Source organism: Cohaesibacter marisflavi (genome assembly GCF_963665895.2).
In the GTDB taxonomy this organism is placed as follows: domain Bacteria; phylum Pseudomonadota; class Alphaproteobacteria; order Rhizobiales; family Cohaesibacteraceae; genus Cohaesibacter; species Cohaesibacter marisflavi.
In genome coordinates, this window is sequence record NZ_OY762534.1 from 1,834,928 (window position 1) to 1,892,598 (window position 57,671).

Annotated in this window: 46 protein-coding genes (2 of these 46 running past the window's edge); 25 read left to right on the forward strand and 21 right to left on the reverse strand. The window is 54.7% G+C overall.

Translation table 11 applies throughout. From position 1 onward, the window contains the following. The 4 genes from ACKPCT_RS09520 to ACKPCT_RS09535 form a co-directional block, all read right to left on the reverse strand. Window positions 1–185: the 5' end (the start) of a tripartite tricarboxylate transporter permease gene (locus tag ACKPCT_RS09520; RefSeq protein ID WP_319569059.1), read on the reverse strand. It extends 1,333 nt beyond the left edge of the window; 185 of the gene's 1,518 nt are visible here — the first part of the coding sequence; it begins with the start codon at window positions 183–185; the stop codon falls past the left edge of the window. Beyond that, window positions 179–664 carry a tripartite tricarboxylate transporter TctB family protein gene (locus ACKPCT_RS09525; protein WP_319569060.1) on the reverse strand — a complete coding sequence of 162 codons (486 nt, stop codon included), beginning with the start codon at window positions 662–664 and terminating at the stop codon, window positions 179–181. Before ACKPCT_RS09525 ends, ACKPCT_RS09520 begins: the two co-directional genes overlap by 7 nt. A gap of 14 nt (window positions 665–678) precedes the next feature. Beyond that, complete coding sequence (locus ACKPCT_RS09530; RefSeq protein ID WP_319569061.1) at window positions 679–1,647, reverse strand: Bug family tripartite tricarboxylate transporter substrate binding protein; 969 nt, start codon at window positions 1,645–1,647, stop codon at window positions 679–681. Window positions 1,648–1,746: 99 nt separating this feature from the next. Next, window positions 1,747–2,541 (reverse strand): IclR family transcriptional regulator, encoded by a 795-nt coding sequence (locus tag ACKPCT_RS09535; RefSeq protein WP_319569062.1) that lies wholly within the window; start codon window positions 2,539–2,541, stop codon window positions 1,747–1,749. Between the two features lie 1,067 nt (window positions 2,542–3,608). Between ACKPCT_RS09535 and ACKPCT_RS09540 the strand changes: the two genes are divergently transcribed. From ACKPCT_RS09540 to ACKPCT_RS09635, 20 genes are all read left to right on the forward strand, one after another. Then, window positions 3,609–4,505 carry a dihydrodipicolinate synthase family protein gene (locus ACKPCT_RS09540; protein ID WP_319569063.1) on the forward strand — a complete coding sequence of 299 codons (897 nt, stop codon included), beginning with the start codon at window positions 3,609–3,611 and terminating at the stop codon, window positions 4,503–4,505. Between the two features lie 221 nt (window positions 4,506–4,726). Next, window positions 4,727–5,737, forward strand: coding sequence for a TRAP transporter substrate-binding protein (locus ACKPCT_RS09545; protein WP_319569064.1), 1,011 nt, complete (start codon window positions 4,727–4,729; stop codon window positions 5,735–5,737). A gap of 231 nt (window positions 5,738–5,968) precedes the next feature. Beyond that, entirely contained in the window at window positions 5,969–6,463 is a 495-nt protein-coding gene (locus tag ACKPCT_RS09550; protein ID WP_090068033.1) for a TRAP transporter small permease, read from the forward strand. A gap of 12 nt (window positions 6,464–6,475) precedes the next feature. Next, window positions 6,476–7,759, forward strand: a complete 1,284-nt coding sequence (locus ACKPCT_RS09555; protein WP_319569065.1) for a TRAP transporter large permease — start codon at window positions 6,476–6,478, stop codon at window positions 7,757–7,759. 60 nt (window positions 7,760–7,819) lie between these two features. After that, window positions 7,820–10,789 (forward strand): FAD-binding and (Fe-S)-binding domain-containing protein, encoded by a 2,970-nt coding sequence (locus ACKPCT_RS09560; RefSeq protein WP_319569066.1) that lies wholly within the window; start codon window positions 7,820–7,822, stop codon window positions 10,787–10,789. A gap of 294 nt (window positions 10,790–11,083) precedes the next feature. After that, window positions 11,084–12,490 (forward strand): MocR-like ectoine utilization transcription factor EhuR, encoded by a 1,407-nt coding sequence (gene ehuR / locus ACKPCT_RS09565; protein WP_319569067.1) that lies wholly within the window; start codon window positions 11,084–11,086, stop codon window positions 12,488–12,490. 170 nt (window positions 12,491–12,660) lie between these two features. Continuing rightward, window positions 12,661–13,695 (forward strand): TRAP transporter substrate-binding protein, encoded by a 1,035-nt coding sequence (locus ACKPCT_RS09570; RefSeq protein WP_090068025.1) that lies wholly within the window; start codon window positions 12,661–12,663, stop codon window positions 13,693–13,695. Window positions 13,696–13,802: 107 nt separating this feature from the next. Next, window positions 13,803–14,459, forward strand: coding sequence for a TRAP transporter small permease (locus ACKPCT_RS09575; protein WP_319569068.1), 657 nt, complete (start codon window positions 13,803–13,805; stop codon window positions 14,457–14,459). A gap of 9 nt (window positions 14,460–14,468) precedes the next feature. Further along, window positions 14,469–15,752, forward strand: coding sequence for a TRAP transporter large permease (locus ACKPCT_RS09580; protein WP_090068022.1), 1,284 nt, complete (start codon window positions 14,469–14,471; stop codon window positions 15,750–15,752). Window positions 15,753–15,769: 17 nt separating this feature from the next. After that, window positions 15,770–16,216, forward strand: coding sequence for a universal stress protein (locus ACKPCT_RS09585; protein ID WP_090068020.1), 447 nt, complete (start codon window positions 15,770–15,772; stop codon window positions 16,214–16,216). 57 nt (window positions 16,217–16,273) lie between these two features. Then, on the forward strand, window positions 16,274–17,038 hold the full coding sequence (locus ACKPCT_RS09590; RefSeq protein WP_319569069.1) for an aspartate racemase/maleate isomerase family protein: 765 nt from the start codon (window positions 16,274–16,276) through the stop codon (window positions 17,036–17,038). Window positions 17,039–17,074: 36 nt separating this feature from the next. Beyond that, complete coding sequence (gene eutB, locus ACKPCT_RS09595; RefSeq protein WP_319569070.1) at window positions 17,075–18,094, forward strand: hydroxyectoine utilization dehydratase EutB; 1,020 nt, start codon at window positions 17,075–17,077, stop codon at window positions 18,092–18,094. 10 nt (window positions 18,095–18,104) lie between these two features. After that, window positions 18,105–19,088, forward strand: coding sequence for an ectoine utilization protein EutC (gene eutC / locus ACKPCT_RS09600; protein ID WP_319569071.1), 984 nt, complete (start codon window positions 18,105–18,107; stop codon window positions 19,086–19,088). Window positions 19,089–19,146: 58 nt separating this feature from the next. Next, window positions 19,147–20,334, forward strand: coding sequence for an ectoine hydrolase DoeA (gene doeA / locus ACKPCT_RS09605; RefSeq protein ID WP_090068012.1), 1,188 nt, complete (start codon window positions 19,147–19,149; stop codon window positions 20,332–20,334). A 92-nt stretch (window positions 20,335–20,426) separates the two neighbouring features. Further along, the gene (gene argE, locus ACKPCT_RS09610; RefSeq protein WP_319569072.1) at window positions 20,427–21,602 is read left to right on the forward strand and encodes an acetylornithine deacetylase; all 1,176 of its coding nucleotides are present in this window, start codon (window positions 20,427–20,429) and stop codon (window positions 21,600–21,602) included. Window positions 21,603–21,747: 145 nt separating this feature from the next. Then, window positions 21,748–23,235, forward strand: a complete 1,488-nt coding sequence (locus ACKPCT_RS09615; RefSeq protein WP_319569073.1) for an NAD-dependent succinate-semialdehyde dehydrogenase — start codon at window positions 21,748–21,750, stop codon at window positions 23,233–23,235. A 53-nt stretch (window positions 23,236–23,288) separates the two neighbouring features. Further along, window positions 23,289–24,668, forward strand: coding sequence for an aspartate aminotransferase family protein (locus ACKPCT_RS09620; protein WP_319569074.1), 1,380 nt, complete (start codon window positions 23,289–23,291; stop codon window positions 24,666–24,668). A gap of 210 nt (window positions 24,669–24,878) precedes the next feature. Next, window positions 24,879–25,370: an Lrp/AsnC family transcriptional regulator gene (locus ACKPCT_RS09625; RefSeq protein ID WP_090068004.1), complete on the forward strand. Its 492-nt coding sequence runs from the start codon at window positions 24,879–24,881 to the stop codon at window positions 25,368–25,370. A 364-nt stretch (window positions 25,371–25,734) separates the two neighbouring features. Beyond that, on the forward strand, window positions 25,735–26,151 hold the full coding sequence (locus ACKPCT_RS09630; RefSeq protein ID WP_090068002.1) for a universal stress protein: 417 nt from the start codon (window positions 25,735–25,737) through the stop codon (window positions 26,149–26,151). An 84-nt stretch (window positions 26,152–26,235) separates the two neighbouring features. Beyond that, a complete protein-coding gene (locus tag ACKPCT_RS09635; protein ID WP_090068000.1) occupies window positions 26,236–27,873 on the forward strand; it encodes a BCCT family transporter in 1,638 nt (545 codons plus the stop codon). 129 nt (window positions 27,874–28,002) lie between these two features. On the opposite strand, the gene ACKPCT_RS09640 is transcribed toward ACKPCT_RS09635, so the two are convergent. From ACKPCT_RS09640 to ACKPCT_RS09680, 9 genes are all read right to left on the reverse strand, one after another. Continuing rightward, window positions 28,003–28,974 (reverse strand): quinone oxidoreductase family protein, encoded by a 972-nt coding sequence (locus ACKPCT_RS09640; RefSeq protein WP_319569075.1) that lies wholly within the window; start codon window positions 28,972–28,974, stop codon window positions 28,003–28,005. A 77-nt stretch (window positions 28,975–29,051) separates the two neighbouring features. Then, the gene (locus ACKPCT_RS09645; protein ID WP_090067996.1) at window positions 29,052–29,459 is read right to left on the reverse strand and encodes a carboxymuconolactone decarboxylase family protein; all 408 of its coding nucleotides are present in this window, start codon (window positions 29,457–29,459) and stop codon (window positions 29,052–29,054) included. 12 nt (window positions 29,460–29,471) lie between these two features. Further along, the gene (locus tag ACKPCT_RS09650; protein WP_319569408.1) at window positions 29,472–30,326 is read right to left on the reverse strand and encodes a branched-chain amino acid aminotransferase; all 855 of its coding nucleotides are present in this window, start codon (window positions 30,324–30,326) and stop codon (window positions 29,472–29,474) included. Window positions 30,327–30,355: 29 nt separating this feature from the next. Next, window positions 30,356–31,852: a sugar ABC transporter ATP-binding protein gene (locus ACKPCT_RS09655; protein WP_090067994.1), complete on the reverse strand. Its 1,497-nt coding sequence runs from the start codon at window positions 31,850–31,852 to the stop codon at window positions 30,356–30,358. Between the two features lie 4 nt (window positions 31,853–31,856). After that, window positions 31,857–32,912 carry a hypothetical protein gene (locus tag ACKPCT_RS09660; RefSeq protein ID WP_319569076.1) on the reverse strand — a complete coding sequence of 352 codons (1,056 nt, stop codon included), beginning with the start codon at window positions 32,910–32,912 and terminating at the stop codon, window positions 31,857–31,859. Next, window positions 32,909–35,032: an ABC transporter permease gene (locus tag ACKPCT_RS09665; protein ID WP_090067990.1), complete on the reverse strand. Its 2,124-nt coding sequence runs from the start codon at window positions 35,030–35,032 to the stop codon at window positions 32,909–32,911. Before ACKPCT_RS09665 ends, ACKPCT_RS09660 begins: the two co-directional genes overlap by 4 nt. A gap of 213 nt (window positions 35,033–35,245) precedes the next feature. After that, window positions 35,246–36,277, reverse strand: a complete 1,032-nt coding sequence (locus ACKPCT_RS09670) for a sugar ABC transporter substrate-binding protein (RefSeq protein WP_090067988.1) — start codon at window positions 36,275–36,277, stop codon at window positions 35,246–35,248. Window positions 36,278–36,400: 123 nt separating this feature from the next. Continuing rightward, window positions 36,401–37,372, reverse strand: coding sequence for an ABC transporter permease (locus tag ACKPCT_RS09675; RefSeq protein ID WP_319569077.1), 972 nt, complete (start codon window positions 37,370–37,372; stop codon window positions 36,401–36,403). A 172-nt stretch (window positions 37,373–37,544) separates the two neighbouring features. Beyond that, entirely contained in the window at window positions 37,545–38,492 is a 948-nt protein-coding gene (locus ACKPCT_RS09680; protein WP_090067984.1) for a LysR family transcriptional regulator, read from the reverse strand. Window positions 38,493–38,961: 469 nt separating this feature from the next. Between ACKPCT_RS09680 and ACKPCT_RS09685 the strand changes: the two genes are divergently transcribed. Together ACKPCT_RS09685 and ACKPCT_RS09690 are read left to right on the forward strand one after the other, a co-directional pair. After that, on the forward strand, window positions 38,962–40,818 hold the full coding sequence (locus ACKPCT_RS09685) for an autotransporter assembly complex protein TamA (RefSeq protein ID WP_175527860.1): 1,857 nt from the start codon (window positions 38,962–38,964) through the stop codon (window positions 40,816–40,818). 52 nt (window positions 40,819–40,870) lie between these two features. After that, window positions 40,871–44,869: a translocation/assembly module TamB domain-containing protein gene (locus tag ACKPCT_RS09690; protein WP_319569078.1), complete on the forward strand. Its 3,999-nt coding sequence runs from the start codon at window positions 40,871–40,873 to the stop codon at window positions 44,867–44,869. A 53-nt stretch (window positions 44,870–44,922) separates the two neighbouring features. Here the strand turns inward: ACKPCT_RS09690 and amt are convergent, their stop codons facing one another. Beyond that, window positions 44,923–48,156, reverse strand: coding sequence for an ammonium transporter (gene amt, locus ACKPCT_RS09695; RefSeq protein WP_319569079.1), 3,234 nt, complete (start codon window positions 48,154–48,156; stop codon window positions 44,923–44,925). Between the two features lie 365 nt (window positions 48,157–48,521). Here amt and ACKPCT_RS09700 point away from each other — a divergent pair, with 365 nt between their 5' ends. From ACKPCT_RS09700 to ACKPCT_RS09710, 3 genes are read left to right on the forward strand one after another with little or no spacing between them, the layout of a single operon-like run. Continuing rightward, a complete protein-coding gene (locus ACKPCT_RS09700) occupies window positions 48,522–49,166 on the forward strand; it encodes a response regulator transcription factor (RefSeq protein ID WP_244544550.1) in 645 nt (214 codons plus the stop codon). A 30-nt stretch (window positions 49,167–49,196) separates the two neighbouring features. Next, the gene (locus tag ACKPCT_RS09705; protein ID WP_319569080.1) at window positions 49,197–50,648 is read left to right on the forward strand and encodes a sensor histidine kinase; all 1,452 of its coding nucleotides are present in this window, start codon (window positions 49,197–49,199) and stop codon (window positions 50,646–50,648) included. Next, a complete protein-coding gene (locus ACKPCT_RS09710; RefSeq protein WP_090067971.1) occupies window positions 50,645–51,751 on the forward strand; it encodes an ABC transporter substrate-binding protein in 1,107 nt (368 codons plus the stop codon). Before ACKPCT_RS09705 ends, ACKPCT_RS09710 begins: the two co-directional genes overlap by 4 nt. Window positions 51,752–51,761: 10 nt before the next feature. Here the strand turns inward: ACKPCT_RS09710 and ACKPCT_RS09715 are convergent, their stop codons facing one another. The 7 genes from ACKPCT_RS09715 to citC all read right to left on the reverse strand — a co-directional run. Next, a complete protein-coding gene (locus ACKPCT_RS09715; RefSeq protein WP_210186615.1) occupies window positions 51,762–52,355 on the reverse strand; it encodes an RBBP9/YdeN family alpha/beta hydrolase in 594 nt (197 codons plus the stop codon). 260 nt (window positions 52,356–52,615) lie between these two features. Next, window positions 52,616–53,155, reverse strand: a complete 540-nt coding sequence (gene citX, locus ACKPCT_RS09720; RefSeq protein ID WP_090067967.1) for a citrate lyase holo-[acyl-carrier protein] synthase — start codon at window positions 53,153–53,155, stop codon at window positions 52,616–52,618. Further along, window positions 53,152–54,165 (reverse strand): triphosphoribosyl-dephospho-CoA synthase CitG, encoded by a 1,014-nt coding sequence (gene citG, locus ACKPCT_RS09725; protein ID WP_319569081.1) that lies wholly within the window; start codon window positions 54,163–54,165, stop codon window positions 53,152–53,154. The genes citX and citG overlap by 4 nt, the downstream gene beginning before the upstream one ends. Before the next feature lie 14 nt (window positions 54,166–54,179). Beyond that, entirely contained in the window at window positions 54,180–55,700 is a 1,521-nt protein-coding gene (gene citF / locus ACKPCT_RS09730; protein WP_319569082.1) for a citrate lyase subunit alpha, read from the reverse strand. 12 nt (window positions 55,701–55,712) lie between these two features. Next, window positions 55,713–56,585 carry a citrate (pro-3S)-lyase subunit beta gene (citE, locus tag ACKPCT_RS09735; protein ID WP_319569083.1) on the reverse strand — a complete coding sequence of 291 codons (873 nt, stop codon included), beginning with the start codon at window positions 56,583–56,585 and terminating at the stop codon, window positions 55,713–55,715. Beyond that, window positions 56,582–56,878, reverse strand: coding sequence for a citrate lyase acyl carrier protein (citD, locus tag ACKPCT_RS09740; RefSeq protein WP_090067961.1), 297 nt, complete (start codon window positions 56,876–56,878; stop codon window positions 56,582–56,584). Before citD ends, citE begins: the two co-directional genes overlap by 4 nt. Window positions 56,879–56,939: 61 nt before the next feature. Beyond that, on the reverse strand, window positions 56,940–57,671 hold the 3' portion of the coding sequence (citC, locus tag ACKPCT_RS09745) for a [citrate (pro-3S)-lyase] ligase (protein ID WP_319569084.1). 297 nt of this gene lie beyond the right edge of the window; the window shows 732 of its 1,029 coding nt (coding positions 298–1,029); its start codon lies off the right edge, out of view — the gene reads right to left on this strand; it ends in the stop codon at window positions 56,940–56,942.

Here is a 57,671-nt window from a genome sequence, read left to right on the forward strand (position 1 = left end):
ATGATGGAAGCAATCGCAGGGAGCGGAGCCATAAAGATAATGAAGGGGACAAGCAAGGCCGTTGCCATCAGAGCTGTCAGCCCGGGAATGGAGCCAATAGCAAGCCCATATGCAGCAGATGCGACGATCACCAAAAGCAGATAGGGATCGGCTAGCTGCGCCAGAATTGTACCAGCGTCTACCATATGAACAATCCTGAAATTGGAGTGAGTAGCCCCCATGAAAGGGGGACATGCAGAATGGAGGCAAACAGGATGTTGACCACCAGCGCGGTTATCAGCGCTACGGCGAAAGCCACTTTCCATCGCACGCCATTGGCTATCTGGATCATTGCGAGCAGAATTGTCGCTGTGGCGAGAAAGCCCAGAGGCGTAACAGCCAGCCAATAAAAGAGAATTGCGATCGGAATGATCCAGAAACGAAAGACGAATTGGCGGTTTTCCAGCCAGCGCGGCCGGTAAAACAAGGGCTTGTCACGCCCGGTTACATACCCTTGGACGATGAGCCCGCCACCAACCAACACAAGGCCGATGCCGATAAGCAGGGGAAAGAATCCCGGCCCGTAATTCAAATGGCGAGGCGGCACCAGACTCTGGGAGTAGAGCGCAATCGCCCCTCCCAGAATGGCCACGACCAAGCCGACGATACTATCATGAGCTTTCATGGAATTTTCTCTTGTTACTTGCTGTAACCGAGGGCAGCCATCACACGCGCGGTGTCCTCTTCATGGCTCTTCATCAAGACGGCGAGATCTTCGGTGGGCATCCATTTGACGCCGAAATTGGCCGTCTTCATTGCATTCTTGAAGCTATCGGACTGCACGGCCTTTTGGGCGGCGTCTTCCCACGCCTTGATAATGTCATCAGAAACACCCGCAGGCCCGCCAAGCGCGCGCCATGTGCCGCCATCCACCGGATGACCCATGACTTCACCGGCAAGAGGCACATCTTCAAAGCCGGGCACCGGTTCCGGGCTCAAGACCCCCAAAGGACGCACAAGACCGGCAGAGATGAGCCCTGAGGCTTCAGGCAAGGAGACTGTTTGGAAATCGACACCACCGGAGGCCAGCTCTTGCAATCCTGTGGCTGCGCCCTGTCCCGGAATCCAGGTGATCTTTTCAACATCGATGCCGTAATCCATCATCATGCCGGCAACGGGTACATCCCAGACGCTTCCGCAGCCGCCACTGCAATGGATCTTGTATTTCGAAGGCTCGGCCTTGATTGCGTCCAATGCGTCAGCCAACGTCTCGAAAGGCGAGGACGCAGATGTAACGAGTGAGGAAGAGTCCCCATTAAAATTGGCCATTGGTGAAAAATCCGCTCCGGCGAAATCAGCCTGACCAGTATATTTGTAGCCAGCATAGGGAAACAGCAAACCGACGGTATAGCCATCCGGCTCGGCATTGACCATGCTTGTCAAGCCGACGACGCCACCGCCCTGCCCCTGATTGATGATGCTGACCGTCCACCCCATTTCCTGCTCGATGCTGCGAGCCAGAATGCGTGTGGTGGTATCGCCTCCGCCGCCAGCGGCAGCGGGAACGATGATTGTAACGGGCCTTGTTGGAAAATCAGCAGCCCAGCCAACGGACACCATAAACGGCACTACAGTGAGCGCCAAAAGATAGTTGCGTGAGCAAATCATCGAAAACCTCCCATTCCTCGACACAAATAGGAATAAACGATGACCGATACTTTTTCAATCCCACATTTCGGAATTAAACCAATTGACCAGTTTTAGAGATCACAAATTCGGGTTCCAGCCCAGACTTTTCGAAATTTCATCTGCTGTATTGGCAACAGCAGAGGCCAAACCGAGCACACGAGGCATCGGCATGCGCTCAGTTGTGCCTGAAACACTGATGGAAGCGAAGACTTGTCCACGCGAATCCCGAATTGGAGCACCAACACAGCGAATGCCCAATTCGTTTTCCTCATCGTCGATTGCGTAGCCGTTTGTACGCACTGTCTCCAGCTCTTTCTTGAGCGCAGAAAGGTCGGTGATGGTTTTTTCGGTGCGGGCTTCGAGCCCTTCCTCTTTGGCGATTCTATTGACGAGCTTGTCGTCCTGATAGGCCAGAAAGGCTTTACCAACACTGGTGCAATAGGTCGGGGCCCCCTCGATTGTCGTCAGGGTCGTCAATCTGTTCTCACCCATTTCCTCGCGCTCGATACAGACCATATGGCTGCCGTCAAAGATATGCAGATGCACAGCTTCGCCTGTCAGCTGATGCAACGAGAGGATATGCGGCCGCGAATTGCCGGTTAAATCCAGGTTGGCGATGACCACGCTGCCGAAATAAAACATTTTCAAACCAAGACGATAGGTCTGTCTTCGCCCGTCCTGATCAAGCATGCCAACATCTCTTAAAGACGCGACGATGCGGTGCACCGTGGTACGCGGGAGCCCGGTTGTTTCCACGATTTCACTGATACTCAATTGCCCCCTGGCACGGGTAAAGCAATTGAGGACCGTCATCATTTTTGTAAACAGCTTTGCGCCCGCTTCGTTTCCGCCGGCATCATTTTTTTTGACCATTGTTCTTTCCAAGCTTTTTTAAGAGGCGCCAGACTGAGAAGTCCTATCGTCATGCAACAGAAGCTCTCGCCCTCATTTGAACAGGTTTAATTCTTGTTTCGAGGCAAAATTGCAAGTCAATTTACCGTCGTTCGCGCGTTTCCTTCATGCGTACGCAGCCCGGCCTGCGCTTCAAATTCCAAAACCCTTATTTAAGGGGGATATATTTCAGAAATAATCCACAATACGGAACATAGCAACTCAGACTGTTGGAGAATCTCCACCATTGACCATCAAATAAATAATATAAATAGTAATTTTTACCGATTACAACCCTTTATTCTACTATTCACAATTAAGCAAGAATCGCTAAAAAGCAGCAATTCCCTTAGCTTTTCTGCCGATTGCAGAATCTCACATCGGCAACCCATACTCGACTGAATTGGCCTGAAAGGTTACCCACCGGAATAGTGCACCCTTTGAATGGGTTTCGAAGTGCAAATTCAGCAATTGGTATTACGGTATATTCCAAATTACGGAATATTCCTCACCAAGATGTACGAGCCATAGTGACTGATGATCAATTTATTCGCCGCTCGAAAAAATCCCAATCATGCCCAGCCTGCCAGCAGCGCCGAACCAATGACGCAGCAATTGATGGTCTTGTTGACACTTACAGCAGAGACGAAACCCGATAACCACTTTTATATCTTTTTGTAATTATTATATTTTTCTATTTTTTCTGCAGCAAGACATTTGCTATGCCTGCCTTGAGCATCCCCTTTTCACTCGTTCTGCAGAAGCGCCAAGACACCTCATTTCAAGCTCAAGAAAGCACGGTTTCTCTCAAGCCTTCACTTCATTTGGGGCGATAGCCATAAATGGACATTGAAAAGATACAATTTGCCTAACTTCCAATTGTGGATAATAATTGCGGAAAATATCGCATCTTTCTTCCACATTATGGGATTGAATATATTTTTGTTGACTTAAATTCCATTTTGAATAAACCTAACAATCAATCTCATACTCCCACCGTCAACCGGGAGTGCCCGAGGTGACATCCTGAACAACCAAGGAATTTAGACATGAAACACGCTTCAGGCCTTATGCCAGCATGTATGACGATCTGGAACGACGATCAGACCTACAGCAAACCCAAAATGGAAAAATATCTGCGCTGGTTGATCGATCAGGGCGCGCAGAATCTTTCCATCTGCGGCAGCACCGGCGAAAATATCGCCATGAACCCGACCGAACAGAAAGAAATTCTCGAGCATGTTCTCGGCTTCATTGATGGTGAAGTGCCTATTTATTGCGGCACAGGCTTCTATTCGACCATTAACACCATCGACATGAGCAAGTTTGCTCAGGACAAGGGCGCCGATGGCCTGATGGTTATCCTGCCTTACTATCTCAACCCGCATAAGAAAGCGGTGATGAGCCACTTCCGCGAGCTGCGCCAGAATGTCGATATTCCCATCATGGTATATAATAACCCATGGTTCGCCGGATATGAACTGACCCCGCTCGAAGTAAAAACACTTTTGGATGAAGGTGTGATCAACGCCATCAAGGCAGCTCATGGCGACGCAAACCGCGTGCATGAATTGCGCTTCCACTGTGGTGACAAGCTCGATATCTTCTACGGCCACGACTATGCCGCCATGGAAGGCATGCTGGCAGGTGCTGATGGCTGGCTCAGCGGCTTCCCTGCTGTTCTGCCAAAAGCATGCCGCACCCTGATGGACATCTGCATCGTCGAGAAAGACGTCGACAAAGCCCGCGCCCAGCAGGCCAAGATGCAGCCATATATCGATTATTTCTTCTATGACAAGGAAGCAGGCGTGCCCCATTGGCAGGAAGTCTGCAAATACACCCTTACAGCGCAGGGCCTCGATGTTGGCCTGCCTCGTCATCCGCTTGGCGATCTGGATGACGCGAACAAGAAGAAAATCGACAAGCTCCTCGCAGATCTTCTCTAGATCTTGCCCCTGCCCGGTGGCCTCTTAGCAAGAGTCACCGGGTTGTTCAGCTCCCCTCCGAACAGGCTGTCTTCCGAATATTCGACTGGCAGCCTTTTGGGGGGATTTACGCAATTCGGTCAATCCGAGCGCCTGCTTTGGGAGGAATAGGAAGCTGGAACTGGATTGAAAACGGTGGAGAGGGCACCGTGCCGAACAACCAGCATAAAGCGGAGGAAAGCATGAATTTTCTAGCAAAGACGGCTCACACACTGTTGTTTGCAGCGGCCATGACACTTGCCGGTGGCCAGGTTCAAGCGGCCAGCAAGACCATCAAGGTCAGCACGGGTATTTCCGAGCAGCATTACCAGTATAAAGCACTTACAGAATTCAAGAAGTATGTTGAAGACAAATCCGGCGGCGATATCGAGGTTCAGATCTTTCCGAACGCCATGCTCGGCGGCGACCTTGAAGTGCTCGAAGCCATCAAGCTGGGCACGGTCCATATGGTGGTCCCGACCCCATCAGTACTGGGCAACTATGTAAAAGAGTTCCGCCTGCCAGATCTGCCCTATATTTTCCCGAGCAAGGAAGTTTCCGCCAAGGTTGCTCGTGGGCCATGGGCGCGCAAGCTGATGGATATGCTCGATCCGGTTGGTATTCACGGCCTGGCCATCGGCAATTTCGGCGTCCGTCATCTAACCAACCGCGTGCGTCCGATTGAATCCCTTGCTGATCTCAAGGGTATGAAAATTCGCGTGATGCAAAATCCGGTCATTCTGGATGTCTTCCGCGCCCTTGGCACCAACCCGACACCGATGAGCTTTGGCGAAGTCTTCTCCGCTCTGCAGACCGGCACCATTGACGGGCAGGAAAACCCATATGCCACGATCCTTCTCTCCCGCTTCTATGAAGTGCAGAAATATCTCTCCAACAGTGGCCACATGCATTCCTGGGATGTGCTGGTTATCGGCAAGCGCTTCTATGACAATATGAGCGCAGATCAGCAGAAGATCATCGACGAAGGCGCCAAAATCTTCGCCGAATATGAACATGAAGCATCGGCCAAGGCTGAAAAAGAAGCCCTGCAGGCTCTGATCGACACCGGAATCACCTACACGGAAATTTCCAAGGAAAATCTCGCAGAAATGCGCGAAACCGCGCTGCCCGTTATCGAGCAACACGGCAAGGATATTTCCGCAAGCATGTATGACGAATTGATTGCCGAAATCGAGAATGTCTCCGCGGAGTAGCTCCTGAGGAGAAAGCTCCTCTCTCGCAATGGTCTGATCCACCACCACCGGGAGAGGAGCCCTTTGCCTTTCGCAAATCGAGGCCAACTGGTGCCACTTTTGCTCGAACCGCATCCGATGGCCTCACCCCCGCACGAAAGGCAGCACGGCTCTCGGTTGCCGCTACCCCTTCCGAGCATAAGGAGAGGGTAATATGCAAGCTAATGTCTGCCCTGGAGGAGGTGGCAGGTCATGTTGCGCAAACTGCTTCAATATTCAGAAAAATTCGAAGAGGTGATGAGCGTCATTCTGTTCTCGCTCCTTGTCATCCTCTGTTTCATGCAGGTCGCCTTTCGGTTCGTCATCAATTTCTCCCTGTCCTGGACAGAAGAACTGGCAAACTATGATTTCATCCTGCTTGTCTATATCTCCTGCAGCCTCTGCATTCAGAAAGGAGCACATGTGAGAGTGGAGATCATCGATATCTTTGTTGTCGGTCGCCCGAAATACTGGCTGGACCAGCTACTCGACCTTGTCTGGACGGTCTTCATTTTCTCGGTCGGATGGCATGCGATTGCTATCGCTGAAGACGCGTTGATGATCGGCAAAACCACCCCCGCTCTCGACTGGCCTTATGGCTGGGTCTATGCGGTGATCCCTTTCACATTCGCCCTTATGACAGTTCGCCTCATCGAGCGGATGGTGTCTCGCCATCAGCTCTGGGTGGCCAAAGAAGAGCATCTTTAAAGGAGGCCTGAGATGAGCGGCACAATCGTCATGTTCGTGGCATTCTTCCTGCTTCTGTTTCTGGGAATGCCCATCGCCATATCCATCGGCATTTCAACGGCAATCGCCCTGATGATGACCGATATTCCCTTTAGTTTTCTCTCTCACATCGCGTTCTCTGCGCTGGACAGTTTCGTCTTTCTGGCCATTCCGCTGTTTATCATGGCGGGCTATGTGATGGAGGTGGGCGGCCTTTCCCAGAGGATCGTCGATTTCGCCTCCAGCCTTGTCGGCAGGATAACGGGCGGCTTGTCGGTAGTCACGGTTCTGGCCTGCATGTTCTTTGCGTCTATTTCCGGCTCCTCTCCTGCAACGGTGGCGGCAATTGGCGCAATGATGATCCCCTCGATGATCCGTCGTGGCTATGGCGCCGAGTTTTCTGGCGGCCTCACAGCCTGCGCGGGGTCATTGGGCATCATGATCCCACCGTCCATTCCGATGATCATTTACGCCATCAGCGCCGATCTCTCCATCGGCCAGATGTTCGTGGCAGGCATCGTTCCTGGGTTCCTCATTGGCGCGGGGCTGATCCTGGTAGCCGTTTTCATCTCATGGAAACGTGGCTACCACGGGTCAGACCAATCCTTCTCATGGTGCCGTGTCGCCAAAACGGCATGGGCGGGCAAATGGGCCTTGCTGACACCCTTTGTTGTGCTGGGCGGCATCTATTCAGGCGTCTTTACACCAACCGAGGCCGCCTGCATCACGGTGATCTATGCCCTGATCGTCAGTCTCTTCATCTATAAGGACATGAAATTCAGCGATCTGTATGAGATCACTTCGCGCTCGGCCATGACGACGGGCTCCGTGATGATCATTCTGGGCTTTGCCATGGCTTTCGCCCGCTACCTGACCATTGCTCAGATTCCCAATCAGGTCGCAGAATTGATCCTGCAGATCACCGACAACGGCACTATCATTCTCCTGTTCTTCGTGGTCATGATCACCGTTACCGGCATGTTCATGGATACGACGGCACAGATCCTGATCTACACGCCGCTGTTGCTGCCGGTGCTCGTCAAGCTGGGCATCAACCCTTATCACTTCGGTATCATTCTGGTGGTTGGCACCGAGCTTGGTCTGATTACGCCACCGGTCGGGGTCAATGTCTTTATTGCCAAATCGATCAGCGGAACAAGGCTCATTGATCTGGCGCGATCCATTCTACCTTTCGTCGCGAGTATGCTGGTCATCCAGATCCTGCTTGTCTTCCTGCCGCAGATCATCCTCTTCCTGCCGAACCTTCTCTACCCGTAACGGTCTCTTCCGGCCCTTCGGGGCCGGAGCCTCCCCTTCCGGATGACTTGATGGAGAAGAATGATGACATTGCAGATACCTGACCCTGAATATTTCAAGGCTCTTCCTTCGCTCCTTGACAGGCTGGCCCACAGCATCAAGGGCACCGTGCGCAGTGATGAAGCCAGCCGTACAATCTTTGCCAGTGATGCCTCGGCCTATCAGGAGATGCCCCTTGGCGTCGTAACCCCTGAAGACAAAGAAGACCTCATCACCATCGTTCGTTTTTGTCAGGAGCATAAGGTGCCCCTGATCCCGCGCGGGGCAGGAACGTCTCTGGCCGGTCAGGTGGTGGGCAGCGGTCTGGTTCTGGATATGCGCCGCTTCAACCGCATTCTTGACTTCAACAAAGAAGCAAAATGGGTCACGGTTGAGCCAAGCGTCATTCGCAACAGTCTCAATGACTGGCTCGCCCCTCATGGTCTGCTCTTCGGGCCGGAAACCAGCACGGCAAACCGAGCCGTTATCGGCGGCATGATCGGGAACAATTCCTGCGGCATGCATTCCATCGTCTGGGGTTCAACAAGAGATCATCTGCTCGCCTGTCGCGCCATTCTGGCAGATGGCAGTGAAGCCTCTTTCCAAGCCCTCGCACCGGAAGAATTCCACGCCAAGCGCGCAGAACAGACACTGGAGGGCTCGCTCTATGAGATGCTCTATCAGGAACTAAAGAGCGAACAGACCCGCTCAGACCTTGAAAAAGGCTATCCCAAGGCGTCCATTCGTCGTCGCAACAATGGCTATGCGCTCGATCTGCTTGCCCGTTCGAATATCTTCACTGACGGTGGGCCAGACTTCAACATGTGCAAACTGATCGCAGGATCAGAAGGCACCCTTTGCGTTCTGACCGAGGCAACACTCAATCTGGTCGAGCCACTGCCACCGGTCATCGGCGTGGTTGCCATGCATTTCGAGGATTCTATTGAATCCCTGAAGGCGACGCTTGTGGCCCTCAAATACAAGCCCACGAGCTGCGAGCTAATTGGCGCCTTCCATGTACAGCAGGCCATGGAGAACAACAAGATCAACAAATTCAACACTATCGCCCGGTGTAGCCAGTGGATTATCGGAGCACCGGAATCCATCATCGTCGTGGAACTCGCCGATGACAGCCGCGAAGCGGTAGAACGAAGGGCCGCCGCGCTCACCGCAGAATTGGCAGAGAAAAAGATGGGCTATGCCTGGCCGCTCTTCTTTGGCGAAGATGTCGAAAAGATCTGGCAGTTGCGGCGCGATCTTGGCGGCATCAACAGCTCGAAAGCGGGCGATATCAAGCCGTTTGAAGCTATAGAAGATTGCGCGGTGGATGTGGAGGATCAGCCTGCCTATGTAACCGAGCTTGAACGCATTCTGCATCGCGAAGGGGTTCAGTTCACCCACTCGGCCCATGCCGGGGACGGTGAGTTGCACACCATTCTGTTTGTCAATCACAAGACCCAAGAGGGCATTGCTTCCGTGCGCTCCGTATTGGAGCAGGTAGCCAAGCTCGTCAAACGCTTCCGCGGCTCCCTCTCCGGGGAGCATGGAGATGGACGCCTCAGGGCCGAATTCCTGCCAGAGCTTTTGGGGGACGCCAATTACCAGCTTTGCAAGCGGGTGAAATCCACCTTCGATGCATCTCACATTTTCAACCCGAACAAGATCGTCGACGCGCCACCGATGGATGTGTCCCTGCGCTATATCCCCGGCGAGGAAACGCCAGATCTGCCAACCTATTTCAATTGGGACAAGGATCAAGGTCTGATGCGCGCCGTGGAGCGTTGCTCAGGCATCGGGGAATGCAAAAAGGTGACCTCCGGCCTCATGTGCCCAAGCTATATGGGCACAAGGGAGGAGAAAGACTCCACCCGTGCCCGTGCCAATATCCTGCGCGGTTTCCTCTCGCGCACCGACAAAGCCAACCGCTATGATCACAAGGAGATCAAGGATATTCTCGATCTCTGCCTCTCCTGCAAGGGCTGCAAGAGCGAGTGTCCGGCAGGCGTCGATATGGCGCGCATGAAGGCGGAATTCCTGCAGCATTACTACGATTTGCACGGCAGCGGTTTGCGCCCCTGGCTGGTTGCTCATTTTACGACCCTGATGGGGTTGGCCCTGCCCTTTGCGCCGCTTTACAATCTCTTTATGGGCAACCGGGTTCTCTCGGCTCCGGTCAAACTGGCGGCCGGCTTTGCGCTCGACCGCAGCATGCCCGCACTCTATCGATTGAGCTTTGAAAAGCAATATAATCGGGAGATGCCGACCACGGCCAAAGCCATGCGTAAGGTTCATCTGTTTTGTGATGAGTTTACCAATGTGAATGACGCTCATATTGGCATGGCGACCGTCCACCTCCTTACGCGCCTCGGCTACGAGGTTATCCTCCTCCGCAACAAGGAAAGTGGCCGGTCGTCTCTTTCTCAAGGATTCGTCAAGCGGGCCAAGCTCTTTGCCGACAGCAATGTGGCAGCCTTTGGCGATATCGTTTCCGAAGACGCACCGATGATCGCCGTAGAGCCCTCCACCATCGCTTGTTTCAAGGATGAATATCCTGACCTTGTTGCCCCGGATCTACGCGTCAAAGCCAAGGCGCTTTCCAAAAACAGCCTGATGTTCGAGGAATTCATCGCCCGAGAGATGGATGCAGGCCATATAGGTCCCGAACACTTCACCCAAGAGGCCAAAGAGGTGCGAGTGCATGTGCATTGTCATCAAAAATCAATCTCTTCAAGCGACCTGGTCGTCAAGGTTCTATCTTTGCCCGAGAATTATCATGTAAGCGAGATTCCGAGCAGCTGCTGCGGCATGGCAGGCGCCTTTGGTTATGAGAAAGAGCATCATGCCCTTTCCATGACCATCGCCGAGCAGATCCTTCTTCCCGCCGTTCGCGAGGCCGATGAGAGCGTCATCATCGCTGCTTCGGGAACCAGTTGCCGGCATCAGATAAAAGACGGAGCCAAACGGGAGGCGCTTCACAGCGCGGAGATTCTTTTGCAAGCCCTGAAGATCTGATAAGGCCTGAAAACAAAATGACGCATGGCCGAGAATTTAGCCTTGGGTGGAGTGGCAAGGCATGTGGGCGGGAGGCTTTTCTTTCAACAGAAGAAGGCCCCTCGCCTGCAATTCTTATCAAGCTACATGCCCGCTCGTAGATAATCCTTTCACCGATTGCACCCTGAATTGAACACAAAGAGCGAGCGCAACCCACCCCATGCAACTCAAATCATTATGAAAAATTGGAATATGTACTGATAATAGTGTCATCTATATTGCCAAATTGTACTGATATTGCTAATCACTATTTTCATGACAAATTGGTGGCCAGATCCTGCAAAGCTCAAAAGACCCGTCTACAAGACCTTGCAGGGATTGATAATTGACGCGATCGATGCGGGAGATCTGCAACCGGGGGACCGGATGCCGACCCACCGTGATTTCGCCTACAAACTCAACATCTCCGTGCAAACTGTTTCACGCACTTATGACGCCCTGTGCAAGCTGGGCTATCTGGCTGGAGAAGTCGGACGCGGCACCTATGTGCGTTATCGCGAGACGACAGACACCCCGATGCCCTTTGTACCGAACCGACAGGAAGGGCTGATCGACCTCTCCATGCTCAAGCCGGTCACCTCGTCGCTGCATTACGACACCATGCAGAAGGGTCTTGAGGAGTTGTCACGGGATTTTACCAAGGATCTGGTGCAATCCTTTCGTCCTGAAGAAGCCTTTCGCGAGCATATAAAGATCGCCTGCCGCTGGCTGAAATCCCATCACATTCATGCGGACCCAAGCCACACCACTTATACGAACGGCGCCATTCCTGCGCTGGTTGCCTCCATCATGAGTGCCGCGCCTCCGGGATCTACGATTTGCGCTGAAGAGGTCAGCTTTCACAGCATCCGCCCCTTATGCGAGTATCTTGGTGTGCGCCTTGAAACCGCCGGTATGGACGAGGAAGGCCTGATACCGGAGCAATTCGAAGCGCTCTGTCAGAACCACTCCATCCGAGCCCTTGTGATTTCGCCGACCGTCTCTAACCCCAGAGCCTATGTGATGGGGAGTGCAAGGCGGCAAGAAATCCTTGATATTGCGAGAAGAAATGACGTCTTTATCATCGAGAATGATGTCTTGGGCACCTTGATCAAAAATGCCCCACCGACGCTGCATCAGCTCGATCCGGAGCGCGTTTTCTACATTACATCCTTCTCCAAAACCATCATGCCCGGCTTGCGCGTCGGACTCCTGATCACCCCTCCTTCCATGTATATTGTCACCAAAAACCGCCATTTGGTTACCAACTGGATGGCCAACCCCCTGACAGTCGACTTACTGACGCACTGGTTTGATAATGGCACGGCAGACCATCTCATATCGTGGCAAGCCCGCGCTCTACAGCAGCGACAGAAGCTTGCAGCCAGATTGCTCAAGGGCCACAGCTATTTGAATCACAAATGCGCACCTCACATCTGGATTCCACTTCCCAAGATTTGGCAAGAAAGTGAATTTGTGGAAAGAGCGCGGAAAAATAATGTAGCGATTGCGGGCAGTTTACCCTTCATCATGGCAGAACATTCAAATGAAGGTGACCCCATCAAACTCAACTCCGTCAGAGTGGCTCTGGGGCCTTGCAGTGAGGAGCAATTGACCCACGCCCTCAACATCATAGCAACCCTATTGGGGGCAGGATCCGAGAAACCGTTGCCTATGTTTTAGGCCAACTGCCGTTGAAATTTTACTCATTTGCATAGCGTTGAAACAGAGTCAGTCTTTAGGCTCAAGTTAAATTGTCATGATTTAATGTTTCAATTGACCTGAAATTGTCTCTGTTTGATTGTGTGGCAACAACAATAAAAACGCATTCATATCCGACAACGAGGGAAGTGATGAAAACTCCATTTGTTAAAAAATTATGTACGGCAACATCTGTTGCCTCCCTGCTCGCCGGTTTTGCTCTTGTGCCTTCCATGGCCCAGGCGGACACCTGGAAATATGCTATCGAAGAAGCCATCAACGAAGTGCAGGGCGTATACGCAACCAAATTCAAAGAAGAAATTGAAGCCAATTCCGACCATGAGGTTCAGATTTTCCCTTATGGCACACTTGGCGAATCTGCCGATACCATGGAACAGACCCAGGCAGGCATCCTGCAGTTCGTTGACCAGTCTCCCGGGTTCACCGGCGCCCTGATCCCGGAAGCGCAGGTCTTCTTTGTACCTTACCTCTTGCCGACCGACACCGAAAAACTCAACGAGTTCTTCCGCACCTCCAAAGCAATCAATGAAGATTTCATGGGTCTTTACGCCGAGCAGGGCCTTGAGCTGCTCAAGATGTTCCCGGAAGGCGAAGTCGCCATGACCACCAAGGAACCGGTGCATAGCCCGGAAGATCTCAACGAGGTCAAGTTCCGCGTCATGACCAACCCGCTTCTGGTGGAAGCCTATCAGGCCTTTGGCGCCACTCCTACTCCGTTGCCGTGGGGCGAAGTGTATGGCGGTCTTCAGACCAACATCATTCAGGGACAGGAAAACCCGACGTCATTCATCGAATCCACCAAGCTGTATGAAGTCACCGACGTCATCACCTATGCGGGTCACAGCAATTTCACGACCGCAGTCATGGCCAACAAGGAATTCTATGACGGCCTGAGCGATGGCGATAAAGAGCTGGTTCAGAATGCAGCAACCGCAGCTTTCGATTATATCCTCGACTATCAGAAGGGGCTTGAAAAAGAAGCTCTTGATGCAATCAAGGAAGCCAAGCCATCCATCGAGGTCAATGTGTTGACCGAAGAAGAACGCGCTCCGTTCAAGGCAGCTGCTGCCAAGGTGGAAGCCAAGTTCATCGAGATGACCGGCGACAGCGGCAAGGCCATTCTGGATCAGATGAAAGCTGATCTGGAAGCCGTCTCTGCGGACTGATCAAAAGCCAACCGGTAGCGGGAAATGCCTTGGGCGTCTTTCTGCTACCGGAGCAGGATTTCCAGTCTAGGTATCAGCCTCCCTCTTATGCCCGATAGAACAGGGCCATGAGCGCTGGTGCCCTGACCATGCTGGAAGCGGGCTTTTGCTGTCCGCTTCTTTTCCTTGGTTTTTGCTTCAGTTGGGAGCTTGCCATGTCCATGGACAATCATTCGGACACGACCCTGCCGGGCGTGCTGGGGCTGATTGACATATCGATCGCCAAGATCGAGTCAATGATGCTGGCCCTTGGGGTCATTCTCATGGCGACCAATACCGTCGCCAACGTTATCGGTCGTTTTGTTTTTCAGAACAGTATTTTCTTTTCTGAAGAACTGAACCGTTTTCTGATCGTTCTGATCACTTTCTCTGGCATCTCTTATGCTGCCAGACAGGGGCGACATATTCGCATGTCAGCAATTTTTGACAAGCTGATGTCTCCTGCACGCAAGGTGCTCATGATTATCATCGCGATCTGCACAGCGGTGATCATGCTCGCGCTGGCCTATTTTTCCTTCTCCTACATTCTCACAGTCGCCAAATCGGGTCGTGTTCTGCCTGCTTTGCAGATCCCGGTCTACTGGATCTATCTGTGGGTGCCGGTTGGGCTGTTCCTGACCGGGCTGCAATATATTCTGACTGCCATTCGCAACATCTCGTCCAAGGATATCTATCTTTCCAGCCAGGTGCTTGAGGGATATTCCGAAGACGAATACGAGGTTTAGGAGCGTATCATGGCTATTACGATGTTCCTCGTCATGGTGGCGCTGCTGCTAATCGGGTTCCCCATGATGGTGCCGCTGATGGCAGGTGCTTCCATCGGCTTCTATTCCATGTTTGGCGGCTTCGGCAAAATGGATTTCATGGTTCAGCAGTTCATGGCGGGCATTCGGCCAGCCTCACTGATTGCGGTGCCCATGTTCATTCTGGCCGCAGATATCATGACAAGAGGTCAGTCTGCCGGTCGCCTAATCGACATGGTGATGAAATTTGTCGGCCACATCAAAGGCGGTCTGGCCGTGACCACAGCTGCAGCCTGTACATTGTTCGGTGCCGTTTCAGGCTCGACGCAGGCAACTGTGGTTGCCGTTGGCTCGCCCTTGCGCCCACGCATGCTCAAGGCAGGTTACAAGGATTCCTTTGTGCTGGCCCTGATCGTCAACTCGAGCGATATCGCCTTTCTCATTCCGCCATCCATCGGCATGATCATTTATGGCGTTGTGTCCAACACGTCCATCGCCGAGCTGTTCATCGCGGGCATCGGTCCGGGGCTGTTGATCCTGTCGCTCTTTTCGATCTACAGCATCATCTATGCCTATGTGAATGATGTCCCTACCGAACCGAAAGCAAGCTGGAAAGAGCGCTTTGAAGCGGTTTTGGGGGCAATCTGGCCTCTTGGCTTCCCGGTTATCATCGTTGGCGGCATTTACGGCGGCATCTTCTCGCCCACCGAAGCGGCTGCGGTCTGTGTCTTTTATGCGGTGGTGCTGGAGATGATCGTCTTCCGGTCTCTCAACTTTGGAGATCTTTACGAGATCTCCAAGTCTACAGGCCTGATCACGGCGGTTGTCTTCATTCTGGTTGCCGCAGGGGCAGCCTTCTCATGGGTCATTTCCTTTGCCCAGATCCCACAGCATATTCTGGCAGCCATCGGCATTTCGGAAATGGGAGCAATCGGGGTACTGATTGTCATTTCCCTGTCCTTCTTCATTGGCTGCATGTTTGTGGATCCGATTGTGGTTATCCTGATCTTGGTGCCGATCTTTGCACCGGTCATCAAATCTGTCGGACTGGATCCGGTTCTGGTGGGAACCATCATCACACTTCAGGTGGCTATTGGCTCAGCGACGCCGCCCTTCGGGTGTGATATTTTCACAGCGATGGCAATTTTCCGACGCCCTTATTTCGATGTTATCAAGGGAACCCCACCATTCATCTTCATGCTGGTCATGGTGTCAGCATTGCTGATCATGTTCCCGCAGATTGCATTGTTCCTGCGTGATATCGCGTTTCGCTAAATGGGAGGAGATGGCGAATGTTTGAAAGGATAATCGTGCCGATAGACGGCTCACCCTGTTCTCTGAATGCACTGGAAAAAGCAGTCGAACTTCAGAAATTGTGCGGGCTCGACTGTGTGCTCAAGATCATCTGTGTCTATCGCCATCAAGGGGCGCGAGAGGCTTCGGTCTCCATGGTGCGCCCCTCCACCCCTGATGTCATCGACAAGGCCCTGTCCCAGCATGCACGCGAAGTGGTGCAGGACGCCAAAAACAGGGCCTTCGAGATGGGCGGGCGCAACGTCACCGCCCATGTCATGCAAGGGCCAACGGCGCGCACCATCATGCGCTTTGCCTCAGAGCATCAGGGCGACCTGATTGTCATGGGCGGGCGTGGCTATGGCGATCTGGAAGCCCTGCTTCTGGGCAGCGTCTCACACAAGGTGACGAGCCTTGCCCATTGTCCCGTTATGATCGTGCGTTGAGCACCCGCGCATTTTGCTTTGGTGAAAAGAAACAAGAACAGAAAAGAAGAACAGGCCATGGTGACCCAACTCAATCTGACCTTATCCCTGCGCAACAAGACCGTTCCCTGTCGGGTGGGCCTTTTGCTGTTGGAAACGGACCATACGACCGAGCTGGAATTTGCGCGGCACATGCCGCACGATCTGGTCGGAGTCTATGCCAATCGGGTCACCTATGCCAATCCCACCACGCCGGAAAATCTGCGCAAAATGGTGCCCCTTCTGGGGGAACGGACCGAGCAGATTTTGCCAGAGGCGGATCTTGATGTGGTCTATTATGGCTGCACCTCAGCCTCCTTTGTTATTGGCGACGATGTCGTGGCAAGCGAGATTAACAAGGCCAAGCCGACCGCAAGCGTGGTAACGCCTACATTGGCAGCCCTTGAGGCCTGTCACCAGTTACGCGTCGGCTCTCTGGCCATCCTGACGCCTTATCTGCCCGAAACCAGCGCACCGCTGGAACCCTATTTCACAGAGCGAGGCATTTCGGTCGTCAAACATTCCTGCCTTGGCATAGAGGATGACCGCATCATGGCGGCGCTCGATGCCCGCAGTCTCATTCAGGCGGCCACTGAGGCCGATCATCCGGACGCGGATGCCCTGTTCATTTCCTGCACGGCACTGCGCGCGCTGGAAGTGGTGCCCGAGCTTGAGAAGCGTCTTGGCAAACCGGTCATCACCAGCAATCAGGCGGCCATCTGGTACATCCTGCGTCTTCTTGGCCTGCCGCAACCCGTCCGCAACAGCTGCCAGCTGTTTCACACCCTGCCTGAAGCCGCCTGACAGGGGTTCATTCACGCCACTCTTTCGAGGCCTGCCATGACCCGCCCGCACCAAGTCCCCTCGCCCGACGCCTTTCAGTCGCCTCCCATATCCCTCTCTGACATTCTGCAAGCGCAAAGACGCATAGCACCTCATATAGTGCAAACGCCCATGCGCCATTCGCAAACCCTTTGCGAGAAGACCGGCGGCGGGATTTATCTCAAGATGGAACATCGCCAGCATACTGGTAGCTTCAAGCTAAGGGGTGCCACCAATGCCGTGCTTTCGCTGACTGATGAGCAGAAAGCTAAAGGTATCGCTGCAGTTTCGACTGGCAACCATGGGCGCGGCCTTGCCTTTGCTGCCCGCAATGCCGGGGTGCGTTGCGTTATCGCCATGTCCGAGTTGGTACCGCAGAACAAACGAGACGGCATCGCAGCATTGGGAGCTGAAGTGGTCATACACGGCCGCTCGCAAGACGAAGCACAACAGGCAGTCGATCGCATGGTTGCCGAAGACGGTATGGCGACTATTCCCCCCTTTGATCATGCCGACGTTATCGCCGGTCAGGGCACGCTTGGCTTGGAGATCTTGCAGGACCTTGCCGATATCGACACCGTGCTGGTGCAGCTTTCCGGCGGCGGGCTGATTTCAGGTGTGGCTGCCGCGATCAAGGGCATCTCCCCCAAGACACGCATTATCGGCATTTCCATGCAGCGGGGCGCTGCAATGCATGCCAGCCTTGAGGCGGGCAAACCGGTACAGGTGGAAGAATTGCCGACACTGGCGGATTCCCTTGGCGGCGGCATTGGTCTTGAGAACAGCTACACTTTTGCGATGACACAAGCCCTCGTCGACGAGGTGATCCTGCTGAGCGAGGAAGAGATCGCCGAAGGCGTACGTCATGCCTATTGGCAGGAAGAAGAAATTTTAGAGGGGGCTGGCGCTGTCGGGATCTCGGCCTTGCTTACCGGCAAGATCGAGGCCCCGGGGCGCTGCGTGGCCATCCTGTCGGGTCGCAACATCGATATGTCCATGCATCACAAGCTGATTTCCGGCGAAATGGTTACGCTTTAAGGAGGCACCGATGTCCATTCTCATTCTGTCTGAACAGGATTCACGCCAAGCGGTCACACTGGATGCCGAGAGTGTCTCTTGCATCGAAGAGGCAATCGAGAGCCTTGCAACAAAGCAGGTCGTCATGCCGCCGATCCTGTCGATGGAAATTCCCGAATTCAATGGTGAAGTGGATGTCAAAACCGCCTATGTTCCCGGCCTGGATAGCTTTGCCATCAAGATCAGCCCGGGCTTTTTTGACAATCCCAAGCTCGGCCTACCCAGCCTTAACGGCCTGATGGTTTTATTTTCCGCCCAGACCGGCATCGTGGAAGCGGTGCTGCTAGACAATGGCTATTTGACCGACCTGCGCACCGCCGCCGCAGGCGCTGTTGCGGCCAAGGCTCTGTCGCGGGCCGATTCCAAGGTGGCTACAATTTATGGTACGGGCCTTCAGGCGCGTTTGCAGCTGGAAGCCCTGTGCCTTGTCCGCCCGATTACCTCCGCCCGCATCTGGGGACGTTCGCCAGACAAGGTGAAGGCGACAGCCAGCGAGCTAAGCGAAAAGCTCGGCATCGACATAAAAGCCTTCGAAAGCGGGCAAGGGGCCGCCAAGGGCGCTGACATTCTGGTGACCACGACACCATCGCAATCTCCCATTCTGATGGCCGACTGGCTGGAGCCGGGCCAACATGTCACTGCCATGGGGTCGGACGCCGATTACAAGAATGAAATCGAACCAGCCATCATCGGCAAGGCCAATCTCTATGTCGCCGATCGCCTGACACAGACACGCAAGCTGGGCGAATTGCGTTCGGCGATCGCAGCGGCTGTTGTCACCGGAGAGACTCAGTTTCCCGAGCTAGGCACTATCGTTGCCGGAGCGCGTCCGGGCCGGGAAACAGAGGCGGATATCACCGTATGTGATCTGACCGGCATGGGCGTGCAGGACACCGCGATTGCGACGCTCGCCCGCCAACGCGCCATGGCGCTAAAGGCCGGAGCCGAATTTTAAATCTAATAGGAATTCGTGATTACGAAACATTCAAGACAAGAAGGAACCGAGCATGACAATGGAACATGTGAAGCCAAGACTATTCTTCACTCAGGAAGAATATGACCGGCGGCTGGCCAAGACACGCAAGGCCATGCAGATGAAAGGCGTTGACGTCCTTATCTGCACTGAACCGGCCAACATGGCGTGGCTGACCGGCTATGACGGCTGGTCATTCTATGTGCATCAGTGCGTCATCGTGACGATGGAAGGCCAGCCGATCTGGTATGGCCGCACGCAGGATGCCAACGGCGCAAAAGTGACCTGTTATCTGGATCACGAGAATATCCTGAGCTATCCGGATCATTATGTGCAATCCACCGAGCGCCATCCTATGGATCTGCTCTCGGCCATTCTGATCGACAAGGGCTTTTCCTCGGCCAGCATCGGTCTGGAGATGGATAACTATTATTTCTCTGCCGCAGCTTATTGTTCCCTACTCAAGCATATGCCCAACGCCAAGTTCGTGGACTGCAATGTGCTCGTCCATTGGCAGCGTGCGGCCAAGTCAGAGCCTGAGCTGGAGATGATGCGAACCGCTGGCCGGATCGTCGAAGCCATGCATGCCCGCATTCGGGAGCATGCCCGTCCCGGCCTTCCCAAGAACGAGCTGGTTGCCGAGATCTATGACGCGTCCTTGCGCGGCGTTGAAGGCATCGGAGGCGACTATGCCGCCATCGTTCCGCTTCTGCCATCGGGCGCGGATGCCTCGGCCCCGCACCTCACATGGGATGACCGCCCCTTCAAGCTTGGCGAAGGCACCTTCTTTGAAGTGGCCGGTAGCTATCATCGCTATCATTGCCCGCTGTCTCGTTCGGTCTTCATGGGCAAGCCAACCCAGCAGTTTCTTGATGCCGAGAAAGCAGTTCTGGAAGGGATGGAAGCCGGGCTTGAAATGGCCAAGGTGGGCAATGTCTGCGAAGACATCGCCAATGCCTTCTTTGGGGTGTTGAAGAAATACGGCATCGTCAAGGACAACCGGACCGGCTATCCGATCGGTCTGGCCTATCCGCCGGATTGGGGCGAACACACCATGAGTTTGAGAGCCGGTGACAGAACGGTTCTGGAAGAAGGCATGACCTTCCACTTCATGACCGGCCTGTGGCAGGACGGATGGGGTCTGGAGATCACCGAAAGCATCGCCATTGGCACCAACGGGCCGGAATGTCTGGCCAACGTACCGCGTGAACTGGTCATCGTCGACTAGGGAAAGACAAGCGTGTCGGGCCGCCCTCAAATCTTTGCTTGTGGCAAGCAAGAACGAGAGTGGCCCGACCTCCATTCAGCCTGGAGGTAGGTATGCAGCAGCTGCTTGAAAAGACAAAAGAAATACTGGCGCAACTGGTGGCTTTCGAAAGCCTCTCGGGGCAATCCAATCTTGATATGATTGACTATATCACGAGCTATCTGGCCAGCCATGGCGTGGAAGCAAAGCTGTCTTATGATGAGACGGGCAACAGAGCCAACCTCTTTGCTTCCATCGGGCCTGATGTAGAAGGCGGCATCGTGCTCAACGGACATACCGATGTCGTTCCGGCTCGAGGGCAGCCATGGACGCACGACCCGTTTGACCTATTGGAAAAAGACGGCAAGCTCTATGGTCGCGGCGCGGTCGACATGAAGGGGTTTCTTGCCTGCGCTCTGGCGATGGTTCCCCATTTCAAGGCAACAGACCTCAAGCGGCCGATCCTGTTTTCCTGTTGCTATGACGAGGAAATCGGCGGCTTCGGCGCGCCCATATTGGCGCGGGATATCATTGCGCGAGGCCCCAAACCCTCCGTTGCCATTGTTGGTGAGCCAACCTTGATGAACCTGGTCAATGGCCACAAGGCAGGCTATGAAATGCATACGGACCTCATCGGCCTTTCCGCCCATGCCTCCGACCCGCGCAAGGGCATGAATGCCATCGAATTTGCTGCACGCTATATCGGCAAGATCATCGAAATTGCAGATCGCTGTTCGATCAACCCGGATCTGCAAACCCCCTTCGAGCCTCCTTATACCACGTTCAATATTGGCACGATCAACGGTGGCGTTGCCCGCAACATCACCGCCAACAGTTGCTCGATTGACTGGGAATTGCGCCCTATTCCTTCCGATGACGGACGGGCCATTCTGGCCGAGTTGCAATATTTCTGTGATGACGAATTGCTGCCGCTGATGAGGCAAAGCTACCCCGAGGCAGAGATCCGAACTATCATCGAAGCAGACGTTCCGCCGCTCTGGGCAGATGAATCCTCTGCAGCTGTGCAATTCGTACGCCGGATCACCGGCATCAATAACAGCGAAGTGGTCTCATTCGGCACCGATGCAGGGCATTTCGAGCGTGTCGGCATCTCGACAGTGGTATTCGGACCCGGCTCGATCAATCAGGCTCACAAGCCCGATGAATATATCGAAGTCTCTGAAATATCACGCTGTCTTTCCTTTTTGAGCGACATCTCGGATCATCTGGAAAGCCTCGACAGCGACTAGTGCGAGCCCTCACCAAACGGGCAGAAGATGAATCCTCTGCCCGATAGGGTCCGGGCAGATTTTTGCTCTGAAATTGCAACCATCTTTGGAGGCACATTCGCTTCCTCATGGCCCACTATCGGGCAAAACGAGGGGAGATGCGAAGATGCTTGACTCACAGACCAAAAACAGGTCTCACGCCCTTGGGAAGCTGGATGATCTGCGCCTGTTCAAGGAATTTTCCTATATCAATGGCGAATGGGTGTCCCAGAGGGAAACTCCGGCCATTGCCGTGCATGATCCTGCGGATGGATCCTTGTTAGGCACGGTGCCTGCTCTTGGCGCAAGCAAGAGCCGGGCGGCTGTTGATGCAGCTCAGGCCGCCTTTGGCCCATGGGCAGCCAAGCTGCCGCAAGAAAGAGCGGCCATTCTGCGCAAATGGTTCGATCTCATCCTTGAAAACAAGGAAGATCTGGCGCTGCTGATGACGCTGGAACAGGGCAAACCGATTTCGGAAGCCCGTGGCGAAATCGACTATGCGGCGAGCTTCGTCGAATTCTATGCGGAAGAAGCCAAACGCCCCAACATCGAGGGTGTCACCTCCCATCTGCCCGATGGTGAAGTGGAGGTCTGGCGCGAGGCCATCGGCGTTGTTGCTCTCATCACACCATGGAACTTCCCATGTGCCATGATCACGCGCAAGGCGGCCGCAGCACTGGCCGTGGGCTGCACCTGTGTTGTCCATCCGTCTCGGGAAACACCCTATTCAGCTACGGCGCTGGCCGAACTGGGTGAACGGGCTGGCCTGCCAGCGGGCGTTTTCAACGTCGTGACAGGCTATGCTGCAGAAATCGTCGAGCCGTGGACCCAAGATCCACGCGTGCGTGCCTTGTCCTTTACCGGTTCGACGGAGATCGGTCGCCTGCTCTATCGGCAGTCGGCGGAAACGGTCAAGCATCTGGTGATGGAACTTGGCGGTCATGCGCCCTTCATCGTCTTTGCCGATGCAGATCTTGATCGCGCCGTTGATTGCGCCATATCGGCCAAGTTTGCAACCTCCGGACAGGATTGTCTCGGCGCCAACCGCTTCTATATCGAACGCTCCGTCTATAAGGCATTCGCCGAGAAATTCACCGCAGCCACCAAGGCCCTAACCGTTGGAAAGGGCTCAGATGATCCCGACATCGGCCCGCTGATGAATACCAACGCGGTGAAGAAGCAGAAAGAGCATGTGGAAGATGCCCTCAAGAAGGGCGCCAAGCTGCTCTGCGGGGGCAAGAGCCATTCGCTGGGGCCGCTCTTTTATGAGCCGACCGTTTTGGGCGATGTGCCGCGGGATGCGCTGATCGCTCATGAAGAAACCTTCGGGCCTGTCGCCGCGCTCATTGCATTTGATAGCGATGAAGATGTCATCGCAATGGCCAATGACACCGAATATGGCCTTGTCGCCTATCTGCATACGGGCGACGCCAAGCGGATCTATGCCGCTTCCCGCGCCTTGCAATATGGCATGGTCGCCGTCAACCGCACCAAGGTCACCGGAGCGCCCATTCCCTTTGGCGGCATGAAGCAATCCGGCCTCGGGCGTGAAGGCGCTCGGCAGGGCCTAGAGGAATTCACTGAAATCAAATATGTGTGCCGCGACTTCTCTTGAGGGCCGCGACGACCGAACAAGGCGCCCGACGCGCCAAACATTAGGAGAAAGATATGTTGGAGAATGATCAATTAGCGCAATGGGATCGGGAAAATTTCTTCCATCCGTCCACGCCGCTCGGCCAGTTCGCTCGTGGTGAACTGAACAACCGCATCGTAACCGGCGGCAAGGGCGTTTATATTGAAGATCGCGAAGGCAACAAACTGCTCGACGCATTCGCTGGCCTCTATTGCGTGAATATCGGCTATGGCCGTCAGGAAATCGCCGAAGCCATTGCGGCGCAGGCCAAGGAACTGGCTTACTACCACTCCTATGTGGGCCATGGCACCGAAGCCAACATCACGCTGGCCAAGATGATCCTCGACCGCGCACCGGACCATATGTCCAAGGTCTATTTCGGCCAATCCGGCTCTGATGCCAACGAAACCAACATCAAGCTGGTCTGGTATTACAACAACGTGCTGGGGCGCCCGGAAAAGAAGAAGATCATTTCCCGCTGGCGCGGCTATCATGGCTCAGGCCTGATGACCGGTTCCCTCACCGGCCTTGAAACATTCCATAACCAGTTCGATCTGCCTCTGCCTTACGTGGTGCATACGGATGCGCCTTATTATTTCCGTCGCGACAACCTGGAGCAATCCGAAGCCGAGTTCGTCAAACAGTGCGCGGACAATCTCGACGCCCTTATCCAGAAAGAAGGCCCGGATACCATCGCAGCCTTCATCGGTGAGCCAGTTCTTGGCACCGGCGGCATCGTGCCTCCTCCGGCTGGCTACTGGGAAGCCATTCAGGCTGTGCTCAATAAATATGACATTCTGCTGATTGTGGACGAAGTGATCACCGGTTTCGGTCGCCTCGGCTCTATGTTCGGCTCGGATCATTATGGCCTGAAGCCGGACATCATGACCATCGCCAAGGGCCTCACCTCTGCCTATGCGCCGCTTTCCGGCTCCATCGTGGCAGATCGGGTCTGGAAGGTTCTGGAAGATGGCACGGACAAATACGGCGCCATCGGCCATGGCTGGACCTATTCCGCTCACCCGATTGGGGCTGCTGCTGGTGTTGCCAACCTCAAGCTCATCGACGAGCTGAAACTGGTCGATAATGCCAAGGATACCGGCGCCTACTTTGTTAAGGGGCTTAAAGACGCCGTTGGCGATTTGCCAATTGTTGGTGACGTGCGCGGCGAAGGCATCATGGCCGCTGTCGAATTCGTCAAGGACAAGGACAGCCGCACCTTCTTCGACCCGGCTGACAAGATCGGCTATGCAGTGGTTGGTGCGCTTCTGGAACGCCACAAGGTGATCGGTCGCGCCATGCCACAGGGCGATATTCTTGGCTTTGCACCGCCGCTCTGCATGACCAAAGAGGAAGCCGACACCGTGATTGCCGCCACCAAAGACGCAATCGAAACGGTTATCGCCAAACTCTGATCATTACCAACGCAAAAGCAAGGCGGGCTCAATGCCCGCCTTGTTCGTTTTCCTACCCAATATTTGTTTTTTTTCCATAGGCTGGTTGGCAGAGAGAAACTGTCCTTGGCCTTTCCCGGTTCAATTATGCTACCAATAGCAAAGAGCCAATGGTTTGCTCAGCAAACCCCATTTGCCCAATAGCCGATAGTGCACGGAGATTTGATAACGATGCCTGCCGCAGGACTGAAACTGGATGACAGAGATTGGGCGATCCTGAAGATTTTGCAGACCGAAGGGCGCATCACCAAGGCGGCTCTGGCGCAACGGGTCAATCTCTCTCCCACCCCCTGCTGGGAAAGGCTGAAACGGCTGGAAGAAGCAGGCATTATCGAAGCCTATGAAACCCGTCTTTCCCTCAAGGCTTTCGGCGCTCTCGCCGTTGTTTTTGTCGAGGTGGAACTTGATAGCCATCGTTCGGAGGATTTTGAGCGGTTCGAGACGGCCGTTCAGGACTATCCGGAAATTCTTGAATGCTGGGCCGTGGGCGGCGGGCTTGACTATATTCTCAAGATCGTTGCCAAAGATGTCGATCACTATCAACGGCTCATCGATCACATGCTCGAAGCCGATATCGGGCTGAGACGCTATTTCACCTATGTGGTCACGAAGCCGGTGGTCAACAGATCGGCGTTGCCGCTGGAAAAACTCCAGCTTGGTTAACTGACACCTGCTCCTTTCCACGTACTGTTTCCACCGACCGAAGTGCGCCCTCTTTTCATCGGCTATGACTTCAACAAATAGTGATGAAGCGTGCAAAGATCCGCAAAAATATTCACTTGCACGAGGCGGTAGAACGCAGGCAATTGCCGGACTATTCCGCGTCTTCTGCTCAGTTCAATATATGTATAAACTCCTACTATCAAAGCGTGTTTTCACATCAAGGACACGCATGTCCAAAAGACAATTCTTTTCTTAGCTTTGAACAAGTCACGATCCTCGCAAATTTTACTTATCCAGATGCTGATTCGACACAGAGGATACTATTCGTTATTGTCCGATTCACGGAAACGTGAGGATAGAGAAAATGTTCAATACGATCATGGTTCCGGTGGACTTACGTCACACCTCCAGGCTGGAGAAGACGTTGACCATCGCAGCTGATATGGCAAAAACCAACGAAGCAGCTGTCATCTATGTTGGTGTCACCGGCCCTGAACCAGGGGACTTGGGCCACACGCCGAAGGAATTTGGCCAAAAATTGCAGGCCTTTGCGTCCGCGCAAACACAGGCTCACGGGATAGAAGCAACAACCCATGTGATTGTTGCCAATGACCCGGCAATTGATCTGGACAAGAAGCTGCTGGAAGCCGTCGAGGCTACAGGCTCTGATCTGGTCATCATGGCATCCCATATCCCCAACATATCGGACTATATCTGGTCATCTCATGGTGGCCATTTGGCAAGCCACACGAAGGCATCGGTCTTTCTTGTTCGTGGCTAGCCAAGGGTGCCTGCTGTTGGCACCCACTATCCGAATGATCTATCTCATCATCCAAAATAAAAACAATATGGAGACTGCATCGTAATGACGAATGCCGAAGAAGCTGGCATCCCCGCGCCGGAAGGCGATACGGAAATTATTGAAACCGATTACGAAATCGGTCAGGACAATGTCGAGGGTCAGGTTGGACCATTCGGATTTGACGTGCACAACCCGGTCTTTCTTGTCTCGGGACTATGCATTGTAGCTTTTGTTTTTTATGCGCTGGCCCTGCCAGAACAGGCAGCATCCATTTTTGGCTGGCTGCGCCCGTGGCTCACGTCGACCTTTGACTGGTTCTTCCTTGGTGCTGCCAATATCTTTGTTCTTTTCTGCCTCTTTCTCATTGTCAGCCCTTGGGGCAAGGTGCGACTTGGGGGACAGGATGCGGAACCGGACTTTTCCTACAGGGGCTGGTTCGCAATGCTCTTTGCCGCAGGCATGGGCATCGGCCTGATGTTCTTCGGGGTTCTGGAACCTGTCTATCACATGGCGGTTTCCCAGCCATTGGGAACACCGTCCCCATTGGATGGCTCGGGCAATATCATTGCCGAGAATGTTGAGCAGGCCAAGGCGATGGCGCTTGCTGCCACCATCTACCACTGGGGTCTTCACCCTTGGGCCATCTATGCCATTGTGGCTCTGGCTCTGGCGTTGTTTTCCTTTAACAAGGGCTTGCCGCTGACGATCCGCTCTGCGTTCCATCCGATTTTCGGTGATCGCATTTGGGGCTGGACCGGTCATATCATTGATATTCTGGCCGTGTTTGCGACCCTCTTCGGCCTCGCCACATCGCTGGGCTTTGGTGCGCAGCAGGCCAATGCGGGCTTGCATCATGTCTTTGGCGTTCCCATCGGCACGCCAGTACAGATCATCCTCATCACCATCATCACGGCGGTTGCCCTCTTCTCGGTCCTGCGCGGTCTTGATGGCGGGGTCAAAATGCTCTCCGAAATCAACATGGGTATCGCGGCCTTGCTGCTGCTGTTTGTCCTGTTTGTGGGGCCGACATTGATGATCTTGACCGACTTTGGTGAAGGGCTTGTCGCTTATGTCGAAGATCTCGTTCCACTGTCCAATCCCTTTGGGCGGACCGATATGGATTATCTGCATGGCTGGACAACCTTTTACTGGGCTTGGTGGATCAGCTGGTCACCTTTCGTCGGCATGTTCATTGCCCGTGTTTCTCGCGGCAGAACCGTGCGCGAATTCATCACCTGTGTGCTGTTGATCCCATCTCTGGTCTGCGTCCTCTGGATGGCAGTCTTTGGTGGCGTGGCAATTGATCAGGTTCTGACCGACCCGTTGACCTCGGCAGTCAAAGACAATGTGATCGACAATTACAATCCGCCGCTTTCGCTGTTTGCAATGCTTGAAGGCCTGCCCTTCTCCAGCATAACATCCGTGATTGCCATCGTGCTGGTGATTGTCTTCTTCGTTACCTCGTCCGACTCCGGCTCGCTGGTCATTGATACCATTACGGCAGGCGGCAAGATTGACGCTCCGGTTCCGCAGCGCGTTTTCTGGGCTACCTTCGAGGGCGCGGTTGCAATCGTGTTGCTGGTTGGCGGCGGCCTGACCGCCCTGCAAGCGATGGTCATTTCCACCGGACTGCCGTTCGCGGTGGTGCTGCTGGTCATGTGCTATGCGGTCTATAAGGGCCTCAGTTCGGAGCCACGATAACGGCTAAAGCATATGGCCACAGGCCAGCCTGCTTTTCCAATAAACAAAGGCCCGGCATCTTGTGATGCTGGGCCTTTTTGTATTCTTCACGTGAGCCTATGCTGTCAGCTGTCAGCTCTCGGCTCTACCTCACGGTTTGAGAATGGTGGCTCCGGTGGTCTTGCGCCCTTCCAGAGCCTTGTGGGCTTTGCCTGCGTCTTTCAAAGGTACGGATGCCACCACATCGGCCTTCACCGCACCACTGACAAGTTTGTCAAAAAGATCCGCAGCGCGTGCTTCCAGATCGGACCGCTTGGCCACATAGTCAAACAATACAGGGCGGCAGGCGGCTTTTGATCCACTGGCCAAATCGGAGAGTTTGAAATCCTCGATCATGCCGGACGACTGTCCAAAGTTGGCAAACATGCCAAAAGGCTTGAGGCAACTGATCGACCCACGCCATGTATCCTTACCAACGCTGTCATAGACCACTTCGCAGCCTTCGCCTCCGGTCAGTTCCATGACCTTCTCGGCAAAATTCTCTTCACGATAGTTGATGACATCGCTATAGCCATGCTGAAGCGCAAGCGCGACCTTTTCCGCCGAGCCTGCCGTGCCTATGGCGCGCGCGCCCAGGGCCTTGAGCCACTGGCCCAGAATGAGGCCAACCCCGCCAGCGGCGGCATGAACCAACACCGTATCCCCTGCCTTGACGGCATAGGAGGAGGTAACGAGATACTGCGCGGTCAGGCCCTTGAGCATGACGGAAGCAGCTAGGTCATCGGATACCCCATCGGGCAGCACAACCAGACGATCCGCGGCAAGCACGCGGCGCTCGCGATAGGCACCGAACTTGAGTACATAAGCAACCCGGTCGCCAACCTTGAGCCCTTCGACGCCTGCACCGATGGCTTCTACAACACCAGCAGCCTCCGCGCCAGGGATCATCGTGTCTTCTGCCCAGGGATAAAGCCCCGTGCGATTATAGACATCGATAAAATTGACGCCAATTGCAGTGTGGCGCACCAAGGCTTCTCCGGGTCCGGGTTCGCCTGTTTCCAGCGCGCACCACTCCATTACTTCCGGACCACCAGGTCTGGAAGCGACAAGTGCCATATCCATTTTCTTCTCCGATTTTTGCACCGACGCCGCATCAAAAAGAGGCGTCGGAGCCCAAGTCATGTGTTTATGTCAGGCGCTCAGGCCAAAAATTCGGGGTCAACAGGCACCTGCATAGCAGTCACCATATGGTTCGTCTGTGCAGCCAGCCCGACAATGGAGAGCAACTCGGCATAGGTGTCTTCAGTCATACCCTTGGCGCGGGCCTGCGCCGTGTGCGAATGCAGGCAATAGGAACAGGCGTTGGCTGCTGAAACGGCGATGTAAATCATCTCGCGCGTCATCGGGTCAATGTTGCCCGGTGTCATCATGACAGCCTTGAGCCCTTCCCATGTGCGTTTGAGCAAGGCCGGATCAGCCGCTCCCAGCGCACGCCAGAAGTTGTTGATGAAGTCGGTTTTGCGCAGGTCGCGAATTTCGTCAAAGACTTCCTTTACGGCCGGGATCTTTTCGGCTTCTTCATTGGTGAGCAATTTGACAGTTGCCATTGTGGTATCCTCCTAGGCGTGTGCCCATTCCATATAGAGTGAACGAGCCTTCTTGGTGATTGGCCCGTATGCGAGTTCCCGGTCTTCTATGCGAGATACCGGGATGACCTTGGAGATATTCCCGGTAGAAAAAATTTCGTCCGCTTCCATGAAATCCTGAACCGTCAGGGTCATTTCATGCACGGTGTAGCCAGCGTCGCGCAACAGCCCGAGGACACGCTTGCGCGTGATGCCAGCAAGGAAGGTGCCATTGGGGATGGAGGTGAACACCTCCCCGCCGCGCACCATGAAAACGTTGGCGGTGGCCAGTTCGGCTACATTGCCCGCGCAATCGGTGACCAATGCATTGTCAAAGCCCTTTTTCTGGGCTTCACGCACCATGCGGGCATTGTTGGCATAAAGGCCGGCTGCCTTGGCGTTGGTCGGTGCAACGGCAATGGTCGGGCGGCGGAACTGGGTGGTGGTAATGGAAAAACCTGACGGCTCCACCATCGGAATTTCTTCGAGACAAAGGGCAAAATCGGTCGATGAGGCCAGCGGTGGCAAGGTACCGATATCGCTTTCCTCTGCCCAATACATTGGCCGGATATAGACATCGGTATCGGGAGCAAATTTCTTGATGCCGTCTTTGGCAAGTGCTTCGATCTCGTCCCCCGTAAAGGTCGGGTCCAGCATCAGGGCTTCAGCAGAGCGATTGATCCGCTGGCAATGCAGGTCCAGATCCGGTGAAACGCCCTCAAACAGGCGCGCGCCGTCAAACACCAAAGACCCGAGCCATGTTGCATGAGAAGCGGCGCCCAGAATGCGCACATCTCCCTCATGCCAATCGCCCTTGTAATAGGTCCACATTGCGCGCTCGGATGCCATCATGTTTCTCCTCGATGAGTTTTGGGCCGTTAATGGACTGCCGCATACATGATTTTTTCCTCGGTCGCCTCAGCAGGTGAAAATTCCTCCACGATGCGCCCCTGTCGGCAGACGAGAATACGGTCTGAGAGGTTCATGATCTCTGGCAGGTAGGAAGAAATCACCACCACCGCCAGCCCCTGATCAGCCAAGCCGTTGATGATCTGATGGATTTCCGCAATAGCCCCCACATCCACACCGCGGGTGGGTTCATCGAAAATCACCAGTTTGGGCTCCTGCACCAGTCCCTTGCCGATCACTACCTTCTGCTGGTTACCACCGGAAAGCTCGACCACGCGGGCATTGTCATTAATGGCTTTGATGTTCAGCTTTTTGGACCAGGCGGCCGCTACATCGCTCATTTCGTTCTTGCTGATATACCAGGCCTTGTCATGACCGGCAGCAATGAGCCCCGCATAGATATTCTCGGCAATCGACATGGTTTCGAAGAAGCCTTCGCTCTTTCGATCTTCGGTGACATAGACAATACCGTCATTGACCGCTTCGCGCGGTACATAATAGCGGGTCGGCTTTTCGTTGAGCACCACGGTTCCGCCGCGCAGGAAGTCGCGCTTGTAGATGCCGGAAATGATCTTGAAAGTCTCGGTACGGCCAGACCCGATCAGCCCAAAGACGCCGGTGATCTGGCCAGCAAAAACGGAGAAAGAGTTGTTGCGAACCATGGCGCCCATGGAAATATCCTGCACGGAGAGCACCTTCTTGCCCGCCTTGCGTACGCCGCTTTCGCCACGATCGCGATAAAGCTCGCCCGAAAGGGTACGGCCGACCATGGCAGCAATCACCGTGTCGCGGGTGAAATTCTCGGTCTTGTCACTGGCCACCAATTCACCATCGCGCAGGATGGTGATGCGATCGGAAATCTGAAGTGCTTCCTCAAGGGCATGGCTGATGAAGATAATCGACACGCCGCTCTTTTTGAGCCGCTCGATCAGCGCAAAGAAATGGCGCTTTTCTTCCGGTGTAAGGGTAGCGGTCGGCTCATCGAAAATGATGACTTCGGCCTTGTGATGCACCGCACGGGCAATCTCGACCATCTGCCGCTTGGCAGCACCAAGGGTGGCGACCAACGCTGTCGGGTCTACAGAGAAGTTGAGCGATTGCAAGAACTGCTGGGCCGAAATGAAGGTGCCACGCAAGCGATTGAGGAAGCTCTCCGAGCCCAGATAAAGATTCTGCGCCACCGTCATGGATGGAACAAGGCTGGTTTCCTGAAACACCATGGCAATGCCCGCTTCAAGTGCCTCATTCGGGTTGGTAAAGACCGTCTCCTTGCCATGATGGAACATCTTGCCACTGGTTGGCTCGACCACGCCCGCCATCATCTTGGTAAGGGTGGATTTGCCAGCGCCGTTCTCACCGAGAAGCGCGTGCACTTCGCCCTTGTGCAGCTCGAAATCCACGTCCTTGATGGCAGGAACGCCGCGGTAGGCCTTGGTGATTTTTTCCATGCGAATGATGGGGTCCATATCCTTAGCCCTCCGCTTTCGTATCTTCGATGCCAAGCAGCAAATCACCGCCCTTGGAAGCGACGATGATCTCGCCACCATGCTCGATGGCGCAGCAGACACCATGACGGTTGCCATTTGAACGGCTGTGCATACTGGTGATCGGGTTCATGGCCTTGCCCAACCGCACGACCATGCCGTAGGAACGAGCCGGGGCCCAAGCCTTGTAAACACCCATGGTGCGGATGCCGCCACATTGCAGCGGCTCAAGGAAGCTGCGGTTGGAATAGAGCGCCGGAGCAATCCAGTATTCGCGGGGAACGCTTTCCATCATGTCATAGCGATAATGTTTTTCCTGCAGCACCAACTCCACCAGACGGTTGCGCGGGGCAAAAACGGATAGAATAGCGCCACCATCCTCTGTCGGCATGATGCGGGAAGGATATCCGGGAATCTGGTCAATCAGCGTGGATAAATTCTTGTCTGCATCGATCTGCATCACGCGATGCTTCCAGCATTCAGAGAAGACCACACGGCCACCGCTCAAGGGGCACAGACCAAAGGGATAGGCCAAGCCGCCGGCGACCTTTTCGAACGGCTCGCTAGGGGTATGGCGCACCCAGATAGACCCGCAGGCCTTCTTGCTCATCAGGTCGGCAGCCCAATCCGAGCAGGCATGTTCCGAAGAGCCATTGGCCAACCAGAGAGAGCCATCATAGGAATAGGCCAGTGCGGTGATTGCCTTGATCTCTTCGAGCAGATGGACAGGCTCCCCTTCAACGAAGAGCTGGCCAGTTTCCAGAGCGACCGCCAGTTTATCGTCGGGCGAAACAGCCAGGGCCGTGATCGGCGCTTCGAAAGAGCGCAGCACCTTGGGCTCGTTGCCCTTGTTTATGGCATAGATGGCATTGCCCGAGGAGGCAATCACCTCTCCTTTCAGCACGGCCAGATTGTCCGGCTCGGAAAGGTGGGAGACAATTTCGGCGTCATCCAGCACCGTGTTCGGACGGAAAGCGCCATCCATGGGCGGAATGGTGACGGCCTTGCCGCGGAAAATATCGAGGATGGGATCGAGGATCATGCTTTTTCTCCCCAATAGGACGTCATGCCGGTCCAGTTCGGGTCGGCACCTTCAATATCAAACAGGCCGATGCGGTTGTTCAGAATGCCACCGATAAAGAGCTTGCCCTTATGCTCGCGCATCGAGGTCACCATCGGGTGGTTCTGACCGGTAAGATCACCCATGGTCTGGATGATTGTGCCGCTGTCGTCGAATTTGACGATACCGCCGGTGTTGATGTTCGGGAACAACCAGTCATCCTGCGGCAGGCGACGGGTCATGCGCTTGCGCATGTCCGGGTGGCGCAGTGAGAGGTCAAAACTGGGTGTGCGCATGCCGAGCCATGCCATCCAGTAGGTGCCATCGGACGCACGGTTGATATTATCGGTATAGCCCGGCATATCCTTGATGACACATTCCACGGTACCTGCCTTGGGGCCAGCGATCCAATAACGATGGATGCGGCTTCTCCAGCTTTCAGAGAAATAGAGCGACTGACCATCATGGGCCATGCACACGCCGTTGGTGTAGCGGTAGCCATCAAGCAGCGTCTTGGTGGAGCCATCCTTGGGATCATAGACCAACAGGCGCCCTGTCCCACGGTTCTCAATAGAGTCGAGCATCCATTCATGAGCATCATAGCGCTTGGTGGAATCGGTGAAATAGATCTTGCCGTCAGGCGCGATGTCGAGGTCGTTCGGATCACGCATGCGGGCGTCATCGACGATGGAGGTCAGCGAACGGCGCGTCTCGGCAGAAAGGCGCGTGACTTCGCGGTCCGGCGAGATTTTGTAGAGCCCCATCGCACCAACGCAGGTGATGAGGTTTTGATCCTTGTCGAAGGCCAGCCCCAGCGGGAAGCCACCGACATGGGCAAAGACTTCAGACCGTTTATAGTCGGGTGCAAAGTAGCGGATGATCTCGCCATGGCGTGTGCCGCAATAAAGATGATCATCGCGGTCGAGGATCACATCCTCAGGCCCTTCCAACTCGCCCAGACCTATATGCTGGGCCGAGGAAAGCTTGTTGTTGAGGGAATAGGCCGAGCCGGATCCAGGTTCTGCGGATTCCGATTTGCCCATCTTGAGATAGACCGGCGCGACATAGACCTCGTTGAGCACCTTGTGGCGGTTTTTCAGCCAGCGGATATCGATGGTAACAGCGAGCGCCAACATGATGCCAAGAACCATCTGGTTGGTGCCCGTACCGAAGCCAAGGCGAATAAGACCGTTGGTCATCACCAGCACGATGATCGCGCCCATGATGCCCTTGACCACGGAGCCACGACCACCGCCCAAGGAGTTGCCGCCAACAACGGCAGCCGTCAGCGCCAGAATTTCAAGACCGTGGCCCGTGCCCGGCCCAGCGCTCGACAATCGTGTTGCCATGAGGAAGCCAGACACGCCGGCACAAAAGCCTGAAAAGACATAGGTCATGAAAACAGTGCGCCGCACGCGGATACCGGCATTATGCGCCGAGCGGCGAGAGCCCCCAACTGCCTGCACATGCCAGCCAGGCCTCGATCGGGTGAGAGCAATGTGGGTGATCAGCGCAAAGACAATCGCCGTCAACACCGGCACCGAGAAGCCAAACAGCGTGCCATCACCGATGAAATCCCACAAGTCGGACGACATGAAAGACATCTGCGTTGCGGCACCATATTGCACCACGAGAATATCAAACAGGGCGCGGCCAATGATGAAGGTCACCAGCGTAGTGAGGAAAGCGCGCAGGCGCAGAAAGCCGATGAGATAGCCGTTGATCGCGCCGCAGACAACACCCGTTGCGATGGCAGCCAACAGACAGACCCACACCGGCGCTTCGAAAATGAAGAAGGTCCCAACAGACGCAAATGTCGCCAGCGCAAAGATGGAGCCAACCGACAGGTCAATGCCGCCCCCCAGCATGACAACAGACAACCCCGTAACGACCAGAGAGAATTCCCCCAGTTGCCTGGTGGATTCCTGCAAGGAATAGGGTCTGAAAAACCCCGGAATAGCAGATCCGAAGGCGGCCACAGTGATCACCAGGGCAATGAAGGGAATGGCGTTATCCGTCCAACGCTTGGTCAGGATCTCCCCGATAAGATGATCAGGAATGGTATTGTAGCGCCAGGCTTGCAGTCTTTCACGAAAGGCCATCTATCAATTTTCCGACGACTTGAGCCATCCGTCACGTAAGGGAGGATTCCAGAAAGAGACGGAGTGGGAATAGAAAAAACAAAGATTCCACCTGCTTGACTGCGGATCAGCACCGGCAAGGAGGCGGAGTGGAACGGGCAGACTAAAAGCACCCTGCCCGCGCCCGATTAAGGCTGGCAGCGCCCCAAGCGCTGCCAGACCAGATCGCGACTTTTATTCGCCAGCAGCTTCAGCCTGAAGCGCGGCAAGATCCCAACAGCTGTCAGGCTTGAGGTTGTCTTTGGTGGTTGCCTTCAGCAACGTGTAGATATACGGCGCTGAGGTGCCTGCAGGCTGACCGCTCTGGAGCAGATATTTGATGATCGCCACCATATTGTGGGTTTCCTGAGCCAAGTCAGTCATGACCACGGCACCATAGGTGCCATCTTCGATGAGATCACAGTCAGCGGTTTTCTCACCGCCGCCCGTGGTGACAAGGAAAACATCGTCCTGCTTGCCAGCATCGCGAATGGCTGCGGCGGCACCAGAGGCATCCCCATCCCAGAAGTCGATGATGCCGCAGATATCAGGATTCTGCTGCAACATGGTGGTGGTCACGTTACGCGAGGTAGTGGCATCCCAGTTGGAATCAGGCTTGGCGACCACTTCGAACTCAGGATATTTGGCGAGCACTTCCATGATGCCTGCATATTGGAACAGGCTGGTTGCGTTGACCTGATCGCCCTGCACCAGACCAATCTTCTTGGAAGAATCCGGGCCACAGCCTTTGACAACGGCTTCTGCTTCCAGACGGCCAAGCTGGGTCCAATCACTACCAACATAGGCATCAGCCTTGAAGTTGGCCGGGTTGTCCACGAGGATGACATAGATGCCAGCCTTCTGGGCGCGCTTCATCAGCTTGGAATAGGAGTTCATGTCCGGTGACATGACAATCAGAACGTCAGGCTTGTTTTCTGAGGCAATGGCTTCGGTGATGGCCTGTGCGCCAGCTTCCACGCTCCAGTTGGGGTCGCGGGTTTCGAAGATGCCGCCAAAGGCGTCCACTTCACGCTTCAGGATAGCGGCCCAGCCCTGCGCCAGATCGAAGCCCATGGCCATCGGCACGAGCATGATACGCTTGCCTTCCATGGCCTTTGCATAGATCTGTGGTGCAGGATCGCCGGCGGCAGCAACCTGCGTAACAAGGGCGGCTGAGCTGATGGTAAGCGCCGCAGTCGCGGCCATAAGGGTCTTGATGATGTTCATGTCTGTCCCTCTGTTGGAAAGGATTGTGATTGCTCGGACTTTTGATTTTTATTGGTATAGATACTGTTGGTTCTGGACTTCGTGGGTGTAGTGGGGTCTTGAGGGGTCTATACGGGGCTTGCTTTAAATGTCTCCCTGCTGCGCAGTCTGTTCATCGCGGGGATTGAGAATACCGTCGACGATGATGGCGCCCAGCAGGATGCCTGCCTTGATCAGATTCTGGTAGAGCAGCGGAATATCGATGATCGTCATGGCGTTGAGCATAATACCGATAAGAGCTGCGCCGAACAAAACGTTGCGCACGCCCCCTTTGCCGCCTGAGAGGCCGATGCCTCCGATGACCGTGATCAGCACAATGTCATAGAGCAGGTTGGAATTGACGATACGGGTATTGATGGAATGCAGGCTGGAAGCAGTAAGAATGCCGGCGATGAAGGCAATGAGCGCGGAAATCACATAGCGCAGCACCATCATCGGACGGACCGGCATGCCGGAATTGCGCGCAGCCTCCGGGTTGTCGCCCGCATAATAGACATAGCGTCCCCACTTGCTGTAACGCAGGAACAGGAAAGTCGCAAGGGCAAGACCGGCAAAGAGGAAGACCTCGACCGGAATGCTCATAAAGCGCATATCGCCAAGAATCTCGACCCAGTGCCCGGACGGCACAGGGACAGCATCGGTGTTGATCAGCTGGGACCGCACAAAGCCGAAAACAAATGATGAGCTGGCCAGCGTTACGAAAATAGCGGGCACATCGGCATAGGCCACCAGAACGCCGTTAATCAGCCCGATGGCCAACACGCCAGCCAAAGCCAGAACAAGAGCACTACCCTCTCCCATGCCCGAATTGAGCATTTGCAAATAGCAGGCAACGGACATAGCCATGATGGCTACCATGGAAAGGTCAATGCCACGACCGATAATAATCATGGCCATGCCAAGAGCAAGGATCCCCAAAACGGAAACAGAGCGCACAATGGCAACCAGATTGTTTGCCGAGAAGAAACCCGGCAGAAGCAAAGACGCCAGCGCAAACATAACCACCGTAATCGCCAGTACGATGCTTTCCTGATTGAGATTTTTTATGAAGCTCATTTTGCGCTACCCTACTCCATGCCCAGCCACTGCATAATATTGATGCAGCAAGCCATCTTGCCTAAACAATAAGCAGCGTAGCGTCAGTTGGAACAGCGCGTCCAATGAATATTTTTACGTATAAACCATGCGCATTCTGCATGGATTGCTGTTTTGCGCAAAAATCAAACGATTATATGACCTGAAGATGCCCATATTGTGCGGGATGAAGTGAAAATTCTTCCTGATATTGCTCGTTACAAATATGGTCTCCGAGGGAATCAATAAAGCGCTGACCATAGGCGGGCAACGGCTGGCGCACATTCCACATGGCGCAAATCCCAAAGGTAATCGGTTCACCCTTGAGCGCAATGGGGCGGCTGCGCAGCTTTGGCTCTTGCGGCTGGGCAGACGATGGCACGACAGCTACGCCGTTGCCGCCGATAGACATGGCCAGCAACGTGTGGGGCGAATTGCTCTCCAGCACCACACGAGGCACGGTTCCACTCACCCGGCAGGCTGCATCAAACACCTCACGGGAGACATGTTTCTTGTTGAGCGTCAGAATGGGCAGGCTAAGCAATTCTTCAATCTCGATCGGGTCTTCCTCATTGCCCAGAAACTCCGCGCCACCAACAGCCAGAAAACCGAGCTGCCCCAGAGGACGACTTTCCAAAACCTCGATCGGTGCAGACGGTTCGGCGCTGATGGTCAGATGGAAGACACCATCCACCAGCTTGCTCGCCAGCTCAGGTCCACCGCCATCTTCAAGGCGGATCTCGATGTCCGGATTGTCTTCGGTCCATTTCTTCAGAAAGCTCGGCATGTAGCGCTCGATCAGTTGCGAGCATGCGCCGATTTTGAGAAGGCCGGATTCCCCCTCTGTGAGATCGTCTGCAAAGGTACGCAGTTCCCTATCCGCCACCAGAACATTGTTGATCTTGGCCAGTAGAGCCTCGCCCTGCGGGGTGAAGCGTATATTTCGTCCAGACTTTTCGAAAAGTTTTACGCCCAGATAATCTTCAAGCGCCTTGACCTGTCGGGAAAGGGCAGACTGGGTGATATTCAACCGTTCCGCAGCCTTTGTGAAATTCATCAATTCGGCCACGGCAACAAAGCTGGTGTAATTGCGAATATCCATCAAAAATACCTTGTCTGAAGAAGAGCAATCGGGAAATGAATATCAAAAGCTAAAGCCAAATTTGAAATTTTGTCAAATCTGGACATATCAAACACTCAGAATATGTCGCAATAGAGCGCTCAGTGAGCTTTTATTTTCCTTTTCGGACCATCAGTGTCAAGCTGAGCGGTGTCTATTTTCCGGACGAGACTTTCTGAATTATTTTCAATGTGCTATTGAATCTGAACCGAATGAGAACAATTTGCGTATCAGGGTAAATAATTACAATTTATTTGGAAATTTTGGTTAAGCTAATGTTAGCTGACCGGGGCTGATCAGGTCTCATCGCCTCAAAATGCCATTGAGTTCGGAGTATGTAATTTTGCTGTCTCGGCTGACACACAATGCAGAGCGACAATCAAGCGCTCAAACAAGGCTCGTTCGCAAAGGAGGTTCTTCTCTTGTTGCGCTCTGCCTTGCGAGTACGCTTTTGTCTACAGGCTGGACCAGTCCGGCTGCCGCATTTGAGTTGTTCGGCTATGAGTTCAGCACCAGTGGCATCAAAGCCGTCTCCGAGGCAGAGCCGACCGCCGATATCCCAGACCCTGTAACCTATTCAGTCACACTTACGAGCGATGACGATGCGCTGACCGATGAGCTGAAAGACACGTCCCTTCTGATCGAGAAAGAGGAAGAGCCAGCTTCCGGCACCACAGGCCTGTTGATGCGCGCACGAAGCGACCAGAAACGCCTCATCGCCGCGCTCTATCAAAAAGGCCTTTATGGTGGCACGGTGGATATCACCGTCAATGGCGAACGCTATGATCGTGTACCGCTGGATGAGGAATTGTCTTCAGCCGGTCCGGCCAAGGTTGCCGTCTCGGTATCGAGTGGACGCGTATTCACCTTCTCCAAACCGGATGCCCAGTTGAGCAACGGGGAAGCGATCGATCTCGGTGAATATGGCGTCATCGCTGGATCTCCTGCCTATTCGCAGCTGGTGCTGGATGCAGAAAGCGCCATTGTCGCCGACTATAAGAAGCGCGGCTTTGCTCTTGCAAAAATCGAAGAGCGCTCCCTTGCTGCCGATCACAAGACCGGCAAGCTGGATGTCACGCTGCGCGTTGACCATGGCCCACGAGCCCGTCTCGGGCAGGTGACAGTGACCGGCAACGAGGATGTCAAAAGCGAGCTGATCGTCCAGCAGGCCAACATACCCGTGGGCGAAACCTACAGCCCCGAAGCCATTACCAGGGCCAGCCGAAATCTCAGAGCGCTTGGTGTGTTTGACAGCGTTATCGTCAAAACGGCTGATGTGGTTCTGGATGATGGTAGCCTGCCGATCGAGATTTCCGTCAAGGAACGCAAGTTCCGCACCATCGGCGCCGGTGTTACCATCGGCAATCTGGATGGCGTCGGGTTGGAAGGCTATTGGGTGCATCGTAACCTGTTTGGCGGGGCGGAAAGTCTGCGCGTTCAGGGCTCGATTGCCAATATCGGGCAGGATGACGTCAAGGATCTGGATTATAACGCCGACATCATCTTCAAGAAGCCAGGCGTGATCGGGCCTGCCAGCACGTTCGACGCCAAGCTGTCGTTGGATTTCACCAATCCCGAGGCCTATCAGAAGCGCGCTGTCAGTGGCGAAGTCGGGCTGAGTTATCAGTGGACCGACGCGCTTTCGACCCGCGCAGCCTTCAAAACCGAATATGCGCGCATTACGGACAGCTCGGGCACGAACACCAATCTGCTTTTCTCTACGCCGCTGGAATTGGCCTATGACAAGCGCGACAGCAAGTTGGACCCGACTGAGGGCTTCTATGCACTGATCGATGCGGAGCCGACCATCAGCAGCGATGGCTCTATCGGCTTCCTCAAAACGAGCGCAACCCTTTCTGCCTATCAGTCTCTGGACAGGGCCAAACGCTTTGTGCTGGCTGGCAAGATCTCTGCGGGTACCATCGTGGGCGCATCCAAGAGCGATGTGCCAACCGACCGACGCTTCTTTACCGGCGGTGGAGGCTCCATTCGCGGCTATTCCTACCAGATGGCGGGACCGCGCGATTCCAGCAACGACCCGACCGGCGGACGCTCCTATATTGCAGGATCCCTTGAAGCCCGCATGAAAGTGACCGATACCATCGGCCTTGCCGCCTTTGTCGATGTCGGCAACACGTTCAACAGCTCCATGCCCAAATTTGAAGACGAATGGTACACCGGCGTGGGAGCAGGCGTGCGCTATCTCACGCCAATTGGTCCGCTGCGCCTTGATGTGGCCGTTCCTCTCAAGAAAATAAAGGATGAGCCCAAATTTGGTGTTTATCTGGGCCTAGGACAGGCATTCTAGTTGTAATCATCTGTTGAACTGATTCTCCAGACTCTCCAGACATGAGGCCACTATGACGTCTGCTCGCACCCTGCTATTCCGGGGTTTCTATAGTCTACTTTTCTTGATCCTGGCTCTGCTGCTGGTCGGCTATCTCCTGCTTGCCACCAGCTTTGGGCTATCGATGACGACGTCACTGGTCAATTCCGTTGCCAGTAGCGATGAGCAGAAGGTGGAGATTTCAGGTGTTGACAGTCTTCTGGGCGACATTGAGATCGGCCAAATTGCCTTGTCCGACAAAGACGGACCATGGCTCACCGCCAAGGGGCTGTCTGGCCGCTATTCTCTTGCGGATCTGTTTGGCCTCACCCTGTCGGTGGATGCGCTCTCGCTGGATGAACTATCGGTTGAGCGTACGCCGCTGGCGAGCAGCCAACCGGCTGCCGAGAGCAGCAGCGGTGGCTCTCTTATCCCAACCCTGCCAGCCGTGGAAGCGCAGATCGACAGCTTGTCCATCGGGAAAATCTCTCTTGGAGAACCTCTCTTGGGCAAAGAGGCCGAACTCACTCTGGCTGGCAACATGGCGCTTGTTGGTGCCCCCTTCCAGACAAATGGGGTGCTCGATCTTCATTATCAGGACGCCCCCGAGGATGGGCTTAGCGCGCGCTGGACGCTCAACCCTACCGCAAACCAGCGACTGTTGGACTTGACATTCACTGAGCCGCGTGGAGGCCTCGCCGCGCGTCTGATGGATATTGCCAATCTGCCCGCCGTTGATGTGAGCCTTAAAGGAGACGGACCGGCGAATGACTGGCGCTCGGACCTTGCCGTCAAGCTTGATGGGAAAACCACTGTCAGCGGGCAAGTGGTCGTCGGCTTTGATGAAAGCGGATCGCGTGTCAATGCGAAACTGCTGGGCAAGCTTTCGCCCTTCTTGCCCCAGTCTGTTCTTCCCCTCGTTGCAGGTACCAGCAACATCAACCTTTCGCTTGAGCAGTCGCAAGAGGATGTGATCGAGCTGAAGCAATTTTCCTTCGCGTCCGGCTTGGCGCGTCTTGAAGCCAATGGCTTTCTGGACAATCGGGATAGCAGTCTGGACATAAAGATGGCGTTTGATCTGGGCTCTGAGGGTACGCAGATTGAAATGCAGCAAGAAGATGCGCCATCTCTGATGATCGGGCATGTGGGCCTCAAGGGACGCATGAGCGGAACCTTGCAGAAAGCAGCCCTCACACTTGATGGCTCCGTTGCCAGCCTGTCGCAGGATGCCATTACACTTGAAAACGCATCCCTGTCAGTCACCGCGCCGGAGCTTGATATTGAAAATCGCGAAGGAGCGATCAATGCCACCATGGCGCTCGATCAACTGGCCACAGGTTCAGCCCCGCTCGACGCGATCCTCTCTGGCGACAAGACCCTACTGGTAGAAAGCGCGCTCGACGGAGAGACCATACGTCTCAACAAGGCCGAGCTGGTTGCAGGCCTTGCGTCCCTTACGGCAGAAGGGAGCTACGCGCCAGATGCGCTGGCACTTGATGGTACCCTTGCCCTATCAGATATCAAGCCACTCAATGAGGGGCTTTCCGGCGCTCTGGGAGGTGATTTCTCGGTTGAAGGAACGACCAGCAACCCACGACTGACCCTCGCCCTACGCGGTCAATCTCTTTCGGTCTATGACAAGTCGATCGAAAATCTGAAGCTGGATCTTGCTTCCAATGCTGCACCGGACGCCACATTGACGCTTTCAGCTCAGTATGATGGATCGCCCATAGAGAGCGCCCTTGAGCTCGTCACCAATGAAGATGGCAGCCGTTCCATCAACAAGCTCTCGGTCACGGCACCGGGCGCTGAAGTAACCGGATCTCTTGCCATATCGCCTGCCGGATTGGCCTCGGGCGATCTGGATGCAGCCATCAAGGATTTTGCCGCGTTGGGTCCCCTGTTGCTGCAGCCGGATCTGAAGGGCTCGCTTAAGGCTGACATCGCCCTGTCGGCCAGCGACGGTAAACAGTCGGTCACTGTCGATGCTTCAGCGCCGGAGCTGGCAATGAAGGATATCTTTGTTTCCGGTCTGACGCTGAGTTCGCAGATCAATGATGCGACCGGCATCATGAGCATGAATTCCGATCTGTCCGTTGAACGCATCTCTGCCTCTGGCGAAACCATCCGCTCGCTCAAGGCCAATATGAAAGGTGGAAACGGCACCCTGCCTTTCTCCATGACGGCACGAGTCTCTCAGGCGCCTTTGACGCTGGAAGGCAAGCTGTTGCAGCAGGAAGGGCAAACAGCCCTCGCGCTTGATCGCTTCACTGGCAGTTGGAAAGGCATCGATCTCGGTTTGGTCGAACCGGTGCGTGTCGATCTGGCCAATGGCGCCTCGCTCGCCAATGCCCTCAAGCTTTCTGTCGATAGCGGTCTTGTGACGGTTTCCGGCTCGGCAGGCGATCAGCTTGCCCTTGATGTGGCGCTTGACGCGCTGCCACTGGCCATTGCCGAGAAGATCGCACCAACGGGTGAGACGCCGACAGGTCAGCTAGATCTGACGGCCAAAATTTCGGGCACCTCAGCAGCACCGGAAGCCAGCTGGCAAGGCACGGTTAGCGGCCTCTCTGTCCGCTCGACCCGTCAGGCTGGTGTTCCACAATTGGCGATCAGCAGCTCGGGCCGCTTTGCCAACAATTCTGTTTCCTTGCAAAACCACCTTACGGGAGGCGGAGCAGACCTCAATGTCAATGGCAGCCTTTCGCTTACCCGCCAGAGCATGGACATATCCGCCGAAGGCTCGGTTCCTTTCTCCCTTGCCGCACGCAGCCTTGCCGATGCAGGCTTGCAGCTTGAAGGGGGGGCTTCGGTCTCGGCCAAGATAACGGGCTCATTCAGTGCGCCGAACATCAATGGTACCATCACGACACAGGGCGCGCGTTTCTCTGAATTTTCGTCAGGCATTGTTCTACGCGATCTGGGCGGCACGGTTCGTCTTGCCGGTCAGCAGGCATCCATTGAATCTGTAACGGGACGGCTGGGCCAGAAGGGCACACTGACAGTCAATGGTACCATCGGGATGGACGCCAACGCCGGTCTGCCAGCCGATATCACCGTTACCATTCGGGACGGCAATTATAAATATGAAGAGATCCTCACGAGCCTGTTTAACGCCAACATGAACTTGAAAGGTGAGCTGACAGGGGCGTCGGTCATTTCCGGTCAGGTCAACCTCAAGACAACCGAGATCCTCATTCCTGAGTCCCTGCCCTCTTCCGTCTCTCCAGTGGATGTATCGCACAAGAATGCGCAAGGACGCGTCGCAGAACAGGCTGAGAAATTTGCTCCCAAAGCCCAAAGCGACAGCAGTGCGAATGCCGGTCCGGCCATGCGGCTTGATCTAGATATTCAGGCCCCGCGCAGCATCTATATACGCGGTCGCGGCATGGATGCAGAACTGGGTGGCTCCATCCGGATTACTGGCACCACAGCAGATCCGCGTCCGTTGGGCACCATTGCCATGCAGCGTGGACGACTTGAAATTCTCACCAAACGACTGGATTTTGACAGCGGAACTGTAACCTTTGCGGGAACACTGGACCCGGCTCTGGATTTCTCGGCCACTTCAACCAACAGCGGCACCACCTACACCGTATCCGTTGAGGGCTACGCCTCCGCGCCCGAGATCGGCCTCTCCTCATCCCCCACACTGCCGGAAGACGAAATTCTGGCGCATCTGTTCTTTGACAAAGAGCTTTCCGAACTCTCTGCCATTCAGCTTGCACAGTTGGCCAATGCTGTGGCGACCCTTAGCGGGGTCAATTCCGGCCCCGGCATTCTGGACCGCCTGCGCAACATGGCGGGCATCGACAATATCGACATCAAATCTGATGCGGAAACCAACGAGACAACCGTCGGAGTCGGGCGCTATATCAACGATCGCACCTATATCAATGTCGAGAAGAGCACGGCCAGCGACGCAGGCAAGGTGAGCATCGATCTTGATATCACCGATCAGATCAAGGCCCATGGCGAAGCCAGCTCAGACGGGGAAACCAAAGCCGGCATCTTCTTCGAGCGCGATTATTGAGAGTTAAATGCAAAGCGCCTGTTTGCAAGCCAATCGACAGGCGTCGAAGATCTTTAGGCCCGCTTGGGGGAGACGTCCGGATCACTTGCGAGTTCCGAGCTCTCGCTTGAGCCATCCTTGACAGCACGCAGGCTGGACACCTGCATGTCCGTTTTGTCGTCAGGCTCTGCTCTCAGAATGGAACAGCGGATATCGAGCGGCACTTCATGCATGATCTCTTCGACCGTCATGGGGCGGCTGATCAGGTAGCCCTGAAGCTGATCGCATTCATTCTCACGCAGGAAGGCTGCTTCCTCGACCGTTTCCACGCCCTCGGCCACGATATCCATGCCAAGCCCTTTACCCAGCCCGATGATCACCTTCATGATGGCGACAGCACTTTTCTCCTGCCCGAGGGCAACAACGAAGTTGCGGTCAATCTTGATGGTGTCAAACGGATACTTGGACAGGTAGGAAAGCGACGAGTAACCAGTACCGAAATCATCCAGAGCCAGAGACAGCCCCAACCGCTTGAGTTGTTTCATCACTGCCAGACCACGTTCATCATCTTCGATCAACATGCTCTCGGTAAGCTCGAGCTCGATCTGCGACGGATCGGTTCCCGTCTTTTCCAATGTTTCTTCAATCGTCTTGACAAAGTCACGCTGCTGGAAACCCAGCGGGCTGACATTGATACTGAGATGCTTGCCCTTCAGTCCTTCGGCTGCGTCCCGACAGGCACGCTTGAAGACCCAGTTGTCGATGTCCACGATCAGACCACTGGCTTCGGCCACGGGAATGAATTCCGCCGGACTTACCAGCCCTTTCTGCGGATGGTTCCAGCGTAGGAGAGCTTCATAGGAGTCAATCTCCAACGATTTGGCGTTGATGCGTGGCTGATAATAAAGTTCGAACTCGTCCTCTTCGAGGGCCTTTTCAAGGTCTGCCTGCAACGCACGGCGTTTTTCCATCAACTGGTTGAGGCCGGTTCGATAGATGTTGGAAATATTCCGCCCTGTCTTCTTTGAATGGTAGAGCGCAATATCCGCGCGCGAGAATATGGTTTCCGCATCCTTGGCATGTTCTGGGCTGAGCGCAATGCCCACACTGGCCCCCACCATCACGGATTTCTTGTCATCAATCTTGATGGGGCGGGACAGCTCGTTGACAATCCGGTGACCGGTATCGGCGGCCTGATTGGTAAAAAGAATATTGCGTTGAATGATCGCAAATTCATCTCCGCCCAGTCGCGCAACACTGTCGTTGACGCCAGCAAGCGCCTTCAAGCGTGCGGCGGTTTCCTTGATGACAATATCTCCGGCTGGGTGGCCATACACGTCATTGACATTCTTGAAACGGTCCAGATCGATCAGAATGAGGGCGACCGCCCGCTGTGGGGTTGACGTCTTTACGGCGTTTTCCAGCTGCGCGTTAAAAAGCGAACGGTTGGCCACGCCCGTCAGGGCATCATGTTGGGCCATGATGCGGATATGCTCTTCGGCGGCCTTGCGTTCTCTCAGATCAACAAAGCAGGAAATGCGCACTTCCCGTCCCTTGTAGTTGATCATACGCCCGCGAATGGCGACTGGTATCCGCTCGCCAGATTTAGATACGAGCACTGCTTCATATGGCTCGCTGCAATTCTCGGCGATAGAGCGCTCGATCCGGCCGCGATGACGTTCATCAGCGAACTGCATGATCGATTTGCCGATCACTTCCTCAAGACTGTAGTCCAGCAGCTCGGCAATTTGAGGATTGCCGTCGATCACCATGCCATTCTGGTGAATGGCGATCCCTTCAAAGGTGGCGTTGGAAAGAGCAGATATGCGTTCAGCTTCTTCGGACTGGGTCTTGAGGATCTCCAGCTCGCTCAGCTTTTTATGCTCGGCTTCAAGATTACTCATGAGTTTGTTGAACAAACCGGTGAGGTTTTCTGCTTCATCTCCGGCAACGGCAGGCAATCTCTGTGAAAAGCTTCGCTGACCGGAGAGCAGCTTCTCCATGGCATCTTCGACATGTCCCACACCAATACGGGTGGCATGCTCGGCGATATTGAGGCCGATCAACTCTTCCTCGCGGCTTGCCCGCAGACGCAGAAAGCGCTTCAGGAACCAGAAGCAGATAAAGCCGAGGCCGAAACTGACAAGAAAATTGAGCCCTGCACCGAGCGACTGAATCATGATCTGATATTGGCGGCCATTTTCGAAATGCTCTGCAGGCGCCAATAGAGCCAGCCCGATGGTTCCCACAACACCCGCAAAGCCATGAGCTCCGATAGCTCCGACGGCGTCGTCGATTTTCCATTTATGTTCCAGAACGCTGTTTGCAATGACAGCCACGAGACCACCAATGGCTCCAATGACAATCGCACCCAATGGCGTCAAGACTGCGCAGCCAGCCGTGACAGCGACCAGTCCACCGATAAGGCCGGCAAGGGACTTTTCCGGCAGATAGTGGCCATCTTGATGATAGCCGAACATGAAACCGGTCACAGTGCCGAACCCGCCAGCGAGCACAGTGTTTAGTATAATGAAAGCGACACTCTCGTCGGCCTTGAGCGTTGATCCGCCATTGAATCCCAGCCAACCGATAAAGAGCAAAAGCCCCCCGGTAGTCGCAAGAACAGGACTATGTCCTGCGAGCCGGATCGGATTGCCTTGCCGATCAAAACGGCCCTCACGCGCACCAAGCAGAATGCAGCCTGCCAGAGCCACCCAGCCGCCAGTGCCATGCACCACCGATGAACCGGCAAAATCGATAAAGCCCATATTGGCAAGGAATGCGCCCTCATTGGGCATCAGGGCATTGCCCCAGGCCCAATGGGCGAAAACAGGAAAGATGATGGCCGAGAGAAAGACAGAGGCGACCACATAGGATGACAATCTGATACGCTCGGCGATGGCGCCGGACACAATCGTCGCCGCCGTTCCACAGAACATCACCTGAAAAACAAAGAAGCCAGCCTCCTGAGAGGTGAGATCCTGAAGCCCAAGATAGCGCCAATCCAGCCCAAAGATGCCATAGGACTTTCCAAAGGCCAGCATGAAGCCCAGAATGGTGAAGGCAGCCACCGAGAAGACAAAATCAAGCAAATTCTTCTGGGCGACATTGATGGAGTTTTTCGAGCGCACCATCCCCGCTTCCAGCATAAGAAAGCCCGCCTGCATGAACATGACAAGCGCCGAGGCCGCCATGACCCATGTGAGGTCAATATTTGCCTTCAGACTGGATAACTCCGATGCATGAGCCTCACCGGTCAAACAGACTGTAGAAAACAACAAGAGATAGAACACGGATGATATACGCATACTGGCAAAACATATTTGGACAAAGAAAAACCAGTCCCAAGCCTATGCGCTCTGCGTTAAATTTCGCTTTATTTTGCAAGCTTTGGTTTAAATCGCGACATAAAGTGTGATGCTCATTAGTTTTCCTTGCAAGAAATACCAAGGGCTATCATTTCGACTGAGGCCTGTTTCACGGGGCTAATCGGCTTGTCTTGCTGAATTGCTCTGGTTTGCAATGCTGTCTTTAAGACTAGCCATATTGACCCTGACCAACGAGAAACCTAATCTCGACCTATTCTGGGCAGACACGAGGGGATTCACACTGTCCGGATTGGGAGGGGTTTGAACTAGCTGATTTCATGCGTGTTTTATTTGTTGAAGATAACATGGCGTTAGCCGAAACCGTCGTTGAACGCTTCCGCAAGGAAGGACATGTCATCGATCATGAAAGTGACGGGGATGAAGCGGACTATATTTTGCGCCAGAAGCAGTTTGATCTCATTCTGCTGGATATCAACCTGCCCGGCAGGAACGGGTTCGAGTTGCTCAGAGCCATTCGGGCGCGCAATCTCGATACGCCGGTGCTGGTGCTTTCTGCCCGTTCGGAGATTGATGACCGGGTCGTAGGGCTGGATGCTGGCGCAGACGACTATATGACCAAGCCGTTTGATTTTCGCGAGTTGATTGCCCGCTGCCGGGCGCTGGCACGGCGCAAATCCGGTCTCGCGCGCAACCTGTTCACCGCTGGCAATTTCACCTTCGACTGGGGCACAAAGCTTGCCAATGTCGCGGGCAAGGATATCGAGCTTCGTAACAAGGAAGTACAATTGCTCGAACTGTTCCTTACCAGCCTCGATCGGGTTTTGACCAAGGAAGAAATCGCTGACAAGATCTACAATTTTGATGAAACACCCAGCTTCAACGCGATTGAACAGACCATCACGCGCCTGCGCAAGAAACTGGATGGCTCCCCTTTCCTCATCAAGACTATTCGAGGGCTTGGCTATATCGGGCATATGGATGAGACTTGATCCACCCTTCGCGCGAGATCATGGGCACCGATGAAACACGCTTCCAAACGCCTCACACAGAAATCCATGCGCCACCGGCTCATACTGAGCATGGGGGCAGGCTTTCTGGCCATTCTGACGGTGATCTGCATCGGCTTGTGGGGCTATGCGCAGCAGGCTGCCAATGAATCCTATGATCGGCTGTTGCATGGGGCGGCCCTTGCCATTCTGGAACGGGCCAATCTGGCTTCGGGTGAGGTGCGGGTCGACATCCCCTATTCTGCCTTTGAGATTCTGGGACTGGCAAAGGAAGACCGCGTTTTCTATCGCATTTTTACGCAAAGCGACGAGACAATTACTGCCTCTCACAATCTGCGCCCCAAGGCCAATTATAAGCCCAGCGAAAGCCCTGTTTATTGGGATGACGCCTACAGTGGCGAGTCCGTTCGCTTCATGCAGCAGGCGCGCTTTCTCACCGGAGATGATCGCTCACTTTGGGTCATCGTGCAGTTCGGCCAAACCTGCATCGCGCGTCATGATATGATCGCCGAGTTGTTCTGGCGCGGGTTCGCGGTGGCGCTTTTCATCACCGTGGTAGGGTTGTTGTTTGTCTGGATCGCGATCAATCGCGCCCTTCATCCACTGATCGATGTAGAGCAGAATTTGCGACAGCGTGACATTTCCGATTTCACGCCCCTGCCCGTCACACCGCCGCGCGAAGTGGCCAGCCTTGTGCTCTCGATCAACGGCTTCATCTCGCGGCTGAAGAATAATCTTGATCACTCGCAAATCTTCATCGCCGATGTGACACACCAGATCAGAACGGCCCTTTCGGCGCTTCAGGGCCAGTTGGAGCTGGCCAGCAAGGAGCAGTCGCCCGAGCTTTTGAAAGGCCGGATTGAAAAAGCGGAGCGGCAGAACCGGCAGACCATTCACCTGACCAACCAGCTGTTGGCCCACGCCATGGTCATTCACCGGGCCGACCAGAAGATTGTCTCGGATATTCATCTGGCAGATTTGCTTAAAACCGTTTTGCAGACGCTGCTGCGTGAGCATGTGAAGTCCGATATCGATTTTTCGGTCAATATTGCGCCCGATATCGAGAATGGCGGCAAGACTGCCGATCTGATTGCAGGCGACAGCATCTCTATCCGCGAGGCCATCAGCAATGTTATCGACAATGCCATCAAACATGGCCCAGCCAATAACCGCATCGATATCTCTCTTTTTGAACATACCCTGAAACTGCGCGGCAGAGAGAGAAAGCAGCTTATCCTGCAAGTGGATGACGCCGGTCCGGGCATTCCGGAGGAGCGACGCGCAAAGGTGCTGGAACGTTTCTACACCACGGGAACAGGCAACGACGGGTCAGGTTTGGGCCTCAGCATCGTTGACGAGGTCATGCGCAGCCACAAGGCACAGCTCAGGCTCGGCCACTCGGCTTTGGGAGGCTTAAGCGTGAGAATGATATTCACCCGTAAAACAGTGGGGATACCCACATGAGCGCACAGAGCCTCTTCCCCCTTATTTCACCTCTTTCAGCCTGTTCGGCTCGCTCAGCCAAATACATGCTTTTCGCGATCACTGTGTTGTTGACAGCGATGCTGGCAGCCATACCAGCTGCCTTCTCGCAAGAAAAAACCGAGATCGATATCTGGAGCACCACGGACACCGCCGCCTTTGAAAGCGTCATTAGGGCTTTTGAAACGGCCAATCCGGATATAGAGATTGCCTATCACGAAATCACCACCAACGCCCTGTTCGAGCATGTGCTCTATGCAAGGGACCGCAAGGACACCGCCATCGATCTGGTCATTAGCTCAGCCATGGACTTGCAGGTAAAGCTGGTCAATGAAGGGCTGGCCTCTCCCTTCAGCACCGATCGTGCAGGCGCTACACCAAGCTGGGCCGAATGGCGCAACGAGCTTTACGGCTTCACCTATGAGCCGATTGTGTTGGTCTATAACAAGGAGGCCTTCCGGGGTTATCCGCTGCCCAAAACCCATTCCGATCTGGCGGATCTATTGATCAATAATCTGCCCACCTTCGAAGAGAAAGTGGGCACCTATGATGCGGCCTCGTCGGGAGCGGGCTACTTGTTCTTCACGCAAGATGCCATTCAAAGCGACAAGATTTTCCGTGTGATCGAAGCACTCAGCCGCGCAAAGATGCGAACCTATGACTACACATCGGCCATTCTGGATGCGGTTGCCTCCGGCGATCTGATCCTTGGCTATAACGTCATCGGCACCTATGCGCTGGAACGCGCCTCCAAGGATCCGAATGTCGGCATTTTCCAATTCAAGGATTACACCATTGTCATGTCGCGCACGGCCTTCATCTACAAACATTCGAGGAAAAAGAGAGAAGCAGAGCGCTTTCTGGAGTTTCTGCTATCTGAAACCGGGCAAGAGAAAATGGCTCGAGACTCGGCCTTGATACCCATTTCGCCAGACATGCGGCGGTTGAAATTGCCAGCGGATTCCACCAACGCCTATTTGCCAATCAAGATGGGCATCGGCTTGCTGACCTATCAAGACCCGCTAAAACGCAGATATTTTCTGGATGTCTGGAACAGTATTTTCAAAAAGCCGGAAGAGCAGTGATCGGGCGTGATCACCCCTTGCTCTTGTCGGCGACAATGCGGTCAGCGAGATCGCGAAGAATGGTCAAGCCATAAGGCCAGCGACCGAAGCCAGCCTCGGAGTTGATATGTCCGGCTTCCCCGACATCGATAAAGTCGGATGCCCAGCCATCAGCCAGCCCCTTGGCGCGTGCAAAGGAGATGAGCTTGTCGTTATGGCTGGCGACCACCACCGTTGGAATACCCAGATTCTCGTGCGGAATGCGTTCTTCCACGGCAAAGCGCATGGGCTCGGCTGGAGCGACGAACATACCGCCAACCACATTCAACTCACCTCGGGCTATGACGCAGGCAGAAGCAAGAGCCCCCAGCGAATGGCCGATGAGAATAGCGGGACGATTGCGCTTGGTCAGGAGCCTTCCCACGGCATCAATCCATAGCACAATATCGCGCTGATCCCAGCGGCTCTGATCAATGCGGCTGAAGAGATCGATTTCCCGCTCCCAAAAGCTCTGCCAATGTTCAGGTCCACTATTTTTAAAGCCGGGAACAAGCACAAAATCAAACTGTTCTGCATGTGTTGCGAGTGCCTCCAGAACCTCAGGATCTGTCAATTGTCTAATCAAAAGGCGACTCCATGAAAAAATGTTTGAAAGTATGCGTCGATAATCTAGTACCAACGCGTTTAATCTTCAACTCCCGCTTGAGAGATGGCCATTCTCATTGAGAGTCCAGCGCAACGAACCTCTCTGACAGGATGAAACACAATGCTAACGCATTGTTTCTTTTATTTTTCTTTTGAGAATACGCTGTGTTTCAGAAAAGTATTTGCTATCTATCGCATGCTCTCGTCCAAAATGCATGACAACTTTTGGCAAAGTTGACTTTATTTTTCCAAATAGCTTCGCATTCTTTCTTCCATGGCCCTTATAATGTCACCTATTTCATGGGTCCGCGAGCGGGCGCAGGCGTGCGCTGGCTGATCGCAAATGAGACACCGTCGCGGCGCCATGCCGATATCACGACGGGAAACCGCTCGCCCGTCTGCGCCATGGACATCAAGATCCCATAGTCGCCCCAGCGGGTGCCTTTCTTCCAGCTCGACCATCGCCTTTTTGAGCTTTTCAGCCTCACTGGCAACAGCGAATAACGCCTCCGGGCCAGTGGAAGCGTTCTGAGACCAGAGCATGTGATTCTCCCAGCCCTTAGCCGAGAGCTTTTCATGCACGGCCCGCTCTGCCTCCTTGGCGAGTAATTCGCTCATGGGGCATAATTTTACCGGCCCGGGCATGACGACAGAAAAGGTGATTGTCGGCATGCGATAATGGGCCAGGCCATCTTCGCGCCGACGCACCCGCCGTTCGCGGGCCAGCAGCATATCCTTGAGGGCGACCTCCGGGCCATCGGTCCAACAGGGTTCTTTCATGAAACCTCCGTGCTTGCCGACAACCCCATCGCATCGATGCGCGCGAGAAACAGGGTAACGCCTAGCAGGTCAGCGCTCCCGCCGGGGCTCAAATTCCGGTGGATCAGCGCTTCATCCATGGCCATCAGTCTTGCATGGAAATCCGGGGCAAAGACACCGCCAAGGCGCTTGAGCCGTTGCGCTTCACGGCGCACGAAAAACAGACCTTCCATGCCGCCACGGGCAACCAGATTGGTATCCCTGTTCCGGATGAGTAATTCGAGCAGCGCGGCGAGCAAGGCGGTTTCCTCGTCCTGCCCTGCCTCTCTTGAGCAAAGAAAGGCTGGAAGAGCATAGAGCCGCACCAATTCAAAGCCGCTTTCCGCTTCGCCCCGAGCGCCGGTGAGGCCATAGCGACGATAGATATATTCCCCAGCAGTATTGGCAGTCTTTACGCGGTTGGCGAGCTCACGCTTCACCAGCCCCTTGACCATCTGCGCGGCTTCGCCGCAAAGCGCCAAGACCGAGAGCCCTTCCCCGCGTCCGATGCAACGTCCCGCTGCGCCGAGCAACAGGCCAAAGGCGAAGATGCCGCCCTTGTGGGTATTGATGCCGCCGGTGGCCTCATTCATTGCCTCTTCGCAGATAAGACCGTGTCCACGCAGAGCCTGCAGTGCAACAGAAGTAGGATCGCTCGCTGTTTCCACACCTGCCTTGACGAATGACGCCATCAGAGGGCGCAACGCGTCGGCACTGGCAAGAAAGGTCGCCAGCGTCATATCCTTGTGCGAGCCGTTGTTGCGGGCATCCACAAGCCCCGGCTTTGGCGTGAGGGTTGCTTCGGCAACGAGGGCTTCATGGACAAGGTCGGCAAGGCGCTCCGGCAGGGACGACCACACAGAGGCAACAGGAGAAATTGATATCCCCAGTTGTTCCTGTTTCAATAGCCCATAGGTTGGCGCAGTGGCGATCTCCAAAGAAGGATCACTAATCACTTCCTTAAGATCGCCCTCGCCTATCTCCTCATCCATGAAGGACCCACTTGTCATTTGGCAACCTGACGCACGGTGTCGATCACTGTGCCATCACGATAGCGGACAACGCCGACCACCTTGTCGAGGAACTCGATCGGCTTGGGTTCACCCGTAATGGAGATCGCCCGCTGATAGAGTTCTTCCATGGTGCGAACCGGCAGATTGGCAGCGCGCAGCCGCTCTTCCACGTCTGGTCGGTTCGGGTTGACGGCGATGCCGTGGTCTGTGACCAGTACACCGACCGTCTCGCCCGGCGTAACCCGCGTGGTGACATTCTTGACCACGGTCGGGATGCGCGAGCGGATAAGCGGCGCGGCCACGATGGACAATTTGGCCCCTGCTGCGGTATCGCAATGGCCGCCAGAGGCGCCTCGCATGACACCATCGGAACCGGTCAACACATTGACGTTGAAATCAAGATCGATTTCCAGTGCCGACAGGATCACCATATCCAGCCGATCCACCACAGCCCCTTTCGACATGGGACTTGCGTAATAGTGAGCCGAGATTTCGACATGGTTGGGTGAGGATTCCAGAGAGCGGGCAGCCACCGCATCAAAGCTCTGTGTGTCGAGCAATGTGCCGATCAGGCCCTTATTGTGCAAATCGACCATCCCACCGGTCTGTCCGCCAAGCGCCCATTGGGCCTTGATGTCCAGAAGGCGCATGCGATCTTCCAGGAAGCGCACCGTTGCCGTAGACGAGCCGCCGGTGCCGGTCTGCATGGAAAAGCCATCCTTGAAATAGCCCCCATGCTCCATGACTTCCGCCGACAGGCGCGCAATCAGCAGCTCACGCGGGTTGGTCGTGGCACGAGCTGCCCCAACAGAGATTTTGGCCGGATCACCAACCTCATCCACCTGAACGATCCAGTCCACCTGATCCTGACGAATGCTGGCCGGAGCATTCGGATAGGCGACGATTTCCTCGGTCAGCATGATGACATTCTTGGCGAAATAGGCATCGACCATGGCATAGCCCAGAGACCCACAGCGTGAGCGCCCTGAAAAGCCGTTGGCGTTGCCATAGGCATCGCATGCCGAAACGCCGATAAAGGCGACGTCGATGTTGATTTCACCGGTTTCGATGAGAGCGCAGCGCCCCCCGTGAGAATGCACGGTAATCGGTTCGTCCATCAGCCCGTGGGAGATGGCGTCGGCCAGCTTGCCTCGCATGCCGGAGGTGTAGATCTTCCGGATCACGCCATTCTTGATATGCTCAATGAGCGGCGCGTTGGCTGAGACCAGCGAGGAAGAAGCCAGCGTCAGATCCTTGAAGCCCATATCGGCAAGGATCTGCACCACCATATTGATGACCTTGTCGCCCTCGCGATAGGCATGGTGGAAGGAAATGGTCATTCCGTCCTTGAGGCCCACACGGCGCACGGCTTCCTGCACCGTATCGACCAGCTTGCGATCAAGCTTGGCGACTGGATCGGCCAGATAAGGAATTTTTGCTGCAAAGCCCTGAAACAGTTCTGGTTCTGCCACCGTCTCGCTCCTCCCCGGAGCCGAATGATTGTTCTTGTCCATTGTCAGCCCTCCCTATCGTCTCACGCCGGAAGCCTGAGCGCGGCTCAGAACCCGTTTGGCGCTATCCACGATGGGCGCATCAATCATCTTGCCATTGAGCGCGATGACCCCCAGCCCTTCGATCTCTGCCTTTTCAGCCGCGGCAACGACACGGTTGGCATAATCGACATCTTCCTGCGTTGGCGCGTAGGCATTGTGCAAGAGTTCGATCTGACGCGGATTGATCAATGATTTGCCGTTGAAGCCAAGCCGTTTGATGACGTCGACTTCCTTGAGGAAGCCTTCCTCATTGTTGATGTCGGAATAGACCACATCGAAGGCATCGATCTTGGCGGCACGGGCTGCGTGCAACACGGCGCAGCGGGCATAGAACAGCTCAGAGCCATCACCGCGTTCGGTCTGCATGTCGACCACATAGTCAAAGCCGGCCACAGCAATGCCCATCAGGCGTTTTGAAGCGGTGGCAATGGCGACCGAGTTGATGACGCCGGATGCGGATTCAATAGCAGCCATGAGCAATGTCGAGCCAACTTCGCGGCCGCATTTGCGCTCGAGCTCCTCAACGCAGGTTTCCAGCTCCTTCACATCGTCGGCCGTTTCGGTCTTGGGCAGGCGGATGACGTCGGCGCCGCCGCGCACGGCGGCCTCGAGATCATCCTTGCCATAAGGTGTCGACAGAGGGTTGATACGGACAACACGCTCAATGCCATCATAAAGCGATGATTTAAGGGTGTGATAGACCAGCAGACGGGCAGCATCCTTTTCGCGCAGGGATACAGCATCTTCAAGGTCGAACATGACCGAGTCCGGCTTGAAGACGAAGGCGGTCGAGATCATCGCGGCATTGGAACCGGGGATGAACAACATGGAACGACGCAAAGTCATGACAGGGTCTCCCACTCTACCGATTTGTCACCCGCGGCGCGCAGAAGAGCGGCTTCCAGGCGGGCTTCGATCACGCAATCCAGCGCTCCCTTGTCTTCGATGATAACGGTGGCCCCTTCGGACACGCCGAGCTTTGCAAAGGTCTCTTGCGCGACCTTTCGGATCTGGTCGCCGAACTGGTGCTGAACTTCGCTGTTCAGGATCAACTCAAGCGGTCCTTCTGACGGTGAGACCCTGACAAAGAGATCGCTCGATTCGAGTGTCCCCGCCAACGCCTCCTGTATGATCTGCATGTTTCGCTCCTTTAGATTTTTAAAATCGATGGCACGCATGGCGGCGACAGGCCGTCAGCTGTCAAACTGATGTGGCATATTTATTCATGATCAGATCAAAGGTCGGTTTGGGTACGAACTCCTTGATCTTTTCAAAGTTTCCTCCCGCCAACAGGCGGCGCACTTCTGAAGCGGAAACGGCGATGCCGCTGCGCTTGGTGCGCTCCAGCTCAACCACCTCGATGGAATGGGCTATGGAGCTTGGCTCCTGGAGCCAGAATTTCATGTCATTGTTGTATTTGCGCGTGGTATCGCAGAATGGCTCGGTGCCGACAAAGCGGTGGGTCACGCCAAGGGCCGGGGCAATATATTTGCGGAAAAGCAACAGATCGACCGCGGTGCGGCATTGGCCGACCATGCCCTTGTCCTTGAAGAAATAGGCCGGGAACGTGGCCCGCGAGACCATATATTTTGAACCGCCATGCAAGGTGAGATTGGGAATGTCCTTGGTCATCTCCTTGGCCAGCATGAAGCGATCATGATAGGAGAAGAGCGAGGCATCTTCCTTGACGATGAACAGATGGAGCCAATCACAGGATTTCGCTGCTTCGGTGATCAGATAGAGGTGACCGAGCGTGAAGGGATTGGCGTTGGCCACCACGCAGCCAATCTTGTCCGCCTCCACCTTGTAGCGGGCCAGAGAGGCACAATAATTCTTGATACCGACCGGCGTATTCTCTAGCAGGGCCGTCTGTCCGGGCACTTCGACCAGCGGATAGAAGCCGCAGCCCAAAAAGAAATCCGCATTATGCGG

Coding starts and splice junctions, on each gene's coding strand:
- ACKPCT_RS09575 (WP_319569068.1), top strand. CDS start 13,803: ATGAGCGCTGGTGCCCTGACCATGCTGGAAGCGGGCTTTTGCTGTCCG.
- citE (WP_319569083.1), bottom strand. CDS start 56,585: ATGACTTTGCGTCGTTCCATGTTGTTCATCCCCGGTTCCAATGCCGCG.
- ACKPCT_RS09655 (WP_090067994.1), bottom strand. CDS start 31,852: ATGGACCCCATCATTCGCATGGAAAAAATCACCAAGGCCTACCGCGGC.
- ACKPCT_RS09530 (WP_319569061.1), bottom strand. CDS start 1,647: ATGATTTGCTCACGCAACTATCTTTTGGCGCTCACTGTAGTGCCGTTT.
- ACKPCT_RS09690 (WP_319569078.1), top strand. CDS start 40,871: ATGACGTCTGCTCGCACCCTGCTATTCCGGGGTTTCTATAGTCTACTT.
- ACKPCT_RS09525 (WP_319569060.1), bottom strand. CDS start 664: ATGAAAGCTCATGATAGTATCGTCGGCTTGGTCGTGGCCATTCTGGGA.
- citX (WP_090067967.1), bottom strand. CDS start 53,155: ATGAAAGAACCCTGTTGGACCGATGGCCCGGAGGTCGCCCTCAAGGAT.
- ACKPCT_RS09635 (WP_090068000.1), top strand. CDS start 26,236: ATGACGAATGCCGAAGAAGCTGGCATCCCCGCGCCGGAAGGCGATACG.
- eutB (WP_319569070.1), top strand. CDS start 17,075: ATGACCCGCCCGCACCAAGTCCCCTCGCCCGACGCCTTTCAGTCGCCT.
- ACKPCT_RS09650 (WP_319569408.1), bottom strand. CDS start 30,326: ATGGCATCCGAGCGCGCAATGTGGACCTATTACAAGGGCGATTGGCAT.
- ACKPCT_RS09710 (WP_090067971.1), top strand. CDS start 50,645: ATGAGCGCACAGAGCCTCTTCCCCCTTATTTCACCTCTTTCAGCCTGT.
- citF (WP_319569082.1), bottom strand. CDS start 55,700: ATGGACAAGAACAATCATTCGGCTCCGGGGAGGAGCGAGACGGTGGCA.
- eutC (WP_319569071.1), top strand. CDS start 18,105: ATGTCCATTCTCATTCTGTCTGAACAGGATTCACGCCAAGCGGTCACA.
- ACKPCT_RS09560 (WP_319569066.1), top strand. CDS start 7,820: ATGATGACATTGCAGATACCTGACCCTGAATATTTCAAGGCTCTTCCT.
- doeA (WP_090068012.1), top strand. CDS start 19,147: ATGGAACATGTGAAGCCAAGACTATTCTTCACTCAGGAAGAATATGAC.
- ACKPCT_RS09615 (WP_319569073.1), top strand. CDS start 21,748: ATGCTTGACTCACAGACCAAAAACAGGTCTCACGCCCTTGGGAAGCTG.
- amt (WP_319569079.1), bottom strand. CDS start 48,156: ATGCGTATATCATCCGTGTTCTATCTCTTGTTGTTTTCTACAGTCTGT.
- ACKPCT_RS09590 (WP_319569069.1), top strand. CDS start 16,274: ATGGTGACCCAACTCAATCTGACCTTATCCCTGCGCAACAAGACCGTT.
- ehuR (WP_319569067.1), top strand. CDS start 11,084: ATGACAAATTGGTGGCCAGATCCTGCAAAGCTCAAAAGACCCGTCTAC.
- ACKPCT_RS09620 (WP_319569074.1), top strand. CDS start 23,289: ATGTTGGAGAATGATCAATTAGCGCAATGGGATCGGGAAAATTTCTTC.
- ACKPCT_RS09665 (WP_090067990.1), bottom strand. CDS start 35,032: ATGGCCTTTCGTGAAAGACTGCAAGCCTGGCGCTACAATACCATTCCT.
- ACKPCT_RS09680 (WP_090067984.1), bottom strand. CDS start 38,492: ATGGATATTCGCAATTACACCAGCTTTGTTGCCGTGGCCGAATTGATG.
- ACKPCT_RS09640 (WP_319569075.1), bottom strand. CDS start 28,974: ATGGATATGGCACTTGTCGCTTCCAGACCTGGTGGTCCGGAAGTAATG.
- ACKPCT_RS09705 (WP_319569080.1), top strand. CDS start 49,197: ATGAAACACGCTTCCAAACGCCTCACACAGAAATCCATGCGCCACCGG.
- argE (WP_319569072.1), top strand. CDS start 20,427: ATGCAGCAGCTGCTTGAAAAGACAAAAGAAATACTGGCGCAACTGGTG.
- citG (WP_319569081.1), bottom strand. CDS start 54,165: ATGGATGAGGAGATAGGCGAGGGCGATCTTAAGGAAGTGATTAGTGAT.
- citD (WP_090067961.1), bottom strand. CDS start 56,878: ATGCAGATCATACAGGAGGCGTTGGCGGGGACACTCGAATCGAGCGAT.
- ACKPCT_RS09630 (WP_090068002.1), top strand. CDS start 25,735: ATGTTCAATACGATCATGGTTCCGGTGGACTTACGTCACACCTCCAGG.
- ACKPCT_RS09585 (WP_090068020.1), top strand. CDS start 15,770: ATGTTTGAAAGGATAATCGTGCCGATAGACGGCTCACCCTGTTCTCTG.
- ACKPCT_RS09700 (WP_244544550.1), top strand. CDS start 48,522: ATGGCGTTAGCCGAAACCGTCGTTGAACGCTTCCGCAAGGAAGGACAT.
- ACKPCT_RS09555 (WP_319569065.1), top strand. CDS start 6,476: ATGAGCGGCACAATCGTCATGTTCGTGGCATTCTTCCTGCTTCTGTTT.
- ACKPCT_RS09675 (WP_319569077.1), bottom strand. CDS start 37,372: ATGAGCTTCATAAAAAATCTCAATCAGGAAAGCATCGTACTGGCGATT.
- ACKPCT_RS09550 (WP_090068033.1), top strand. CDS start 5,969: ATGTTGCGCAAACTGCTTCAATATTCAGAAAAATTCGAAGAGGTGATG.
- ACKPCT_RS09660 (WP_319569076.1), bottom strand. CDS start 32,912: ATGATCCTCGATCCCATCCTCGATATTTTCCGCGGCAAGGCCGTCACC.
- ACKPCT_RS09535 (WP_319569062.1), bottom strand. CDS start 2,541: ATGGTCAAAAAAAATGATGCCGGCGGAAACGAAGCGGGCGCAAAGCTG.
- ACKPCT_RS09580 (WP_090068022.1), top strand. CDS start 14,469: ATGGCTATTACGATGTTCCTCGTCATGGTGGCGCTGCTGCTAATCGGG.
- ACKPCT_RS09545 (WP_319569064.1), top strand. CDS start 4,727: ATGAATTTTCTAGCAAAGACGGCTCACACACTGTTGTTTGCAGCGGCC.
- ACKPCT_RS09570 (WP_090068025.1), top strand. CDS start 12,661: ATGAAAACTCCATTTGTTAAAAAATTATGTACGGCAACATCTGTTGCC.
- ACKPCT_RS09670 (WP_090067988.1), bottom strand. CDS start 36,277: ATGAACATCATCAAGACCCTTATGGCCGCGACTGCGGCGCTTACCATC.
- ACKPCT_RS09540 (WP_319569063.1), top strand. CDS start 3,609: ATGAAACACGCTTCAGGCCTTATGCCAGCATGTATGACGATCTGGAAC.
- ACKPCT_RS09645 (WP_090067996.1), bottom strand. CDS start 29,459: ATGGCAACTGTCAAATTGCTCACCAATGAAGAAGCCGAAAAGATCCCG.
- ACKPCT_RS09625 (WP_090068004.1), top strand. CDS start 24,879: ATGCCTGCCGCAGGACTGAAACTGGATGACAGAGATTGGGCGATCCTG.